The organism is Vibrio sp. R15-SG3-ISO1B (assembly GCF_059833835.1).
Window position 1 is genome coordinate 1 of record NZ_JCBDGG010000046.1, and the last position, 51,086, is coordinate 51,086.

40 protein-coding genes, 2 tRNA genes, 1 pseudogene and 1 other annotated feature are annotated in these 51,086 nt (G+C 49.7%); of the genes and pseudogenes, 24 read left to right on the forward strand and 19 right to left on the reverse strand.

The genetic code is table 11. The features are described from left to right. Together AC6R0S_RS14120 and AC6R0S_RS14125 are read left to right on the forward strand one after the other, a co-directional pair. On the forward strand, window positions 1–270 hold a 270-nt coding region (locus tag AC6R0S_RS14120), incomplete at its 5' end, for a peptidoglycan-binding protein (protein WP_500638171.1). Further along, window positions 270–1,037, forward strand: coding sequence for a general secretion pathway protein GspB (locus AC6R0S_RS14125; RefSeq protein ID WP_500638172.1), 768 nt, complete (start codon window positions 270–272; stop codon window positions 1,035–1,037). The genes AC6R0S_RS14120 and AC6R0S_RS14125, both read left to right, overlap by 1 nt. Before the next feature lie 83 nt (window positions 1,038–1,120). Here AC6R0S_RS14125 and AC6R0S_RS14130 read toward each other — a convergent pair whose 3' ends face one another. The 3 genes from AC6R0S_RS14130 to AC6R0S_RS14140 form a co-directional block, all read right to left on the reverse strand. Further along, the gene (locus tag AC6R0S_RS14130) at window positions 1,121–1,732 is read right to left on the reverse strand and encodes a TIGR04211 family SH3 domain-containing protein (RefSeq protein WP_334554218.1); all 612 of its coding nucleotides are present in this window, start codon (window positions 1,730–1,732) and stop codon (window positions 1,121–1,123) included. 191 nt (window positions 1,733–1,923) lie between these two features. Beyond that, complete coding sequence (locus AC6R0S_RS14135) at window positions 1,924–3,183, reverse strand: inorganic phosphate transporter (protein ID WP_500626469.1); 1,260 nt, start codon at window positions 3,181–3,183, stop codon at window positions 1,924–1,926. A 127-nt stretch (window positions 3,184–3,310) separates the two neighbouring features. Beyond that, window positions 3,311–3,991 carry a TIGR00153 family protein gene (locus tag AC6R0S_RS14140; protein WP_500638173.1) on the reverse strand — a complete coding sequence of 227 codons (681 nt, stop codon included), beginning with the start codon at window positions 3,989–3,991 and terminating at the stop codon, window positions 3,311–3,313. Between the two features lie 207 nt (window positions 3,992–4,198). Here AC6R0S_RS14140 and AC6R0S_RS14145 point away from each other — a divergent pair, with 207 nt between their 5' ends. Further along, the gene (locus tag AC6R0S_RS14145; protein WP_500631804.1) at window positions 4,199–5,716 is read left to right on the forward strand and encodes a CYTH and CHAD domain-containing protein; all 1,518 of its coding nucleotides are present in this window, start codon (window positions 4,199–4,201) and stop codon (window positions 5,714–5,716) included. Between the two features lie 28 nt (window positions 5,717–5,744). Here AC6R0S_RS14145 and AC6R0S_RS14150 read toward each other — a convergent pair whose 3' ends face one another. After that, the gene (locus AC6R0S_RS14150; protein ID WP_500631803.1) at window positions 5,745–6,527 is read right to left on the reverse strand and encodes a potassium channel family protein; all 783 of its coding nucleotides are present in this window, start codon (window positions 6,525–6,527) and stop codon (window positions 5,745–5,747) included. Window positions 6,528–6,649: 122 nt separating this feature from the next. On the opposite strand from AC6R0S_RS14150, the gene AC6R0S_RS14155 reads away from it, so the two are divergent. The 3 genes from AC6R0S_RS14155 to hldE all read left to right on the forward strand — a co-directional run bounded on the left by AC6R0S_RS14155 (window position 6,650) and on the right by hldE (window position 12,473). Further along, window positions 6,650–7,906, forward strand: coding sequence for a methyl-accepting chemotaxis protein (locus tag AC6R0S_RS14155; RefSeq protein ID WP_487901363.1), 1,257 nt, complete (start codon window positions 6,650–6,652; stop codon window positions 7,904–7,906). A 136-nt stretch (window positions 7,907–8,042) separates the two neighbouring features. Continuing rightward, window positions 8,043–10,901: a bifunctional [glutamate--ammonia ligase]-adenylyl-L-tyrosine phosphorylase/[glutamate--ammonia-ligase] adenylyltransferase gene (gene glnE, locus AC6R0S_RS14160; RefSeq protein ID WP_500638174.1), complete on the forward strand. Its 2,859-nt coding sequence runs from the start codon at window positions 8,043–8,045 to the stop codon at window positions 10,899–10,901. Window positions 10,902–11,042: 141 nt separating this feature from the next. Further along, window positions 11,043–12,473, forward strand: a complete 1,431-nt coding sequence (hldE, locus tag AC6R0S_RS14165; RefSeq protein WP_334554232.1) for a bifunctional D-glycero-beta-D-manno-heptose-7-phosphate kinase/D-glycero-beta-D-manno-heptose 1-phosphate adenylyltransferase HldE — start codon at window positions 11,043–11,045, stop codon at window positions 12,471–12,473. Window positions 12,474–12,557: 84 nt separating this feature from the next. Here hldE and arcA read toward each other — a convergent pair whose 3' ends face one another. Next, window positions 12,558–13,274, reverse strand: a complete 717-nt coding sequence (gene arcA / locus AC6R0S_RS14170) for a two-component system response regulator ArcA (protein WP_334554234.1) — start codon at window positions 13,272–13,274, stop codon at window positions 12,558–12,560. A 326-nt stretch (window positions 13,275–13,600) separates the two neighbouring features. Here arcA and AC6R0S_RS14175 point away from each other — a divergent pair, with 326 nt between their 5' ends. Both AC6R0S_RS14175 and AC6R0S_RS14180 read left to right on the forward strand, forming a co-directional pair. Then, window positions 13,601–13,990, forward strand: a complete 390-nt coding sequence (locus AC6R0S_RS14175) for a DUF3293 domain-containing protein (protein WP_500638175.1) — start codon at window positions 13,601–13,603, stop codon at window positions 13,988–13,990. 81 nt (window positions 13,991–14,071) lie between these two features. Beyond that, entirely contained in the window at window positions 14,072–14,554 is a 483-nt protein-coding gene (locus AC6R0S_RS14180) for a putative 4-hydroxy-4-methyl-2-oxoglutarate aldolase (RefSeq protein WP_334554238.1), read from the forward strand. On the opposite strand, the gene AC6R0S_RS14185 is transcribed toward AC6R0S_RS14180, so the two are convergent. Next, on the reverse strand, window positions 14,551–15,015 hold the full coding sequence (locus AC6R0S_RS14185; RefSeq protein ID WP_500638176.1) for a hypothetical protein: 465 nt from the start codon (window positions 15,013–15,015) through the stop codon (window positions 14,551–14,553). The genes AC6R0S_RS14180 and AC6R0S_RS14185 overlap by 4 nt on opposite strands. A 366-nt stretch (window positions 15,016–15,381) precedes the next feature. Continuing rightward, window positions 15,382–15,503: a sequence feature (Thr leader region), on the forward strand. A 29-nt stretch (window positions 15,504–15,532) separates the two neighbouring features. On the opposite strand from AC6R0S_RS14185, the gene thrA reads away from it, so the two are divergent. From thrA to thrC, 3 genes are read left to right on the forward strand one after another with little or no spacing between them, the layout of a single operon-like run. Then, the gene (gene thrA / locus AC6R0S_RS14190) at window positions 15,533–17,992 is read left to right on the forward strand and encodes a bifunctional aspartate kinase/homoserine dehydrogenase I (protein ID WP_500638177.1); all 2,460 of its coding nucleotides are present in this window, start codon (window positions 15,533–15,535) and stop codon (window positions 17,990–17,992) included. A 16-nt stretch (window positions 17,993–18,008) separates the two neighbouring features. Next, window positions 18,009–18,965 carry a homoserine kinase gene (thrB, locus tag AC6R0S_RS14195; protein ID WP_500631797.1) on the forward strand — a complete coding sequence of 319 codons (957 nt, stop codon included), beginning with the start codon at window positions 18,009–18,011 and terminating at the stop codon, window positions 18,963–18,965. Then, window positions 18,962–20,245 (forward strand): threonine synthase, encoded by a 1,284-nt coding sequence (thrC, locus tag AC6R0S_RS14200; RefSeq protein ID WP_500628943.1) that lies wholly within the window; start codon window positions 18,962–18,964, stop codon window positions 20,243–20,245. The genes thrB and thrC overlap by 4 nt, the downstream gene beginning before the upstream one ends. 85 nt (window positions 20,246–20,330) lie before the next feature. Here the strand turns inward: thrC and AC6R0S_RS14205 are convergent, their stop codons facing one another. The 4 genes from AC6R0S_RS14205 to mtnN form a co-directional block, all read right to left on the reverse strand. Then, window positions 20,331–20,951, reverse strand: coding sequence for a TRIC cation channel family protein (locus AC6R0S_RS14205; RefSeq protein WP_500626479.1), 621 nt, complete (start codon window positions 20,949–20,951; stop codon window positions 20,331–20,333). A gap of 69 nt (window positions 20,952–21,020) precedes the next feature. After that, a complete protein-coding gene (gene btuF, locus AC6R0S_RS14210; RefSeq protein WP_500638178.1) occupies window positions 21,021–21,839 on the reverse strand; it encodes a vitamin B12 ABC transporter substrate-binding protein BtuF in 819 nt (272 codons plus the stop codon). Then, the gene (locus AC6R0S_RS14215) at window positions 21,839–22,813 is read right to left on the reverse strand and encodes a cobalamin biosynthesis family protein (protein ID WP_500638179.1); all 975 of its coding nucleotides are present in this window, start codon (window positions 22,811–22,813) and stop codon (window positions 21,839–21,841) included. The genes btuF and AC6R0S_RS14215 overlap by 1 nt, the downstream gene beginning before the upstream one ends. 15 nt (window positions 22,814–22,828) lie before the next feature. Then, complete coding sequence (mtnN, locus tag AC6R0S_RS14220) at window positions 22,829–23,524, reverse strand: 5'-methylthioadenosine/S-adenosylhomocysteine nucleosidase (RefSeq protein ID WP_500626482.1); 696 nt, start codon at window positions 23,522–23,524, stop codon at window positions 22,829–22,831. Between the two features lie 235 nt (window positions 23,525–23,759). On the opposite strand from mtnN, the gene rpsO reads away from it, so the two are divergent. From rpsO to nlpI, 3 genes and pseudogenes are all read left to right on the forward strand, one after another. Further along, window positions 23,760–24,029: a 30S ribosomal protein S15 gene (rpsO, locus tag AC6R0S_RS14225; RefSeq protein WP_032551549.1), complete on the forward strand. Its 270-nt coding sequence runs from the start codon at window positions 23,760–23,762 to the stop codon at window positions 24,027–24,029. 316 nt (window positions 24,030–24,345) lie between these two features. Then, window positions 24,346–26,476, forward strand: a pseudogene (gene pnp / locus AC6R0S_RS14230) (polyribonucleotide nucleotidyltransferase). A gap of 129 nt (window positions 26,477–26,605) precedes the next feature. Further along, on the forward strand, window positions 26,606–27,523 hold the full coding sequence (gene nlpI / locus AC6R0S_RS14235) for a lipoprotein NlpI (protein ID WP_500631793.1): 918 nt from the start codon (window positions 26,606–26,608) through the stop codon (window positions 27,521–27,523). Between the two features lie 50 nt (window positions 27,524–27,573). Here the strand turns inward: nlpI and AC6R0S_RS14240 are convergent, their stop codons facing one another. The 4 genes from AC6R0S_RS14240 to AC6R0S_RS14255 all read right to left on the reverse strand — a co-directional run bounded on the left by AC6R0S_RS14240 (window position 27,574) and on the right by AC6R0S_RS14255 (window position 32,299). Continuing rightward, entirely contained in the window at window positions 27,574–28,077 is a 504-nt protein-coding gene (locus AC6R0S_RS14240; RefSeq protein WP_500638180.1) for a type II secretion system protein, read from the reverse strand. A gap of 101 nt (window positions 28,078–28,178) precedes the next feature. Beyond that, complete coding sequence (locus AC6R0S_RS14245) at window positions 28,179–29,060, reverse strand: U32 family peptidase (protein ID WP_500638188.1); 882 nt, start codon at window positions 29,058–29,060, stop codon at window positions 28,179–28,181. Window positions 29,061–29,080: 20 nt separating this feature from the next. After that, on the reverse strand, window positions 29,081–30,094 hold the full coding sequence (gene ubiU, locus AC6R0S_RS14250; protein ID WP_500626485.1) for a ubiquinone anaerobic biosynthesis protein UbiU: 1,014 nt from the start codon (window positions 30,092–30,094) through the stop codon (window positions 29,081–29,083). Window positions 30,095–30,259: 165 nt separating this feature from the next. Continuing rightward, window positions 30,260–32,299, reverse strand: a complete 2,040-nt coding sequence (locus tag AC6R0S_RS14255) for a sensor domain-containing protein (RefSeq protein ID WP_500638181.1) — start codon at window positions 32,297–32,299, stop codon at window positions 30,260–30,262. 199 nt (window positions 32,300–32,498) lie between these two features. On the opposite strand from AC6R0S_RS14255, the gene ubiT reads away from it, so the two are divergent. From ubiT to truB, 10 genes are all read left to right on the forward strand, one after another. Continuing rightward, complete coding sequence (gene ubiT, locus AC6R0S_RS14260; protein ID WP_500626487.1) at window positions 32,499–33,026, forward strand: ubiquinone anaerobic biosynthesis accessory factor UbiT; 528 nt, start codon at window positions 32,499–32,501, stop codon at window positions 33,024–33,026. Beyond that, window positions 33,010–33,513 (forward strand): GNAT family N-acetyltransferase, encoded by a 504-nt coding sequence (locus tag AC6R0S_RS14265; protein WP_500638182.1) that lies wholly within the window; start codon window positions 33,010–33,012, stop codon window positions 33,511–33,513. Before ubiT ends, AC6R0S_RS14265 begins: the two co-directional genes overlap by 17 nt. A gap of 215 nt (window positions 33,514–33,728) precedes the next feature. After that, window positions 33,729–34,061, forward strand: a complete 333-nt coding sequence (gene secG, locus AC6R0S_RS14270) for a preprotein translocase subunit SecG (RefSeq protein WP_500638183.1) — start codon at window positions 33,729–33,731, stop codon at window positions 34,059–34,061. Window positions 34,062–34,088: 27 nt separating this feature from the next. Beyond that, window positions 34,089–34,172, forward strand: a tRNA-Leu gene (locus AC6R0S_RS14275). Window positions 34,173–34,227: 55 nt separating this feature from the next. Continuing rightward, window positions 34,228–34,304, forward strand: a tRNA-Met gene (locus AC6R0S_RS14280). Between the two features lie 252 nt (window positions 34,305–34,556). Further along, window positions 34,557–35,012: a ribosome maturation factor RimP gene (rimP, locus tag AC6R0S_RS14285; protein ID WP_334554268.1), complete on the forward strand. Its 456-nt coding sequence runs from the start codon at window positions 34,557–34,559 to the stop codon at window positions 35,010–35,012. A 24-nt stretch (window positions 35,013–35,036) separates the two neighbouring features. Further along, window positions 35,037–36,524, forward strand: a complete 1,488-nt coding sequence (gene nusA / locus AC6R0S_RS14290; protein ID WP_334554270.1) for a transcription termination factor NusA — start codon at window positions 35,037–35,039, stop codon at window positions 36,522–36,524. A 22-nt stretch (window positions 36,525–36,546) separates the two neighbouring features. Further along, window positions 36,547–39,258 carry a translation initiation factor IF-2 gene (gene infB / locus AC6R0S_RS14295; protein WP_500633462.1) on the forward strand — a complete coding sequence of 904 codons (2,712 nt, stop codon included), beginning with the start codon at window positions 36,547–36,549 and terminating at the stop codon, window positions 39,256–39,258. A 109-nt stretch (window positions 39,259–39,367) separates the two neighbouring features. After that, complete coding sequence (gene rbfA, locus AC6R0S_RS14300) at window positions 39,368–39,769, forward strand: 30S ribosome-binding factor RbfA (protein WP_500631787.1); 402 nt, start codon at window positions 39,368–39,370, stop codon at window positions 39,767–39,769. Next, window positions 39,769–40,713, forward strand: coding sequence for a tRNA pseudouridine(55) synthase TruB (gene truB, locus AC6R0S_RS14305; RefSeq protein WP_500638184.1), 945 nt, complete (start codon window positions 39,769–39,771; stop codon window positions 40,711–40,713). The genes rbfA and truB overlap by 1 nt, the downstream gene beginning before the upstream one ends. Before the next feature lie 75 nt (window positions 40,714–40,788). On the opposite strand, the gene AC6R0S_RS14310 is transcribed toward truB, so the two are convergent. From AC6R0S_RS14310 to AC6R0S_RS14330, 5 genes are all read right to left on the reverse strand, one after another. Beyond that, window positions 40,789–41,229 (reverse strand): DUF1499 domain-containing protein, encoded by a 441-nt coding sequence (locus tag AC6R0S_RS14310; protein ID WP_500633463.1) that lies wholly within the window; start codon window positions 41,227–41,229, stop codon window positions 40,789–40,791. A gap of 43 nt (window positions 41,230–41,272) precedes the next feature. Continuing rightward, complete coding sequence (locus AC6R0S_RS14315) at window positions 41,273–42,685, reverse strand: FAD-dependent oxidoreductase (protein ID WP_500631784.1); 1,413 nt, start codon at window positions 42,683–42,685, stop codon at window positions 41,273–41,275. Window positions 42,686–42,699: 14 nt separating this feature from the next. Continuing rightward, window positions 42,700–47,163, reverse strand: coding sequence for a glutamate synthase large subunit (gltB, locus tag AC6R0S_RS14320; protein ID WP_500638185.1), 4,464 nt, complete (start codon window positions 47,161–47,163; stop codon window positions 42,700–42,702). Between the two features lie 397 nt (window positions 47,164–47,560). After that, window positions 47,561–49,030: a glutamate synthase subunit beta gene (locus tag AC6R0S_RS14325; RefSeq protein ID WP_500638186.1), complete on the reverse strand. Its 1,470-nt coding sequence runs from the start codon at window positions 49,028–49,030 to the stop codon at window positions 47,561–47,563. Continuing rightward, window positions 49,030–51,086 (reverse strand): glutamate synthase-related protein (locus AC6R0S_RS14330; protein ID WP_500638187.1); only part of this gene is annotated, 2,057 nt, incomplete at its 5' end. The genes AC6R0S_RS14330 and AC6R0S_RS14325, both read right to left, overlap by 1 nt.

Consider the following 51,086-nt stretch of genomic DNA (forward strand, 5'->3'; position numbering starts at 1 on the left):
AAGCCTGGCATGGAAGGGAAGGCCATTGCCGCGCTCGACGCTCATCTCTCCTCAATCCTTGCTCAGCCTTCAACACAAAGTGCACGCTTTGATGAGGCGCTAGAGCAAAAAGTGAGATTGTTCCAACGTTGGCAGGGGCTCACGGTTGATGGGATTGCTGGCTCGAAAACGCTGCGTAAAATTGAGCAGATGAGTCTACATGAGGCTCCGCGGTTGGATACCCGGATGGTCATGGCTAATCACAGCGTGGATGCGCAGGAGAACCGCTGATGTCACAAATGATGAAAGCTTTGAAGGCGTCCCAGCATCGCTATCAAGCGGCATCTGCACCTGACGATGTCAACGACTCACCGATAGAGAGCGTTGCAACGCGCCCAAGTATGATGGTCATGAGCTTGCTGATATTGCTGCCTGCCTCGCTAGGAGTAGGGTTGGGTGTTGAGCGTCACTACCGTCAAGTGGAAGCCGACTGGCTTCTCAAGCAAACGGCGTCTCCTAGTGTCATTGAGCGCCCTGTCGAGTTCAGTGTTACCCCTTGGCAAGACGAGCAGGCGTTAGCCATGACGTACGAACTCACTCTTTATGACGCACAAGCCTTACCGAGCGATCCTCGTAGCAATGAAGCCGAGGATCGCCAACCAATGGATACACAGCTGGTATATCGCCAATCTAAAGTACAGGCTTCGCCTCAACCTTTCATCGACGACTTAGATCTCTCTCAGTTATCGCCCGAGTTAGCCCTTCGCGTGCAAAGTGCCCTCAAACCGTCGTCAACACCCACTTCGACGTCGAATGTCAGTCAACTCGCGCAGCAAGGTCTCAAGTGGACGGGGCAGTTACCCGCGCTCAATTTCCAAACTCATGTCTATTCAAGCAAGCAAGATAAACGCTGGGTTAAGGTCAATGGTGTCGAGTATCAAGAGGGAGACTGGATCGCAACCGGGGTTCAACTGGTTTCAATTGAACCGCAGCACTGTATGGTGAGTTTCTCGGGTGAGAGGATTGAAATCCCAGCCTTGTATGATTGGCAAGGGTAGCCCTAGGGCTAGTGTAAAAAACAGAGGGAAAAGAAAAGGTCGCATTGGCGACCTTTTCGTTATCTTGGTTAGGGGGTAGGGGATTACGCCCAGCCCGATGGTGAACGCTTTCTGCGCGGGATAATGTGCGGCAGAATCAAACCCAACAGCAAGCCAATGCCAGCCACGCCACCGCCGTACATAAAGTACTTGAGCAGCAAGTCGTCTTTTTGGGTGTCAAGCTGTGCTCTTAGCTTGCGTACCTCTTCTTGAGAAGCCGTCAGTTGCTGACTCATCTCACTGTATCCGCTTTCTAGGTCGGCGATTTGGCGGTTGCGTGTTTCAAGAGAATCGACCAAGCCCGCTTTTTCTTGATCAGAGTTTGCGCGCGCGTTGGCAAGCTTCTCTTTCACTTCTGCCAGCTCTTTTTCTACGCGAGGTAAGCGCAGTGTCACGCTCTCTTGTGAGGTCACGAAACGGCTTTCGACCCATCCTCGGCGTCCTTTCGAGTCTTGGATGTGACTGTAACCGGAATCTTTATTGGACTCGATAAAGGTCACTTTTTCGCCCGCATCGACACTGCCAATAATACGAAATTGATTACTTGGTCCTGAGTGCATGTAAGTAAACAATTGATCAGAGATGTAGCGGTCTTGAGCAAACGCGGCAGGGGCCGCCACAATCGATGCCAAAAGCAGGTAAACCCATTTTTTCACGGTAAATCCTTTAACAGTTTTTTGTGTCTAATTTTTACTAGGGCAAATAGTAAGAATTTTCTAGGGGCTTCGCAACAAAGAAGGGAGGCTGAGCCTCCCTTTCTGCGGTATTGAGTCAATAATGACAGTGTATTAACAGAAGTAAGAATCCACTAACACAGTACTGACAGATGACTTAGCTGACAGATGACTTAGACAAACATTGCTTGAATCGCGTAGTAGAACACCACGGCCAGCAGTGCACCGGCTGGGAGTGTCACAATCCAAGACGCAACGATGTTACGTACCACGCCTAGATTCAATGCTGCGATGCCGCGAGCAAAGCCGACACCCAGTACCGCGCCGACCAGTGTTTGAGTGGTCGAGATAGGCAGACCAGTACCCGATGCCAATACCACAGTACATGCCGTAGCGAGCTGCGCAGCGAAGCCGCGGCTTGGCGTCAGTTCGGTAATGCCGGTACCTACCGTTGCCATCACTTTGTGACCCAATGTCGCAAGACCGACCACAATACCAAAGCCACCTAGCGGAAGAATCCACCAAGCAATGGTGCTCTTGCCAGTGATTTCACCCATGTGCTCGACCGTAGAGACGACCGCAGACAGTGGACCAATCGCGTTGGCGACGTCGTTCGAACCGTGTGCAAACGCCATCGCACACGCAGTAATGACCATCAGGACACTGAAGATGCCTTCAACGCCGGCAAATCCGTGGTCATCTTCGCGGCTCGCAAATTTCTTCTGGATATAGAGGTAACCACCAATCATGACCAGCCCTGAGAAGCCAGCTGACCACATCCACGCTTCGCTGTTCGATAGGTGAAGACCGACGTGCTTTAGGCCTTTCTTAATGGTCACAAGCGCAATCACCATGGTGGTGATGAACATGTAGACAGGCACAAAACGTTTGGCGTTGATCAGCGGTTTTTCAGTATCGAAAATCAGGCGCTGAGCACTGACGAAAATAACGTAAGCAAAGAAACCAGAGATGACAGGGGTAACGATCCAACTGCCGACAATGCCTTTCACACTGCCCCAGTCCACTGCTTCTGTGCCAACAGAGACACAAGCAAAACCGATGATGGCGCCGATAATAGAGTGAGTTGTCGATACTGGCCAACCCATATAAGAGGCTAGCAGCAACCATGTACCTGCTGCTAATAACGCAGACATCATGCCGTAGACAAGAACGTCAGGTTGATTGGCAAACAGAGAAGTTTCGATCACGCCTTTGCGGATCGTATCTGTCACTTCACCGCCGGCTAAATAGGCACCGGCAAATTCAAAGATCATCGCGATAATGATCGCTTGTTTTACGGTGAGTGCTTTTGAACCTACCGAGGTACCCATGGCGTTCGCGACGTCATTCGCGCCGATACCAATCGCCATTAAAAAGCCGAAGGCTGCTGCAATAATAATCAGGACAGTGCCGTAATTCGCAAGGATATCCATCGTAATACCTAGTTGTTGATAACAAGCGGAGCAAATTGGACACGACAAAACCCCACAGCGAATTCAGTGTAGCTCGCTTACTGGGGTGTGCTTATAAAATGCTCTTCGTTATTTGGTTAACTTATGTTTATGAGCGAGACAGCATGAGTTCAAGACGCGCGCCAACACGCTGAGCTTGATCTGCAATACCACCGACCCATTCAAGAATCTTGTAAAGGAACATCACATCAATCGGATTCAAATCGCTTTCGATCGCCATCAGTTGTTGGCGAAGTTGGATTTGCATCGCGTCTGTGTCGTCCTCAATCACATCCAGTTGATGGATCATTTCAGCCACGAGAGTCACTTCGCGACCTTTAAATCCAGTTTCCAATAACTCATCGAGCTCATTGATGACTTCTTGCGCTTGGTTTGCGGCGTCGAGACAACGCTTCACGTAAGGAATGAAGTTTTCTTGAAGAGGCTCAGGAATAGTCAGTTGTCGGCCGTAGACACGACCAGCAATATCTTTGGCTAGGTTGGCCAGTTTGTCTTGTTGAGTCAGCAGCTCCAGCATGTCGCTGCGGTCGACTGGCAAAAACAAACCACGAGGAAGTTTGAGACGGATCTCGCGCTTTAGTACGTCGGCTTCTTTCTCTAGGTGAGAAATTTGTGCACGGATTTCTGCGGCTTTCTCCCAGTCACCCTTTGAACTGACTTCAAAGAAGTTCACTAGGTGCGAGCAACATTCGTTCACACACACAACGTGGCGCTGCAAAGGTTTGATAGGGGACTTTGCAAATAACCCCATAATTGTATTTACTGGCATGGTCATTCAACCCAATTAATATAACCTAGAAAAAACAGACACCAATAAGAATGGTGAAATGTTGAGCGATGGCTATAAAGGCGCGCATGTTAACCCATTAAAGTGTGCATTTAAACTGTTTTAGATCATCAATGGGGCGATATTTCTCTCTTGCCGAGTAAGAAAATAGGCAATATCCTTTGGCTATCTGCGTTAAAAGGTAACACTATGGAAACCGAGATAGAACTGAAGTTTTTTGTTTCACCTGAATTTTCAGAGACGTTAAGAGAAAAAATAGCGTTAACAAAAGTACTTCAGCACAGTTGTCGTGAGTTAGGGAATACTTACTTTGACACCCCGGACAACTGGCTACGTCAACATGATATTGGATTAAGAATTCGTCGTTATGATGATGTGTTCGTGCAAACGGTCAAAACCGCAGGACGTGTGGTCGCCGGGCTTCATCAAAGACCGGAATACAATGCAGAACATAACAGCAACGATCCCGTCCTTACCTTACATCCGCAAGACATCTGGCCCGATGGCCGCGCGATTGAGGAACTGCAATCTCAAATCGCTCCTCTCTTCTCGACCAACTTTACCCGTGAGCAATGGCTGGTTGGCATGCCAGATGGCAGCCAAATTGAAGTGGCGTTTGATCTAGGGTGTGTCGAATCAGGGGATTTAACCGCGCCGATTTGCGAAGTGGAACTGGAGCTGAAATCAGGCCAGACCGATGCCCTCTTTACCTTAGCGCGCAGTTTGTCAGAGCAAGGAGGGATGCGCTTAGGCAACTTAAGCAAAGCGGCCAAAGGTTATCGCTTAGCATCTGGCTACCAAGGTGACGAAGTGAAACCGCTAAGTTTGGTTGAGACACAGCAAAAAGACAGCGTAGAGACTTGTTTTGTCCAGTCGCTTGAGCATGCGTTGTCGCACTGGCACTACCATGAGCAGATTTACTCTGAGCGCGAGTCGATTGATGCGCTGCATGAAATCAAAAACGCCATCAGTTTTATTCGCCAAGTATTGACCGTCTATCGCGATGTGGTGCCACGTCGTGCCAGCGCCCTGGTTCGACAAGAGCTCAAATGGCTTGAACAAAGCTTAGAGTGGCTTAAGCAGTACGATTACCTTGAAGAGCTGCTGGAAGATAAAGGGCACGCGTTACGTAAACTAGAGGCACGTAAGTTCCTTGTCGCAGAGCTGAAAGAGATTCAGCAGCAGTTGCCTGACAGAGAAGAGATGTTGGCTCTGATTCATTCCGCCCGCTACGCCGGTTTGCTGCTGGATTTAAGCCGTTGGATTTTGACTCGCGGCTGGCAGCCGTTTTTAGATGAGAAAGCCCGTGAAGAGATGGCTGAGGGTGTAGAGCGCTTTGCTGTCGCCCAGCTCGATAAAACCTGGTCACAGTTGCTTGAGGTGTTCTCGCCTGAGCAAGATCTCAACGCGCCGGCGTATGTGGAGCAGCAGTACCATCTGATGCGCAATCTATACACAGGGGTGAGTTTTGCTAGCTTGTTCAATGTCGATGAGCGCAACAGCTTCCGCTTGCCTTGGAGTGACTTGCTGCATGGCATCGATGATTTGCTGACCCTTGAAACGCTGGATCAACTTAGCAACAAATTAGAGGGTGAGCAGCGCGAGCAACTGTTGCGTTGGCTAACTCGCCAAGAAAACTCCATTTTGCATGCGATGGAGCAGACGCGAATAATCTGCTTAGAGGCCCAGCCTTATTGGCGCCACTAGTCTCGCATCATCACCATCACTGGGGAGCTTAAGGCTCCCTTTTTGTTGTCTGGGGAGTAGCTTTTTGCGTTTTATTCTCCAATGTATCGAGCCGTTTAATGATGGCTCGTTGATTGGCGAGAATTTCTTTGAGTAGTTGTTCTTTGTGCTCAGATCGTTTGGCTTGCAACTTGGACGGCGAGGTGATCAACGAAGTGATAAGCCCTGAGATCATACCGAACAAGCCTACTCCACAGATGATCAGGGCCGACGCTAAGATCTTACCGCCGTGGGTGACGGGAAAGTGATCGCCATAGCCAACGGTAGAGATGGTGACCAATGCCCACCACAGGGCATCCCCACCGGATTGAATATTGGCGTGATCAGAACCTCCCTCAATCAACAACATCATACTTGAACCAACCGTAAGTAAAACGATCAACAGCAATAAGATCGACGCTAAGGTCATTTCATGACGATTACTTAAGATCTGACGCAAGATGTGCTTACTGGCGCGTATCACCAAGATCACGCGCATGATGTGAAACAGACGTGCGTAGCGCAGGGGTTCAATCATCGGGATGCTGGCGACAAAATCGATCCAATGGCGTTTCATGTATTTCACGCGATCTGTTGCACGGATCAAATCTATGCTCAACTGCAGGATAAATATGCTACAGATTGCGAAGTCCAAGCCGATAAGGACTTGTCGAGTTTCTTGACTGACTGGAAAGAACAATAAGCCTGAAATCACAAATAGTGCGACGAAAGACAAAATTAGTGACAGTAAGCTCATTGGTTTCGTATCGTCTTTGGTATCATCTCTTTTCATACGAGGCTCGAAATAAATAATATGAGTGCGACCGTTCCCTCGCGGTAGGCAGCGATAAGCATTAAGTGTCTGATAAGTACTCAATCACACCGTATCATAGTTGACTTAGCGGAGAACGAACAATGACCAAAATGGCATTTAAGCCATGGGAGCGAGCGATAACGAACGTCCGTTTGATCCCCAAAATGGTGCTACTGATGGTATTCAGTACCGTCCTTATCGTGGCTAAACAGTTGTGGGATGCCAGTACTTTCCACGACTCCTTGCTCGCCGCCACTCAAAATGCCCAAGTGGCGCAAGCGCATTATCAAGCCTACTTAGTACAAGTGGCTTGGCAAACTGTAATTTTGATTGGCGTCTTTGTCGTTATTTTGCTCTTTGCTGCTCGTATTATGCTGCGCCAAACTCAGTATTTGAATGATTCAATCAAACAAATGGCGAATCGAGATCTCTCCAATCCGATTGAAATGGACTGCAAAGATGAATATGGCGATGTGGCGCGTGAGCTAGAAAAAACACGCCGTCAGTTGCAAGAGGTGATCAAACTGCAAGTAGAGGCCTCGCAAGAGCTCTCAACGATGACTGAAGTGATGACTCTCAGCATGTCTGAAACGAAAGAATCGGCGCAAGAAGAGTTCAATGAAATTGACCAATTAGCCACGGCAATGAGTGAGATGACCTCAACGGTACAAACTGTTGCTGATCATGCACAGAATGCCTCTGCGCTGACGGAAAGTGCCACAGGACAAGCGCAAAGTGGCCAACACTTTGTGAAAGGTACGGTCGATAAAATCAGTGCGTTGTCGAAAGACATCGCTGCCTCAGCGCAGGCTGTTAATGAGGTCGAAGAGAGCGTTGAAGCCATCGGCAGTGTTGTCGGCACCATTCAAGGCATCTCAGAGCAAACCAACCTTTTGGCATTGAACGCGGCGATCGAAGCGGCGCGTGCTGGCGAAGCTGGGCGCGGTTTTGCTGTGGTTGCGGATGAAGTCCGTAACCTGGCGCAGCGCACACAGCAAGCGACGGTCGAGATCCAAGATATGATTTCTCAGTTGCAAAGCAGCGCATCCTCGGCGGTTGAGCTGATGGAAAAGAGTGTTGTTGAAGCGGCAGAAGGGGTGGAATTGGTCACCAATGCTGGCGGTGAGCTGGATGGTATCGTATCGCAAGTCAACCAAATCAATGATATGAACTTCCAAATTGCGACGGCAGCGGGCCAACAAAGCAGCGTGGCGGAAGAGATGAACCAGAACCTGACCAATGTTCGTGAGCTGGTGGAAGCCTCTGTAGTGGTGGTAACGGAACTGCTTGAGACGTCAGAAATGATGCAGCGCAATGCCGAAGAGTTAGATGAGAAAATTACCTCTTTCCGTGTCTGACGAATAAAGCGCGCAACGACCAAGAAAATTGATTGAACCAACGCCCATCGCCTACGCATGGGCGTTTTTTATTGACGCAAGTCTGGTATAACTAACGTCTTCGGTTTTTTTATGCATTCGATTGTAAGGACTCCTCATGCATCTGCCTTCCTCGTTGTCTCCTCTTAGTGATAAAGCGTTCGCGGCGCTGCCCAGTGAGGCATTGGCCCAATGGCCTGCCGCGTTGCTCGAGTCGCTCAAGTACGTCCTAGGGTTAAGTCAGTTCGTCGCAGACAATCTGACCAAAGATGAGTCACTGCTGCGCCAGCTGCCAGCGATGCTTGCTGAGCAGGATCGCAAGCAGCACTATCGTGCAGATCTTTGCGCGCAACTTGAAACCTGTTCCGATGAGATGCAAGGACAGCGAGTCTTAAGACAGTTTCGTCGTCGTGAAATGACGTATATCGCTTGGCGAGACTTTTGTCAGAGTTGGACACTGCAAGAGAGCCTGAGTCATCTTTCGGAACTGGCTGAGGCGATGATTGTTGAAACCTATCAATGGCAATACAAAGCGTGCTGCGAATTGTGGGGTACGCCTTGTGATGAGACGGGGAAGCCACAGCCGATGTTGATCATTGGTATGGGTAAGCTTGGCGGTGGTGAGCTCAACTTCTCATCCGATATCGATCTGATTTTTACCTATCCAGAAAACGGGGAAACCCAAGGTGCCCGTCGTTCGATTGCTAACGCTCAGTTTTTTACCCGCTTGGGCCAGCGCATTATCAAAGCGCTCGATCAACACACCTTTGACGGTTTTTGTTACCGCGTCGACATGCGCTTGCGCCCTTTCGGCGAAAGTGGTCCTTTGGTGATGAGCTTTGCCGCGTTGGAAGACTATTACCAAGAGCAGGGGCGTGACTGGGAGCGCTACGCGATGATCAAAGCGCGAGTGATGGGTCGGGAGATGTATCCCGAATATCAAGCGTTGCGAGAGATGTTGCGACCCTTTGTTTTCCGTCGTTACATCGATTTTAGCGCCATTCAATCGCTGCGCCGAATGAAATCCATGATCAGCAGTGAAGTACGCCGCCGTGGGCTGAGTAACAATATCAAGCTAGGGGCTGGTGGTATCCGCGAAATCGAATTTATCGCCCAAGTGTTCCAGTTGATCCGTGGGGGCCGAGAGCCAAGCTTAAGGCAGCGTGGATTGTTAGTCACCTTAGAGGGGATTGAAGCACTGGCGTTGCTCTCAAGGGATGAAGTGACCCATCTCACTCAGGCGTATCATTTTCTGCGTCGTTTGGAGAACCTGCTCCAAGCGATGGCCGACAAACAGACGCAAACCTTGCCAGAGTCTGACCTTGAGCAGTGTCAGTTAGCAACGGCGATGGGCTTTGCTGACTGGCCTGCACTAACGCGCGAGGTAGAAGCGCACATGCAGCGGGTTCACCATGTGTTTCAGGCATTAATTGGTGACGATGAAGAAGAGCATGAGCAGAGCGATGTCGCCAAGCATTTTCATGAGCTGTGGGACATGGCAGAAAAACCGGATGTGATGGAGCATATTTTATCTCATGACATCGGGCGAGAAGAAGCCAGTGCGATGGCGATGACCATCATTCAATTCAAGCATGATTTGGCGAAAAAAACCTTGGGTCCACGTGGACGAGAGGTACTCAACCGTTTGATGCCAAAGATCTTTGCTGCGATCTATTCGCATCATGATGCAGAGTTCGGTTTACCTAGAGTGCTGCATCTATTGCACAAAATTGTCACACGCACCACTTATCTGGAGTTGTTGGATGAACATCCTGCCGCGTTGACGCAACTGGTGCGTTTGTGTACCGCCAGTCCCATGATATCGGAGCAGTTGGGTCGCTATCCGATCTTGCTTGACGAACTGATTGACCCTCAGCAGTTGTATAACCCTGTCCCGCTTGATAGTTACCGCACCGAATTGCGAGACTTTCTTGCCCGTATCCCAGAGGATGATATGGAGCAGCAGATGGAGGCACTGCGTCAATTTAAACAGATTTGCATCTTGCGTATTGCCGCCGCCGATATCGCCGGTGTCTTACCTGTCATGAAAGTGAGTGACCACTTAACCTATTTAGCCGAAGCCATTGTTGAGTCGGTCGTCCATCAAGCTTGGCTACAAATGGCAGAGAAGTACGGCGAGCCGACGCACCTCAAAGAGAGAGAGGGCAAAGGCTTTGCGGTCGTCGGCTATGGCAAAGTGGGAGGCTGGGAGCTGGGCTACAACTCGGATCTGGATATCGTGTTCATGCACGACTGCCCAGTGAACGTCTACACTGATGGCGCAAAAGAGATTGATGGGCGACAGTTTTATCTGCGCCTTGCTCAGCGCATCATCCATATTTTCTCAACCCGCACAGCCTCGGGGATTTTGTATGAAGTGGATACTCGCTTAAGGCCATCCGGCATCTCTGGTTTACTGGTTAGCCCTGCCGACGCCTTTGATGAATATCAGCATCAAGAGGCGTGGACATGGGAGCATCAAGCTCTAGTGCGCGCCCGCATGATTTACGGTGATGAGCCGCTACAGGCTGCATTTGCTAAAACGCGCCATGAGGTGTTGGCGACGCCGCGCGATGAAGCCAGTTTGCGTAAAAACGTCGCCGAAATGCGAGAAAAAATGCGCGCTCATCTGGGTGGGAAAAAGCCTGGTCGCTTTATGCTCAAACAAGACCCAGGCGGCATCACTGATGTGGAGTTTTTGGCGCAATATTTAGTACTTCGCTATAGCCATGAGAAGCCAAAACTCACGCGTTGGAGTGATAACGTCCGTATTTTCGAATCCATGATGGCGCAAGGTGTGCTTGAGGAATCGGCGGCGCAGGCGCTGACTCACGCCTACACCACCATGCGCAACCAAATTCATCACCGCAATCTGCTCAGCCTTGACGCCGATGTCACGCAAGATAAATTTACCGACGAGCGTGCGCTGGTGCAGAGACTATGGGCGCAGTGGTTAACGTTGGAGTCGGCCTCTTAAGGTTTACTAAAGTGACAAAGCCGATACGCGGTGGCTGGCAGAAAAATCGCCCAATTCCGACAATTTGGCATTAAGGCAAGGGTTTAGGGTGGTATGACGCTGTGCTAAACTCTCGCGAGAATTTAATTTTGGAGATCGTTGATGAAACCTATCCTGCCGAACTACAAGGATTCTGGTGTCTTAATCATTGGTGATGTGATGCTGGATCGCTACTGGTACGGACCGACTGGCCGTATTTCACCAGAAGCACCGGTGCCTGTGGTTAAAGTAGAAAATAACGAAGAGCGTCCAGGTGGGGCCGCCAACGTCGCTATGAACATTGCGTCACTCGGCGGACATGCGCACATCGTCGGTCTAACGGGTATTGATGAGCCAGCTCAGGTGTTGAGTGATACGCTGACGGCACTGAACGTGACCTGCGATTTTGTTGGTTTGGCCGAGTATCCAACCATCACAAAACTGCGCGTGATGAGCCGAGGGCAACAACTGATTCGTCTCGACTTTGAAGACAAGTTTGAAGGTGTTGACCCGTCATTAGTGCTTGCCCGTATGGAGAAAGCACTGCCCAACGTCAAAGCGGTGGTGTTATCGGATTACGCCAAAGGCGCGCTCGAGCACGTCCAGCAGTACATTCAAAAAGCGCGAGCGGCGAACGTGCCTGTCTTTATCGACCCGAAAGGGGCAGATTTTGAACGCTACCGCGGCGCAACTTTGTTGACACCTAACATGGCAGAGTTTGAGCATGTGGTAGGCAAAGTGAAGTCCGATGACGACTTGGTGGAAAAGGGCTTAGCCCTTATCGAACAGTTTGACTTGGACGCACTGTTGGTGACGCGCAGTGAGCACGGTATGACCTTGCTACGTCGCGGGCAAGCGCCATTCCATCTTCCTACTCAAGCGAAAGAAGTGTTTGATGTGACGGGTGCTGGCGATACGGTGATTTCCGTGTTGGCTGCCTCGGTTGCCTCAGGGAAAGCGTTGGATGAAGCGTGTGCGTTGGCCAATGCCGCCGCTGGCGTTGTGGTGGGTAAGCTGGGTACTTCTACGGTATCAACCATCGAGCTTGCCGAAGCTGTACATGGCAGCCAAGATACCGATTACGGAGTGATCAGCGAGAAAGCGTTAATTACTGCCGTTAAGCAGGCGCAGCAGAAAGGCGAGAAAGTGGTCATGACCAATGGCTGTTTCGATATTTTGCACGCCGGCCATGTCTCTTACCTCAACCACGCAGCGGAGCTCGGCGATCGTTTGATCGTAGCCGTCAATACTGATGAGTCGGTAAAACGCCTTAAAGGTCCAGGTCGACCTGTCAACCCAACTGATCGCCGCATGGCTGTACTGGCAGGACTTGGTGCCGTCGACTGGGTAGTGCCGTTCAGTGAAGATACGCCGCAACGCTTGATTGCTACGGTATTGCCGGATCTGCTTGTCAAAGGCGGTGATTACAAGCCGGAAGAGATTGCTGGTGGAGCTGAAGTGATTGCTAACGGCGGTGAAGTCAAAGTGCTCAATTTTGAAGACGGTTGCTCGACCACAGAAATCATTCAAGCCATCCGTGGTGGAAAAGGCTGATCCAGCCGAGCGACACATACCAAAAATACCCAACAAAAATGGAGCCCTTAGGCTCCATTTTTTATGTTGACTGCGAGATGTCGATTACTCTTCTAAATCACCGCAGAAACGGTAACCTTCACCGTGAATAGTCGCGATGATTTCAGGCGTGCCTGATACCGATTCAAAGTGCTTACGAATACGACGAATCGTAACATCAACAGTACGGTCATGAGGTTTAAGTTCACGGCCGGTCATTTTCTTCAGAAGATCAGCGCGAGTTTGGATCTTACCTGGGTTCTCACAGAAGTGCAGTAGGGCACGGAATTCTGAACGAGGTAGCTTGTAGCCATCGCCACTTGGGCTCACCAGTGAGCGGCTGTTGATGTCCAGTACCCAACCATTGAACTGGTACTTCTCAACGCTACGTTTTTCTTCTTGCACGGCACTGGCGTTCATCGAACGATTAAGCAGGTTGCGCGCGCGAATGGTCAATTCACGTGGGTTAAATGGTTTGGTGATGTAATCATCCGCACCGATTTCTAGGCCTAGAATTTTATCCACTTCATTGTCACGACCTGTTAGGAACATCAGTGCCACATTGGCTTGTTCGCGCAGCTCACGAGCCAGTAGCAGGCCGTTTTTACCAGGCAGGTTAATATCCATGATCACCAGATTTACATGGCTCTCAGACAGAACCTGGTGCATCTCTTCACCGTCACTGGCCTCAAAAACAGCGTATCCCTCTGCTTCAAAAATACTCTTTAGAGTGTTACGAGTTACTTGCTCATCTTCAACAATAAGAATGTGCGGGGTTTGCATTGGCGGTACCTAAACTTGTGAAAAAACTGTGCTAATAGAATAAATTCTAGGCAAAAACATAACATACAGGTAATGTCTTGTTGATAATAAACCAAAGACTTTAAAATTACACTGCCTTTAGTTGCCCGCCATCCTTGGTGTCTAACAGACTTGCAGCGAGGTCCCTTAGTCCTCTGTATCCCATTAGTCGTTGAAGCGGATTCTATAATGTTAACAGCATGCTAACAATGCAGAAATGTTAATTCCAATCACTTTGTTGATTTATATCAAGAGTTCTAATGTAACAAATATTAATAGTCTCGAGTAAATGTAAAACTGTTGACGATATGACAATCAATGCTCAGCTGTGGCAAGCCTATCGCGAGCCATTTTTCCGATTTCTCAGTCCGCCACCTGGTGATGCGTTTGCCATCGTGACGGCGTGGAACCCCGCCAGCCAGCGCTTTACCTTAGAGCAAAATCGCCTTCGGCAGCAGGCGCTCATCACAAGCCTAGGCGGCGCAGCATGGAGTGAAGTCTTGGTGGGGGATCGCCGTTTTGAATGGAGCGAAGAGAGCTTGGCGGTGACGATGCCGATGCAAACCGCGCTTTCATTGGCCAACCGTTTTGGGCAAAATGCCATTTACTACGTCCAAGGAGAGACGTTGATCTTGGTGTCTTGTTTGCCTGATGGCCGACAAGAATCGCTAGGGCAGTGGTGCACTCGATGCCTATAAAGGTCGATTTACCCACTGGGGTTACGAGGCGAACGTCAGAGAATCAGTTTTAACAATTGAATGTTTCATGGAGGATATACAATGGATATTACGCCTGATATTTGTGATCAGCACGAAGACAAAGTGACACTGCTTGAGTTACCGCTTCAAAGCTTTGGCCGTAAGTTGGCTTTTTGGGGAGAGATCGTCACTATTCGTTGTTATCACGACAATTCCAAAGTGCGAGACATGCTGAGTCAAGATGGCAGCGGAAAGGTGCTGGTGGTCGATGGGCATGGTTCGTGTCAAAAAGCGCTACTCGGCGATCAATTGGCGATCATGGCGATCGAAAACAATTGGGAAGGGGTCATTGTTAATGGGGCGGTACGTGATGTCGCGACAATGGCTGAAATGGAGCTAGGCATAAAAGCGCTAGGTACCTGTCCTTTCAAGACTGAGAAGCGCGGTGCGGGTGAAGTCAACGTGACCCTCACCATACAAAATCAGATGATTCAACCGGGCGACTATATTTACGCGGATTGGAATGGCGTTTTGATGTCTTCTGAGGCGTTAGAGTGGAGTTAGAAGCGAAAGCCTAACCCGACCTCAACGCCTTGTTGCCACTCTTGATAATCGAGAGTGGCATGAATATCGAGGTTTTCAGTCAGCTTCATTCGGCTAGATACTTCGGCTGAGAGCGATGGCTGACGTTTCCCTTCATCCACACTTTCTATGCTGTAAGAGTGCAAGGTACTTTTCACTGAGAGACGCGGCGTAAGCTGGTAACTCACCCCACTAAGAAATCCTGATTCACTGTTTGTGTCACTTTGATTGAGGCGCGCACCGACATAGAGATCGATATTGTCGAAAAGAGAATAAGAGTAACCGCCATCAATTTTCCAAGAGTCAAAATCTAAGCTGTCATTTTCACTCGAAAGGAAGAGCTTGTGCGGTGACGTGTGTTGCGAGGCAGGCAAGGGGGGCAAGGTGACAGCAATAGACGAAAAAGTAGTAAGCAGCAGCAAGAGGCCGATTGTCGTTTTCATACGCCACTCCTTAGCTTATGGTTATGTGGTTTTAGCTCATGGCTATTTCGTTGTCGCTCGATTGATTCGTGCTGTTTTCTCCACTGCCCACATTACGCTTGAGGTGTATTGTCCTTCAAGTCATAACGGAAGGGTAATTATCATTAAAGCACAAAAGTGCACCGTATTGAGCAGAAATTATATAGCATTTGGTTATTAGGCAGAGCGTCTGTGGATGATTTGTTATGAGTCTTGTTGCTATATTCGGTAGATGTGAACCTGGTGCAAGAATAAGCAAATGAAAAAATAGCAAGTTTTCGTTGACTCGCTATTCACAAATAGGTTAAACCTATGTGAAGCAAACACATCAAGTAGAATCAAATATGTTTAACAGCTCAGTAATGACCACAACCATTATTATTACCGACACTATTTATGTTGGGGCAGGCTGCTAAGCGAAGGAAATTCAAAAAAAGGCCTGTATCCAACAAGATACAGGCCTTTTTTTATACCCATTTATTATCATTTGGAGGAAGGGATGCGTGTATTAAAGTTTGGCGGTTCGTCTTTGGCGGACGCCGACCGCTTCTTAAGAGCGGCGGATATCATTGCCAATAATGCCCAACAAGAAGAAGTGGCCGTGGTGCTCTCCGCACCGGGTAAAACAACCAACAAGCTCGTGGCTGTGATTGAATCAGCGTTGAAAAACGGAGAGTCTGAACTGCAAATCGCCGAGCTTGAAGATTCGTTCCGCGACCTGTTCCAAGACATCAAACAAGTGCTGCCTTCGATCGATGGCAGTGCCTATAACCATCAAGTGAAAACCTCCCTCTCTCAACTGCGTCAATTTGTTCATGGCATTAACCTACTGGGGATGTGTCCTGATAACGTGAATGCTCGCATCATCAGCAAAGGTGAGCGCGTCTCGATTCAATTGATGAAAGCCGTCTTGGAAGCGAAAGGTCAAGCGGCAAGCTTGATCGATCCGGTTGAGTACCTTTTTGCAAAAGGTGAGCCACTTGAAGCCATGGTAGATGTGGAGATTTCCACCCAGAACTTTCGTCAGAAGCCGCTTCCACAAGGCCATGTCAATATTATGCCGGGCTTTACCGCGGGCAATGACAAAGGTGAGTTGGTCACGTTGGGCCGCAATGGCTCGGACTACTCTGCCGCAGTGTTGGCGGCATGTTTGCGTGCCGATTGCTGCGAGATTTGGACAGATGTTGACGGTGTCTACAACTGCGATCCACGTTTAGTTGATGATGCGCGTCTGCTTAAGTCACTGAGTTACCAAGAAGCGATGGAATTGTCGTACTTTGGCGCGTCTGTACTGCATCCCAAAACGATTGCACCGATTGCTCAATTCCATATCCCTTGCCTCATCAAAAACAGTTTTAACCCCCAAGGTGCAGGTACCTTGATTGGTCAAGATACGGGCGAAGACAAGCTGGCGATCAAAGGTATCACGACGCTCAACGATTTGACTATGGTTAACGTCTCCGGTCCTGGTATGAAAGGTATGGTGGGCATGGCGAGTCGTGTGTTTGGTGCCATGTCATCGGCGGGCGTCTCTATCGTCTTGATCACTCAGTCATCGTCAGAGTACAGCATCAGCTTCTGTATCGAAGCGCAAGATAAAGCGCTGGCGCAAAAAGCGCTCGCTGATGCATTTGAGTTGGAGCTGAAAGATGGCTTGCTCGAGCCGGTAGATTTTATCGATAACGTTGCCATTGTGACCCTAGTGGGCGATGGCATGCGCACATCACGCGGTGTGGCCTCTCAGTTCTTCTCGTCGCTTGCGGAAGTGAACGTCAATATTGTTGCGATTGCACAAGGTTCCTCTGAGCGTGCAATCTCGGCGGTGATCCCAGAAGATAAGATCTCTGAATCGATCAAAGCGTGTCACGAAAATCTATTTAACTCAAAGCACTTCCTTGATGTCTTTATTGTCGGTGTCGGCGGTGTGGGCGGCGAGCTGGTGGATCAAATCGAGCGTCAACAAGCCAAGTTAGCAGAAAAAGGCATCGTGCTTCGTGTCTGCGGCCTTGCCAATAGTAAAGGTTTGCTACTTGATAGTGATGGACTGCCTTTGGAACACTGGCGTGATCGTATGAATGGCGCAAGCGAAGAGTTCAGCTTAGCGCGCCTGATCTCAACCGTTCAACGTAATCACATCATCAACCCAGTCTTGGTTGATTGCACCTCGAGCGAAGCGATTGCTAACCAATACGCGGACTTTTTGGCGGCGGGTTTCCACGTCGTTACTCCGAATAAGAAAGCCAATACGGCGAGCATGGCTTATTATCATCAGTTACGCGATGTCGCGCGTAGCTCTCGTCGTAAGCTAATGTACGAAACAACCGTTGGTGCCGGCCTTCCAGTTATAGAAAACCTGCAAAATCTGATTTCAGCGGGTGACGAACTTGAGCGCTTCACCGGTATTTTGTCGGGCTCTCTCTCTTTTATCTTCGGTAAATTGGATGAAGGCATGACGTTGAGCCAAGCGACCAATATCGCTAAAGAGAATGGCTTTACCGAGCCTGACCCACGTGACGACTTGTCCGGTATGGATGTCGCACGTAAGCTGCTTATCTTGGCTCGTGAAGCGGGTATGAATCTTGAGCTTGAAGATGTCGTGGTCGATCAGGCGCTGCCGCCAGGCTTTGATGATTCAGGTACGGTAGACGAGTTCATGGCACGTCTTCCTCAAGCGGACGCTTACTTCCAAGAACTGTCAAAGCAGGCTGCCCAAGAGGGTAAAGTACTGCGCTACGTCGGTGAAATCAAAGATGGAGAGTGCCGCGTTAGCATGGCGGCGGTTGATGAGAACGACCCTATGTTCAAAATCAAAGATGGTGAAAATGCGCTGGCGTTTTACAGCCGTTACTATCAGCCCATTCCTTTGGTTCTACGTGGCTATGGTGCGGGCACGGAAGTGACTGCCGCGGGCGTCTTTGCTGACGTGATGCGTACACTTGGCTGGAAATTAGGGGTGTAGTGTAATGAGTCGTGGTATGGATGTAGTGGTATACGCCCCAGCGTCAATTGGTAACGTCAGTGTGGGTTTTGATGTGCTTGGCGCCGCGGTGTCACCGGTGGATGGCACCTTACTTGGTGATCGTGTATTGGTGAAAGCTGGGAATGACGCGTTTGACCTACGCACCGCAGGTCGCTTCGTCGATAAGCTGCCGAGTGATGCGAAAGAGAACATTGTCTATCACTGCTGGCAAGTGTTCTCGCGAGAGCTGGACAAAAAAGGGCAGACCGTATTGCCGGTTGAGATGACGTTAGAGAAAAACATGCCGATTGGTTCAGGGCTTGGCTCAAGCGCTTGTTCTATTGTCGCGGCATTGGATGCGCTTAACCGTTTTCATGGACAGCCTTTAGATGAAACCGAACTACTAGCGTTGATGGGGGAAATGGAAGGTCAGATTTCCGGTGGTATCCATTACGACAACGTTGCTCCCTGCTATTTAGGTGGTGTGCAGTTGATGTTAGAAGAGCTCGGTATCATCAGCCAAGAAGTGCCTTGTTTTGATGATTGGTACTGGGTAATGGCCTACCCGGGCATTAAAGTGTCGACGGCACAAGCGCGCGCTATTTTGCCCGCTCAGTACCGCCGTCAAGATATTATTGCTCACGGTCGCCACTTGGCGGGCTTTATTCATGCGTGCCACTCGGGTCAGCCTGAGTTGGCTGCGAAAATGATCAAAGACGTGATCGCAGAACCATATCGTGAGAAACTGCTGCCTGGTTTTGCGGATGCGCGTAAATACGCGGCATCGGCGGGCGCCTTAGCAACGGGCATTTCAGGAAGTGGTCCCACACTATTTAGTGTTTGCAAAGACAAAGACGTCGCCGAGCGGGTTGCTCATTGGCTCGAGCAGAACTACGTACAAAATGAAGAAGGATTCGTCCATGTTTGTCGTTTGAACAAACAAGGATCGACAGTAACAGGAAGTGAGCTATGAAGCTTTACAACATAAAAGAAAATGATGAACAAGTTTCCTTTGGCCAAGCCGTTCGCCAAGGGTTAGGTCGCAATCAAGGCCTATTTTTTCCATCCGAACTGCCAACATTTGATGATGTGGATGCGCTTTTAGCAGAGGATTTTGTTTCTCGTAGCACCAAGATTTTGTCGGCATTGATCGGCGATGAACTGACGCAAGAGCAAGTGCATTCGATGGTGGATGCGGCATTCCAATTCCCAGCACCGATCAACAAAGTGAAAGATGGGGTCTACGCACTAGAGTTGTTCCACGGTCCAACGCTGGCGTTCAAAGACTTTGGCGGCCGTTTTATGGCGCAATCTTTAGCAGCCGTGTCTGATGGCGGTAAAATTACCATTTTAACGGCCACATCCGGTGATACGGGCGCAGCGGTAGCCCATGCCTTCTATGGTATGGAAGACATCAATGTGGTGATCCTTTATCCGAAAGGTAAGATCAGCCCACTGCAAGAGAAGCTGTTCTGTACCTTGGGTCAAAATATCCATACTGTCGCTATCGATGGTGATTTTGATGCCTGTCAGGCACTAGTAAAGCAAGCCTTTGATGATGCAGCGCTGCGTGAAGAGATTGGTCTTAACTCTGCTAACTCAATCAACATCAGCCGCCTAATGGCGCAAATCTGTTACTACTTTGAAGCGGCTGCTCAGTTGAGTAAAGCCGAGCGTGAGAACCTAGTGATCTCAGTACCAAGTGGTAACTTTGGTAATCTTACCGCCGGTCTACTCGCAAAAGCGTTGGGCTTGCCGATCAAACGCTTCATTGCGGCGACGAACGCCAACGATACTGTGCCACGTTATCTAGAGACCGGTCAGTGGGATCCTAAGCCAACTGTCGCGACAACCTCCAATGCGATGGATGTCAGCCAGCCAAACAACTGGCCGCGCATCGAAGAGCTATGCCGCGTCAAAGAGTGGGGCTTGGAGACACTAGGTAAAGGCGCTGTTTCTGATGACCAAAGTGCTCAGTCAGTCAAAGCGTTGCATTCTTTGGGTTACTTATGTGAGCCACACGGCGCGATTGCTTACCGCGTATTGGATGAGCAGCTTCAAGAGGGCGAAACGGGGTTATTCCTGTGTACTGCCCATCCAGCCAAATTCAAAGAAGTGGTTGATGAGATTTTGGATACCGACATCGAACTGCCAGGCCCTCTCGCCAAGCATGCTGCGATGGAACTCTTGTCTGAGGATTTAGGCAACGATTTCGACGCACTGAAGCAGGTTCTACGCCGCGTGCAAAAATAAAGTCTAGCTCGGCGTTAGATTAAGCAAAAAGGTCACTCATCGTAGTGACCTTTTTGTTGGGTTTTTTATGTTGGTTTAACGCGATTTAGCGGTTAATCGCAAAGGTGGGCAGTGACAAATGCCAGCGAATCGCCCCTAGACGAATCAGCAAGGTAGACAAGACGCCTGATAAGAAAGCGGTGTTGGTGTCGTAACCCATGCTGAGGGCGGTTGTGTGAAAAGCGCCGCCGACAATGCATGCCGTCGCGTACACTTCACTGCGCAATACCATCGGGACTTCTCGGGCTAAGACGTCGCGTATGATGCCACCGCCACAACCGGTTAGCACGCCCATGATGACGGCCACCAAAGCCGAATCTTGATAGACCATGGCTTTTTCCACGCCAATACCGACAAACGCCGCCAGACCAATCGCATCACATACCGGCAGTATCCACCACGCCACGCGCTTAGGGCGGCGGACGATCAACATCGTCAGCAAGCAGGTCGACAAAATCACCCACAAGTAATTGGTATCGGTGATCCAAAACACAGGCGTGGCACCCAGCGCCATATCTCGAATGGTGCCACCACCAATGGCCGTCACACTACCCAGTACCACTACGCCAAAGGGATCCATTTTTAAACGGCCTGCCAGCAGGACGCCAGAGATAGCAAAGATGGCCGTACCGAATAAGTCAAAAAAGTAGAGCAGCATAGTGTCCATGACACGAGTTTCTCTTCATTTGCAGCAAAAACAGGAGGCGCAATTGTAAGGGAAAGGCTCGCGCCATCGCTAGCGTTTTTCTCGGGCCTGTTGAAAATAGTCACACACTTGCTCAATGGCCTTGAGGGTGCGCATCGTGGGCCGATTGATCCAGTCTGAGTGGAGTGACCATACGTTGTTGGCTTGAACGGCAGTTAACTCGCTCTGCCAACGTTGCCACATGCTGCCATTGGCAATGGCGTGCTCGGAGGTAAAAATGACCTCAGGATTGGCGAGCAGCACTTGCTCCATTCCCACTTGAGGGTAGGGCATGGCGGCATCTTCAAACACATTGACGCCGCCGCAAAAAGTAAACACTTCGCTCGGCCAGCTTCCTTGCGCGACACTGATGATGGGTGATTCGCTCAATTGATAGAAATAGCGTACAGGTTGCGAGGTGTCGTAGCGCTGAGCCATATCATTCAGCGTTTGCCTAAAGTGCTCGGCTCGCTGCTTGGCGACCGATGGGTCGTCAGCAAACTGCCCTAAGCGCTCAATGTTTTCGGCGATGTCCGGGATGGAGTGTGCTTGAGAGTAATAAATATCAAAGCCAAGCTGAGCCAATTTGTCAAGCTCCTTGGCGGGATTTCCGCCCGGCCACGCGAGAATTAAATCCGGCTCCAAGGCAATGATTCTCTCGAGCTTAAAGCCTTGGTAGTTGGCGACTCGCTCTATGCGCTGCGCTTGATCAGGGTAATCGCTGTACTCGGAGACGCCGATCAGTTTATCGCCAAGCCCAGCACTAAACGCCAACTCAGTGGTGTGAGGGGACAAGCTGGCGATGCGTTCGATCGCCCACGAAGGGGCGCTAGTCAGTACCAACAGCGCAAAAAGGGGGCGCAATCTCATTAGAATCCTTGATAAATCATTGCCATAATCAGGCTTTGTAACACAAACCAGACGAGTAATCGTTGGTTGAGTAAAGTCAGGACTTGGGCAACATGAATGGCTGACGGGGCGATTCGCCCGCCGAGTTTCGCTCGGATACGCTTTTTGCTCGCTTGATGTTTGGCATCAGTGGGATAGATGGCAGGCCCACCCATCGATAACTCCAACTTCGCGCCAACACTCACCAATAACCAAGCTGGGCCGGGTAGCGGCCATTGCCTGGTTTGCTCTCTTAGTAAGAGATAAGTCGCACGGCTGCGCTGACCAAGTAGTATGAAGAGGCTATAAAGGCGCAGCGGTAACCAGTCGAGTATCGCGACAACGCGCACCGCGGGTAGCCCAAATGGATGAAAGTATTCACGAGAAGGTGACCATGCCCTCGCCAGTTCGACACACATGCGATACAAAAAGGCGCCAGTCGCACCAGAGATGCCATACCAAAATAAGACGCCAATCAGATTGCGTCCGTACGACATCGTCAACGTTTCTACGCCCGCTTTCCCAAGCCCAAGTAGCGACAACGGACGGGTTTCTCGATTGAGATAGGGACGAATAAGCAGCCGAGCTTGCTCTTTATCATTGCGAGCGAGCGCTTCAACAAAGAGGCGGCCAAAACGTTGGGTATTGCGCCACTCAATCGCCAGCAGCAAAAACGCGAGTTCAAATAGGGCGGGTTGCCAAACCAAAGGTTTGAGCGCTATTAAGACTGCCAGTGTCGGCAGTATCATTAAGCCCCATGCCAGCGTCCCAGAGATGAGGCTTTGTGAGTAGCTGGCGCGGGTATTGACCTTCTCAGCTAACTGCTCGGCAAATTTGTGCCAGAGGATTGCAGGGTGCGCCTCTCTGGGGAAAGGAAGCAGCCAATTGCAAAGCAGGGCGCCCCACATTACCAGCAGTGCGCCCCCAGCGTAGAATTGAGTGAACAGATCTTCCATGATGCTCCACTGCGCTTATTTCAGTAACTGAACCATATTGATCACCATTTCCGAAGAGCTTTGCGCAGCCAGAGGTAAAAACTCTTCAAAGCTCATCGGTGACTCTTTGTCTGCAACATCAGAGATTGCGCGGACGACAACAAAAGGCACCGCGAACTGATGACACGTCTGAGCAATGGCAGAAGCCTCCATCTCTACGGCAATGACAGATGGGAAGTGGGTACGGATAAAGGCTTGACGCTCTGCGGTGCAGACAAACGCATCGCCAGTACAAATCAGACCGCGTAGCGCGTGTTTGTCGTCCATTTTTGCTAGTGCTTGCTCAGCGACGGCCATCAATTTTTCATCCGCCGCGAACGCCGCAGGTTGGCCGGCCATTTGGCCCATTTCATAGCCAAACGCGGTCACATCGGCGTCATGGTGGCGAACTTCACTCGAAATCACGACATCACCAAGATTTAGCGATGAGTCGAACCCGCCCGCAGAGCCAGTGTTGATCACGACGTCTGGTTGATGCTCACTGATCAACAAGGTGGTGCCGACGGCCGCGGCCACTTTACCGATACCAGATTGCAGCAATACGACATCCACACCGTGAAGTTGACCTGCATAAAAGGTGCAGCCTGCCTTAGTCGTGGTTTGGACGTTGTCTAACGCGTCTTTTAGAATCGCAACTTCTTGCGCCATCGCGCCGATAATACCGATTTTCATAATGAATCCTGTTCATTTTCACTAGAATACTGTTTGCCCGACAGTTTATCAGAAAAATGCCGCAGGGCACCCTTTGTCGCCGCGGCGCTACCGCACCCACCATTGGTGCAACCCTTGATAACCAAAATACTTATTGCATCGCCTAGTCGCATCCCCTATAATTCGCGCTCCTCGTGTCGGCTGAATCAGAGATTGGCTGGCACAAATATTAACTTACTCTTATTAGGAGAGAATGATGTCTCTGAATGCAGAAACTAAAGCAGCAATCGTTGCAGAATACGCGCGCTCTGAAGGCGACACAGGTTCACCAGAAGTTCAAGTAGCTCTACTTACAGCTTCTATCAACCACCTACAAGGTCACTTCAAAGCTCACAAAGGCGATCACCACAGCCGTCGTGGTCTTCTACGTATGGTTTCTAGCCGTCGTAAGCTTCTAGACTACCTAAAAGGTAAAGATCTAGGTCGCTACCAAGAGCTAATCAAACGTCTAGGCCTACGTCGCTAATCAGCGTCTGCATAGAATAGTTTGTAAAAAAGGGGCTTATAGCCCCTTTTTTGTTGTCTAAATTTAGCCAAACCTCATTTATGCCGTTATACTACGGGCGGCAAATCCTGATTAGGATTTTCAATTAGCTCATTGCATTACAATTGCCATTTGGGCCAGTCATAGAATTTAGTTTCCAGCTTCTCACCGATAACTTAGCCCTTAGGTTGGGAGTTAGAAACTAAACTCTAGACTGTTTAATTCGTAATGCCTTGAGTCTTAATCCACTCTTTTTAGGTTTCGCATCACGGCGAGAACCTAGACACAAGGAATAACAATGTTCGAAAAACCAGTTGTTAAAACGTTCCAGTACGGTAACCACACAGTTACTCTAGAAACTGGCGTTATTGCACGTCAAGCTACGGCTGCCGTTATGGTCACTATGGACGATACCGCGGTATTCGTTTCTGTCGTAGGTAAAAAAGAAGCGGTTGAAGGTCAAGACTTCTTCCCTCTAACAGTAAACTACCAAGAGCGTACTTACGCTGCAGGTAAAATCCCTGGTGGTTTCTTCAAGCGTGAAGGTCGTCCTTCTGAAGGTGAAACGCTAACGGCTCGTCTAATCGACCGCCCAATCCGTCCACTATTCCCAGATTCGTTCAAAAACGAAGTACAAGTTATCGCAACTGTTGTTTCTGTTAACCCAGACGTACAGCCAGACATCGTAACTATGATTGGTACTTCAGCTGCGCTAGCTATCTCTGGTATCCCATTCAATGGTCCTATCGGTGCAGCGCGCGTTGGTCACGTTGATGGTCAACTTGTTCTTAACCCAAGCAACACAGAGCTAGAAACGTCTAAGCTTGACCTAGTTGTAGCGGGTACTGAAGGCGCTGTTCTAATGGTTGAGTCAGAAGCTGACAACCTAACAGAAGAAGAGATGCTATCTGCAGTGGTTTACGGCCACGACCAACAGCAAGTTGTTATCAATGCGATCAATGAGTTCGCAACTGAAGTTGCGACTCCTGCTTGGGATTGGGTTGCTCCAGAAGAGAACACTGCGCTTGTAAACAAGATTGCAGAACTTGCAGAAGCTAAACTAGTAGAAGCTTACCAAATCACTGAAAAGATGGCGCGTTACGACCGTATCCACGCTATCGCAGGTGAAGTAAACGATGTTCTGCTTGCTGAAGATCCAGAAGCAAACACGAAAGAAATCCACACTATCTTCCACGATCTAGAGAAGACAGTGGTACGTCGCAGCATCATCGCGGGCAACCCACGTATCGATGGTCGTGAAAAAGACATGGTTCGTGCGCTAGACGTACGCACTGGTGTTCTTCCACGTACTCACGGCAGCGCACTATTCACTCGTGGTGAAACTCAGGCGCTAGTGACGGCAACTCTTGGTACGCAGCGTGATGCTCAAATCATCGACGAGCTAACTGGTGAGCGTAAAGATCACTTCTTACTACACTACAACTTCCCTCCATACTGTGTAGGTGAGACTGGTTTTGTAGGTTCTCCGAAGCGTCGTGAAATCGGCCACGGTAAACTAGCTAAGCGTGGTATTGCTGCGGTAATGCCATCAGTAGACGAGTTCCCATACACTGTACGTGTTGTATCAGAAATCACAGAATCTAACGGTTCTTCTTCAATGGCTTCTGTATGTGGTACGTCTCTCAGCTCTTATGGACGCTGGTGTACCAATTAAATCTTCTGTTGCGGGTATCGCAATGGGTCTTGTTAAAGAAGGCGACGATTTCGTTGTTCTTTCTGACATCCTTGGTGACGAAGACCACCTAGGTGACATGGACTTTAAAGTAGCAGGTACTAACACTGGTATTACTGCACTTCAGATGGATATCAAGATTGAAGGTATCACTAAAGAGATCATGCAAATTGCGCTTAACCAAGCACAAGGTGCACGTAAGCACATCCTATCTGTAATGGATGAAGCTATCTCTGGTGCTCGTGAAGATATCTCTGAGTTCGCTCCGCGTATCCACACTATGAAGATCAGCGCTGAGAAGATCAAAGACGTTATCGGTAAAGGTGGTGCAGTTATCCGTGCTCTAACTGAAGAGACAGGTACAACTATCGAAATCGAAGACGACGGCACAATCAAGATTGCAGCAACGGAAGGCGCGGCAGCGAAAGAAGCTATCCGCCGCATCGAAGAGATCACGGCTGAAGTTGAAGTTGGTCGCATCTACACGGGTAAAGTGGCTCGTCTAGCTGACTTTGGTGCATTTGTAACAATCCTTCCAGGTAAAGATGGTCTAGTACACATCTCTCAAATTGCTGACAAGCGTGTAGAGAAAGTGTCTGACTACCTTGCAGAAGGTCAAGAAGTTCAAGTGAAAGTGCTTGAGATTGACCGTCAAGGCCGGGTTCGTCTAAGCATGAAAGAAGCGGTAGAGAAAGCGGAAGAAGCTTCAGAAGAGAAGCCAGCGTCTGACGCATAATCGCGTTTGCCTCCTAAGGGGGTAAATTAGATTATTACTCTAAAAGCATGTTATAAAGGGAGCATTACGCTCCCTTTATTATTTTCAGGGATTTCGCTAAGCCTCGCTTAGCTACAGGAGTATCTATTTGTGAAATGGTTTCAAACCGCAACTCTAGGCCTGACCCTTCTCATTACCGCAGGCTGTGCCACTCAGTCTCACCAAAATGCGGAGTGGCTCTACCCTCCCATGGCTGTCCCTCTGCAAGCCAGTGTTCAACAGGAAGTGCAAATAGCGCGTTTGAGTCAGTTACTGCAACGTACGGATTTGAATGATGATGTGCGGGCGAAGATGCTTTATGAGCGTGGAAACTACTATGACAGTGTTGGTCTGCGTGACTTAGCTCGACTCGATTTCAATCAGTCTTTGTCACTCAATCCCGCGCAGCCTGATCTGTTTAACCTGCTTGGCGTCTACTTTACCCAAATTGGTGAATTCGACGCAGCGTACGATGCGTTCGATTCGACGTTAGAGCTCGATCCTGAGAACTCTTATGCGGCGCGCAATCGAGCTATTGCCTTGTACTATGGCGATCGACTTGATCTTGCTCTTGAAGACATGAACAAGCATTTTGCCGAGGAGCCGAGTGATCCGTTTCGAGCGCTGTGGCTCTACATCATTGAAGCGGAGCGCGCACCAGAGCAAGCCCGTACGACCTTGCTTGAGCGTTATCATGACCGAGATGAGCAGTGGGGATGGGTGCTGGTGGCGATCACGTTAGGTGAAGTGTCGGAGCAGCAAGCGTTTAAAGCGATCTTAGCGGGAACCCGTGATAACACGTTGCTGGCTCAGCGTCTCACTGAAGCGTATTTCTACCTAGGCAAGCGCTATCAAAGCGAAGGGGATTTCGCTAGTGCAATCTCTTTATATAAGCTCGCGATCTCCTTCAATGTGTATGAGTATGTCGAGCACCGCTACTCTTTCTTGGAACTGAGCCGGATTTATAACCAAGTGAAAGCGGAACAGCTCGCCAAAGCGAAGCAGCAAGCCATAGAGGCGACCCAATAATGAATAAAGCCATCGTAATGCGATGGCTTTATTCATAGTGTGATAGGAGATTAGCAACCTGAGGTCACGGTTTGATAGACCGGAGGGGTACTGGCATCACTGGCTTGAGTGTACTGGAAGTAGCAGTTGTCATCTTTACTTTGCCCGTCATCATCAAAGTCATAGCCGATGTAGGTCTCAGAGATTCCTTCGTACTCAATCACGAAACTCTCATCAAGCACGATGCGTTTTTCAATATCGGTATTGTCGAGGTAATTCCACTTCAGGCGGATGTCAAACTCGCCATTGCCATCGAGATCGATGTCCAATAAATCATCTCGATTCGGTACTGCTTGAGTAGAGTAACTTGGCATCTGAGATTTCATATTGATGAGGTTGTTAGCGGTTTCAACACTGACTTCGATCTGTTCCAATACGCGGATACGGCTGTCTGTCCAAAGGTTCAACATCTTAGGCAGTGCCGCCACTGCCAATATACCGAGAATGATAATCACAGTGACCAACTCAATAAGAGTAAAGCCTTCCTGTGCACCTCTACCATTACCAAACTGCATTGAAAACCTTGTGTCATCACTACAACTTATCGCACCACTATATCGCTATCGGTAGCGATTTTCAGCTGTGAAGTGATGCAAAGGTGATGGCTATCTACACGTTAAGTGATGTTTTTCACTTCAAGCCCAGCAATTTGATGCCAGTAGCCATTGCATTGGCGATCGTGCAACATCTGAGGTTTTTGACCTTGTTCATTGGCTTTAAACTCGCTGACGTGTGAAAAGGTCTCCAATCCGAGTGGGCTTAAGCGCACCACATCGACCAAGCCTTGCATGCTCGGCAAGTCATTGACCAAGTTATAGCAATAACCGGATTGCGTTTGAATGCCATTGAGATTGAAGACCTCTTGCCCCTCCTGGCTGCGTACCTTGAGACCCGTCGGATATTTTATGCAGCAGGTTTCGCAGTCATCCTTGGCGCGGTTTTCCGCACGCGCGGTAAAACAGCGCGCTGAATAGGCCAAAGGCAGGTAACCGTGGCTGAACACTTCAACATCAAATTGGCCGCGAATGCCTAGATCCTCACATTGCGATAAGGTGTTTGAGAGCCACTCTCGCGAGAGCTCAACGGGCATGCACCAGCGTATCATCCCTTGTTTAAGAAACAGCTTTAACGTGTGGGCGTTGTAGGTATTGACCGCAGGGCCGACCACAAAGGGCACTTTGTGTTGTGAGGCGAGCTGAATCGCGGAGACATCGTTCGCTTCAATAGCGAAGTCACCATTGTCGATGTACTTTTTCATCACGTTGACTTCACTCGGCGCTTCAAGAAGTGCCATGGTGGAGAGCACCACCTGTTTACCTGCTTGGCTCAGCTCTTGCGCCAAGCCAAACCAGTGACTAGGTTTCATCTCACGTCGTTTAGAGCAGACGCTTTCGCCTAAGTAGAGAATATCCGCATCGCTCTGCTTCGCTTGTTGATAAAAGTCTTCAACGTTCTGCTTTGGCCAGAAGTAGAGTAAGGGGCCAAGGGCGTATTTCATCGTGTTTTCCATATCAGTCTCTACTGCCATTTACGGTGGTATGCACCCAGTGTGGTTTGTGTCCCTTCGGAAACGTTCGCAAGGGCTGCATCCCACTGCGGTTCCACCTGATACTGCTCTGGCGCGGATTGGTAGCGGTCAATAGCAGCGCGCCATGTTCGCGTGACTTGCTCGACGTACGCCGGGCTGCGCTGGCGTCCTTCAATTTTGACCGAAGCCACATTCGCCGCAAACAGCTCAGGTAGCATAGACAAAGTATTCAAGCTGGTCGGCTCTTCAAGAGCGTGATAGCGCTTGTGCTCTCCTGCGATCTCTGCGTCAAAACGCCCTTTGCACAGGGTAGGGTAGCCAGCGTTTTCGCCCGCTTGATAGCGATCAATCAGGATATCATTGAGGCGTGATTCTAATCCTTGCTCGGTCTCTTGCCAGCGGACGTATTTCGCGGGCGAGCAGGCACCAACGGTATTGGGGGACTCTCCTGTCATGTATGAGGAGAGGTAGCAACGACCTTCCGACATGATGCACAAACTGCCAAAGGCAAACACTTCCAGTTCGACATCTGAGGTGATGTTGCGAGACAGCTGTTTTACCTGATGAATTGAGAGAACACGAGGCAGCACGACACGTTTGACGTTGAAGTTCTGTTGGTAGAATTCGATTGCGGCAACATTGGTGGCTGAAGCTTGGACCGATAAGTGCAGCTCAAGATCTGGGTATTTATTGGCGGCGTAATCGAGCACCGCAATGTCTGCGACGATCAAGGCGTCCACGCCTAAATCGGCTGCACGATCGACGGCGTTGGTCCAGCGTTCAAACCCATTCGGATGAGCAAAGGTATTCAACGCAATATGAATTTTTTTGTTGTGGTCATGAACGTAGTCGACCGCTTTGTCGAGCTTCTTACCTTGAAAGTTGAGGCCTGCGAAGTGACGAGCATTGGTGTCATCTTTAAAGCCGATGTAGACCGCGTCAGCACCGCAATCAATCGCGGTTTTTAAAGCAGGAAGATTGCCTGCTGGGCATAGGAGTTCCATTGCACATTACCCGTTCTTAATCCGCCACGTCCAAGGCGTGGGCGAAGAGGTGTCAAAGTATGCTGGGCATTTTATGAAGGTTTATGAATAGCAAATTTGATGTGAGGCAGGTTTGAGCGAATTCGCTCTGAAAATAATCACTTAGTGGTAAAAAATACCGCAGGGTTAGTTCTTGTGACGGCGGTTTTGCGCGAACAGCTCTTCAATGTCCTGTTTCGGTTGAGGGCGATGAAAGTGGAAACCCTGAATCGAATGACAATTGAGATTAGAGAGCAAGGTCGCTTGCTGTTGGGTTTCTACCCCTTCGGCCACCACGGTTAAGTTCAACGATTTACCGAGATTAATGATGTTCTCGATGACGGTGATCTGCTTAGGTAGCGTGTCGATGTCGGTGATAAAGGCACGGTCTATTTTGAGCTCATCAATCGGAAAGCGTGCCAAATAAGAGAGTGACGAGTAGCCGGTACCGAAGTCATCAATCGACAAGGAAAAACCGAGCTTTTTGATCGCGTTGAGCATCTGTAGCGTGTGCTCGCTGTCACTCATAACGGCGCTTTCAGTCAACTCAAAGGTGATGCAGTTCGGGTCCAGCTCAGTGGTACGCAAGAGCTTTTCCATGTAGTCGATAAGCTTAGGGTTGCCAAACTGCTCGGGTGACAAGTTGATGGCGACACGTCCCGGCAAGATGCCTTGCAGCTTCCAGCGTTTGACCGTATTGAACACATCACGCATCACCACGCGTCCAAGGTGCTCAATTAATCCAGCGCGCTCGGCCACCGGAATAAAAGCGCCCGGGCTGATGTAGCCTTCAACGGGATGTTTCCAACGGATCAGTGCCTCGGCGCCATTGATACTGAAATCGCGCGCGTTCACTTTCGGCTGATACCAGACCTCTAACCCGTTTTGCTGGAGCGCTTTTTGCAGCTCAATTTCGAGCCAAAGGCGCATCCGCGCTTCTTTGTTCATTTGATCGTTGAATTTGATCAAACGATTTCGGCCGCGATCTTTCGCTTCGTACATCGCGGTATCGGCATTTTGCAACAAAATGCGTGCGTCGTTGCCATCGCCTGGATACGCAACACTGCCGATAGAGCAGGCTAAGCGCTTACTAAAGTGGTGCAAATCAAAAGGTTGGTTAATCAGCGAGATAATACGCTCAGAGAGCATCTCGGCCATGCGGTTGTTTTCTGGCTCGGGCAGAATAAGGCCAAATTCATCGCCGCCCAGATGCCCCAAAATCGCTTGGGGAGGCAAGAGACGTTTGAGTCTTGATGAGACTTCTTTGATCACTTTGTCACCGATGTGATGACCCAGTGAGTCATTGATATTTTTAAAGTTATCAATGTCTAGATAGAGCATAATCAACGGCGTTTCGTTGTGAATCAGTTGCTCAAGGCGCTTGGTAAACCCAAAGCGGTTGTATAGACCGGTTAGTGAGTCGAGGTGCGCATCCTCTTTACTGGTTGGTGAGAGTATTTTGTTACTCACTTCGGCGTCTTGAATCAGCACGATTTGTGTGTTGCCACCAAGCAGTTTGGTTGCGCCTGCGTGCAGCTGAACTTTACGCTCAAAACCACAGCGTGGCCCGGTTAAACAGACCAAAGGCGCTTTAACGATCTGGTTTTCTAGCGATTTGGCAAAGACGGTCTTGGTTTTCTCGTCGACAAACAGGCGAGAGAAGCTTTCGCCCAGCAGTTCTTGAATCATCTCAAAACCGAGTAGACGCAGCGCTGCAGGGTTGGCCGATAGAATGCAGTCGTCTTCGACCAGCAATAACCCATCTGGCAGTATCGTGGTTAAGGTACTGAATTTACCTTCTGACTCTTCGAGAGAGCGAACCAAAATTTGTTTTTCAGAGGTATCGATGGCATGAAAGACGATATGTTCGACTTTGCCTTCAGTCTCAACAGGAGTCAGACTAAAATGAACGCTGGTTTCGAGGTCGATGTCATCAAGGGTGATTTCTGCCTCTAACGTTTCGCCATTAAACGCCCGCTCATAATAGGGTTTGAGCTGTTGGTAGAACTGTTTACCAAGAATTTCGCTGTCGCACATTCCGACCATTTCCGCAGGCGTGAGGCCAGAAAGGTCGCAGTAACGCCCATTCACCAAAGCATAGTGATGTTGGTTATCTAAGATCGCAAAAAAAAACGGACTCTTCGCCGTTATTTTTGTAAACCAATGCTGAAGTTGTTGCGAGAGCATCAAGTTTGTACCAGTTCTCCGAGGATTCTTCTTAGTAAGCGGCATATTTACTAAGACGTCAATACAACTATAACGACCTTTGTGACGTGATGACAAGGAAGAGAAGGATAAAGACTGTTTTTTGATAAATAACAGGATTTCTCTCAGTGACATCCACTATGATGGCGAGTTGTGTTTGACAAATTAACGGATCATCAGCGTGATTAACAAGATTCGCACTCAGCTAGTTCGTAATGCCGCATCAATTTTGCGATCTCCAATCCACTTCTTGCCTCATTTTGTTCAAAAAAGAGCCTTGTTGGATGGACTAAACACGGTGTTTAAAGAAGCCCTCGAAGACGGCGATTTTGACTTCTTGCAAGACAAATGGCTTAAAGTCGCGATCAAAGATCTCGATCTCTGCTGGTTCATCAGTTATCAAGATGAACAGCTACAGGTTGCTGATACTCCGATGACCGCCGATGTGACCTTCAGTGGCAACCTCAATGATTTGGTGTTGATTGCAGGTCGCAAAGAAGATCCAGATACGCTCTTTTTCCAACGCCGCCTTTCTATCGAGGGGGATACCGAGCTTGGTCTGGAAGTCAAAAACTTGATGGACAGTGTTGATCTCACGCTTTTACCTAAACCCTTGCAAATGTGCATGAATCAACTGGCCGACTTTGTTCAGAAAGGCGTACAATCTGAGACCTTAAACAAAGAGGTTGTCCATGCTTATTCGAACTGAAGCGCCCGCTGATATTCTGTCGGTCGAAAAATTACTCCAAACCACTTTTGACACTGACGCTGAAGCCAACTTGGTGATGAGCCTGCGAGAAAACGGCAATCGCACTTTGTCTTTGGTTGCGTGCAACGATGAGGGTGACGTCGTCGGCTACGTGTTGTTTAGCCCAGTAACCGTTAATGGTGAAGAGAAAAGCTGGCAAGGGCTCGCGCCGTTAGCGGTGGCGAACGCGTATCGCAATCAGGGGATCGCGGCACAGTTAGTTGAAGAAGGGCTCGCGTCACTGTATGAGTTTGGTTATCCCGCCTGTGTGGTCTTAGGCGATCCGAACTATTATGGCCGTTTTGGCTTCGAGCCAGCGGAGAAGCATCAGTTGCATTGTCGTTGGGATGTGCCGGCTGGCGCGTTTCAAGTCATAGAGTTAGCAGCAGGTGAAGTGCAAGATGCACAGGGCTTGGTGGACTACAGTCCGGAGTTTACCGCCCTCTAAGTGGCGGCTTGAACAAGATTTATCCACGAAAAGCTTGGTTTTGTCCTTTTTTTAAGCGTTCGACACGATAAAGCCAATTTTTTCAAAAATACCACTTGTCAGCGTTATGTCGTTTCGCTAGTATTGCTCCGCCTTCAACGAGGAGGTCGCTAGCCTTGTTCAGGACGACTCCTAGAACGGCGCTGGCTCAACAATTTGGAACATAGGTGGAAAGCATGTTTACCGTTCTACTTGTGATTTACCTGTTGGCAGCGGTTGGTGTAATCGGCCTCGTGCTGATTCAACAAGGTAAAGGCGCAGATATGGGAGCCTCATTCGGTGCAGGCGCATCAAACACAGTGTTTGGCGCAGGTGGCTCAGGAAGTTTCCTAACCCGAATGACTGCAATTTTTGCAACAGTATTTTTCGTTATCAGCCTAGTGCTTGGCAACATGTCGACACACAAGACAGAGTCTCAGTGGGTTGACCCAACGCAAGGTCAAGTAATTCAAGCTGGTGACGTGAGTGAAGTTCCTGCCCCTACAACGGGTGACGAAATTCCTCAATAAGCGATAGATCGCTTAAGTAAGATTTATGCCGAGATGGTGAAATTGGTAGACACGCTAGCATGAGGTGCTAGTGCCTTTGGTGTGAGGGTTCGAGTCCCTCTCTCGGCACCATTATTTACAAACTTGTAAAACACCTTGGAGAGCGTATAATGCTCGACAAGTCGGACGCGGGGTGGAGCAGCTTGGTAGCTCGTCGGGCTCATAACCCGAAGGTCGTCGGTTCAAATCCGGCCCCCGCAACCAATTCCTACATTGAGATTTGACCAGTTCTTATCTGATGAAAAGTAGGATGTTGCAAGTTTTCGCAGTCTTGATTATGTCGAATAGTCACTGCGAGTTAAATGATGAAATGCATCGTTTAACGTATCAGGGTCCAGCAACAAAAAACCCCGACTATATCGGGGTTTTTTGTTATCTGAACTTTTTAAAAGTTCAGAGCTTGCTTGGAATTTAAATTGGGCTCTGAGCCCTTTTTTTGTTTCTGGAGTGGTTTAAATGACTGGTTTAGAAAGACAACTTACTGAAATGCTTGAAGCTCCTGTAGCAGCATCAGGTTATGAGTTAGTTGGATTAGAATTTATTCGCGCAGGCGAACACTCAACGTTGCGTATTTTTATTGACCATGAAAATGGCATTACCGTCGATGACTGTGCAGAAGTGAGTCGTCAGGTCAGTGCGGTGATGGACGTTGAGGATCCAATCACAGTGGCTTACAACCTAGAAGTGTCTTCACCAGGTTTAGAAAGACCACTTTTCAAAGCGGCACATTATGAGCAATTTATTGGTCACGAGGTCAGCATCGTTTTGAAAATGGCTGTCGGTAACCGTCGTAAGTGGAAAGGTGTTATCCACTCTGTCGAAGGTGAAACAGTGACGATTACTGTGGATGGCAACGATGAAGAGTTTGCATTAAGCAACATTTCAAAAGCTAACCTGATCCCTAAATTTTAAGCGAAGTCTTAGAGGCTATTTAAAATGAGTAAAGAAATTTTAGCGGTAGCAGAAGCGGTATCGAACGAAAAAGCGGTACCTCGTGAGCGTATTTTTGAAGCATTAGAAATCGCACTCGCTACCTCGACTAAGAAAAAGTACGAAATCGAAATCGAGGTTCGCGTAGCTATCGACCGTAAAACCGGTGAGTTTGATACTTTCCGCCGTTGGTTAGTGGTGGAAGAGGTTGAGCATCCAACGAAAGAGATCTCACTAGAAGCGGCACAATTCGAAGATCCTGAGCTGCAAGTTGGCGATTATGTAGAAGACGAAATCGAATCGGTGACGTTTGACCGTATTACGACGCAAACTGCGAAGCAAGTGATTGTTCAGAAAGTTCGCGAAGCAGAGCGTGCACAGATCGTTGAACAGTTCATCGACAACGAAGGTGAGCTTGTGACTGGCGTGGTGAAGAAAGTGAACCGCGACACCATCATTCTTGATCTGGGTAACAACGCGGAAGCGGTTATTCTGCGTGATGACCAATTACCACGTGAGAACTTCCGTCCTGGTGACCGTGTACGTGGCCTACTGTACCGCGTCGCGCCAGAAGCGCGTGGCTTCCAGCTATTCATCACACGTTCTAAGCCAGAAATGTTGGCAGAACTGTTCCGTGTTGAAGTGCCAGAAATCGCAGAAGAAATCATCGAGCTGAAAGGTGCAGCGCGTGATCCTGGTTCTCGTGCAAAAATTGCCGTGAAGACCAACGATAAGCGTATTGACCCTGTCGGTGCCTGTGTGGGTATGCGTGGTGCGCGTGTTCAAGCCGTATCGGGTGAACTTGGCGGTGAGCGTATTGATATCGTGCTTTGGGATGATAACCCAGCGCAGTTCGTGATTAACGCTATGGCACCGGCTGATGTCGCTTCCATCATTGTTGATGAAGATACGCACTCAATGGACATCGCGGTTGAAGCGGACAACCTAGCTCAGGCGATTGGTCGTAACGGTCAAAACGTTCGTCTCGCCTCTCAGCTAACGGGTTGGGAACTGAACGTCATGACGGTTGAAGATCTTCAGAAGAAACACGCTGAAGAGTCACAAGCGTCTATCGAAAACTTTATGAAGTACCTAGATATTGAAGAAGACTTTGCTCAACTGCTTGTTGAAGAAGGCTTCTCGACTCTAGAAGAGATTGCTTACGTACCCGTAAACGAGCTACTAGAGGTTGATGGTTTGGATGAAGATCTTGTTGAAGAGCTACGTAGCCGTGCCAAAGAAGCATTGACCACGATCGCCCTAGCACAAGAAGAATCGTTTGAAGGTCTAGAGCCTGCAGAAGATTTACTAGGTCTTGAAGGCCTAGAACGCGAAATGGCATTTAAACTGGCAGCAAAAGGTGTCTCCACATTGGAAGATCTTGCTGACCAGGGTATTGATGACCTAGAAGGTATTGAAGGCCTAACTGAAGAGCGTGCGGGCGAGCTGATCATGGCAGCACGTAACATCTGTTGGTTCGGCGAAGAAGCATAATTTCCCAGCAAGGAGGAGCGGCATGACGCAAATTACCGTTAAAGCACTAAGTGAAGAAATTGGTACGCCAGTAGACCGCCTATTAGAGCAACTTGCTGACGCAGGAATGAAAAAAGCGAGCACAGATCAAGTCACAGAAGATGAAAAACAGAAACTGCTGACTCATCTGAAAAAAGCGCACGGCGACACCAATGGTGATGCTGAGCCAACTCGCTTAACCCTGCAACGTAAAACTCGCAGCACACTGAGTGTTAATGCGGGTGGCGGCAAAAGCAAAGAAGTCAACGTTGTGACTCGTAAGAAACGTACTTACGTGAAAGCGAGCACAATTGAAGATGAAGCGAAACGTGAGGCTGAAGAAGCCGCTCAACGTGAAGCTGAAGAAGCGGCAAAACGCGAAGCTGAAGAAGTAGCAAAACGTGAAGCCGAAGAAGCAGCAAAACGTGCAGCAGAAGAAGCAGCAAAACGCGAAGCGGAAGAAAAAGCGAAACGTGAGGCAGAAGAGAAAGCCAAACGTGACGCTACCGAGAAGGCGAAACGTCAATCTGGACAACAGAACGAACGTAGCGCTGAAGAGAAATCTAAGCAAGAAGCAGCGCGAAAAGAGGCCGACGAGCTTAAACGTCGTCAGGAAGAAGAAGCTAAGCGTAAGGCTGAAGAGGAAAGTCAGCGCCAGCTTGAAGAAGCTCGCGAATTGGCTGAGAAGAATAAAGAGCGTTGGTCTGCTGCTGAAAAGAAAAAGGGTGATATGGAAAATACAGATTACCATGTAACGACTTCAACCTACGCACGTGAAGCCGAAGATGAAGCAGATCGCCGTGAAGAAGCGGGTCGTCGTCGCAAGAAGAAGAAACTCTCTAGCAAAAACGATGATCAAGAACGCAACGCTCGCCCTGGACGTGGTAAAGGCCGCGCGAAAGGTCGTCTAGCGAAGCCTTCTTCTATGCAACAAGCGTTCGACAAGACCGCTGCGGTTGCAAAAGCGGACGTTGTGATTGGTGAAACCATCGTGGTTTCTGAACTGGCAAACAAGATGTCAGTGAAAGCAACAGAAGTGATTAAAGCGATGATGAAGATGGGCGCAATGGCGACCATCAACCAAGTGATTGACCAAGAAACAGCGCAATTGATCGCTGAAGAAATGGGTCACAAGGTCGTGTTGCGTAAAGAGAATGAGCTTGAAGAAGCGGTTCTAAACGATCGTGATAGCCACGCAGAAGCGACACCTCGTGCGCCAGTTGTGACCATCATGGGTCACGTTGACCACGGTAAAACATCGACGCTTGACTACATCCGTCGTACACACGTGGCTTCAGGCGAAGCGGGTGGTATTACCCAGCACATCGGTGCTTACCACGTAGAAACTGAAAACGGTATGATTACCTTCCTTGATACTCCTGGACACGCGGCGTTTACCGCAATGCGTGCTCGTGGTGCTCAAGCGACGGATATTGTTGTTCTTGTGGTTGCGGCAGACGATGGCGTAATGCCACAAACGGTTGAGGCTATCCAGCACGCGAAAGCGGCAGAAGTGCCTCTAATCGTTGCGGTGAACAAGATCGATAAAGAAGATGCGAACCCAGATAACGTGAAGAATGAGCTTGCTCAGTACGACGTTATTCCTGAGGAGTGGGGCGGTGAGAACATGTTCGTTCACATCTCTGCGAAACAGGGTACCAACATCGACGGTCTTCTAGAAGCGATCCTTCTTCAGTCTGAAGTTCTTGAACTTACAGCTGTGAAAGAAGGCATGGCATCTGGTGTTGTGGTTGAATCGCGTCTAGATAAAGGTCGCGGTCCAGTGGCTACAGTACTGGTTCAGTCAGGTACCCTAAATAAGGGCGACATCGTTCTTTGTGGTCAAGAATACGGCCGTGTTCGTGCTATGCGCGACGAGCTAGGTCACGAAATCACAGAAGCTGGTCCATCTATCCCTGTAGAGATCTTGGGTCTTTCTGGTGTGCCTTCTTCAGGTGACGAAGCTACGGTTGTCCGTGATGAGCGTAAAGCACGTGAAGTCGCTAACTACCGCGCTGGTAAGTTCCGTGAAGTGAAACTGGCTCGTCAGCAGAAATCCAAACTTGAGAACATGTTCTCTAACATGGCTGCAGGTGAAGTGGCTGAGCTGAACGTTGTACTAAAAGCGGACGTACAGGGCTCGGTTGAAGCAATCGCAGACTCACTACTGAAACTTTCTACTGACGAAGTGAAAGTGAACATCGTGGGTTCTGGTGTGGGTGGTATCACTGAGACAGATGCAGTACTGGCTGAAGCGTCTAACGCTATCATCCTTGGCTTTAACGTACGTGCGGATGCATCAGCTCGTCGTGCAATTGAAGCGGCAAGCGTTGACCTACGTTACTACTCAATCATTTACCAATTGATTGACGAAGTGAAACAAGCAATGGGCGGTATGCTTGCTCCAGAATTCAAGCAAGAGATCATTGGTCTTGCTGAAGTACGTGACGTATTTAAGTCACCGAAACTGGGCGCAATCGCTGGTTGTATGGTCACAGAAGGCGTGATCAAGCGTAACAACCCAATCCGCGTACTGCGCGAAAACGTTGTTATCTACGAAGGTGAGCTTGAGTCCCTACGTCGCTTTAAAGATGACGTTCAAGAAGTTAAGAACGGCTACGAATGTGGTATCGGCGTTAAGAACTACAATGATGTTCGCGTCGGTGACCAAATCGAAGTCTTCGAAACAGTGGAAATCAAACGTACACTGGACTAATTGACTAACATTACTCTCAAAGGTCGAAAGACGAGAGCAATGGGTTGTTGAATACACCATGGGGGGCTGGCTTGACCATCCCCCCATTCTTTCTAATGTGAGAAAAGAGATGTCAAAAGAATTTAGCCGTACTCAGCGCGTTGCGCAGCAGTTACAAAAAGAATTGGCGATGATCCTCCAGCGTGAAGTTCGTGACTCACGTCTGGGCATGGTGACTATTTCCGATGTCGAAGTGTCACGTGATTTGGCCTACGCCAAAGTGTTTGTCACTTTCCTATGTGTTGGCGAGCAAACCCCAGAATCATGTCTGGCGGCACTGCGTGAGCACGAAGTACACATCCGTATGATGCTGGGTAAGCGTATTCGTCTGCGTCTGACACCAGAAATCCGCTTTCATTACGACAACACCTTAGTTGAAGGTATGCGCATGTCTAACCTCGTTAGTGAGGTGATTAGTCAAGACAAACGCAAACAACACAACGCAGGTCGTGATGAAGAGGAAGAGAACTAATGGCACGTCGTCGTAAAGGTCGTCCTATTGATGGTGTGATCCTATTGGATAAACCCACTGGGATTTCATCCAACGACGCACTGCAAAAGGTCAAACGCATCTACTTTGCGGAGAAAGCGGGTCATACCGGGGCGCTCGATCCTTTGGCAACCGGCATGCTGCCGATTTGTTTGGGCGAAGCGACCAAGTTTTCTCAGTTCTTGCTCGATTCGGACAAGCGATACCGAGTGATTGCCAAGCTGGGCGAGCGAACCAACACCTCAGATTCAGACGGAGAAGTGGTCGAAACGCGCCCTGTGAATGTTGAGCTCCCTATGCTCGAAGCGTGTATCGACAAGTTCCGCGGCGAATCCGACCAAGTACCGTCAATGTTCTCGGCCCTGAAATATCAGGGTAAGCCGCTGTATGAGTATGCTCGTCAAGGCATTGAAGTCCCTCGTGAAGCGCGCAAGATCACCGTGTACGAGATTACCCTCCATCGCTTCGAAGGCGATGAAGTCGAGATGGAAATACACTGCTCGAAAGGCACTTATATCCGCACTATCGTAGACGATCTTGGTGAAATGCTCGGTTGTGGCGCGCATGTGACCATGCTGCGTCGCACGGCGGTCGCTAACTACCCGTACGAGAATATGGTGAAGCTAGAGCAGCTTAATGAGCTTCTTGAACAAGCGCATCGTGAAGAGCGCGCGCCGCGTGAGTTACTTGACCCGCTGTTGCTCCCTATGGACACCGCTGTTGAAGATCTGCCTGAGGTGAACTTGATTCCTGAATTGGCCGATCTCGTCATGCATGGTCAGCCTGTGCAAGTTTTCGGCGCTCCGACCGAGGGTACGGTTCGCCTGACGAAAGGTGAAGAGAAGTGTTTTATCGGCGTTGGTGAAATGAACGACGACGGTAAGATTGCCCCAAAGCGTCTCGTCGTATTCAGAGACCCGGTTTAATACCGATAAGCCTCTCTCAACGACAAAAAACCGAAGCACTATCAGCGCTTCGGTTTTTTATTTTAAGCGTCTTGGTTACTCTATGAGCCCTTCGGCTTTCAGGATGTCACGAAGTTGCTCTGCGCGTTTGCGATTGACGCCAAAATCAGAGTAACCCACACGCGACTCTGAGCGCACCATTAGTGCTCCGTCGGTCATTTTTAGCTCCAAGTCATCGACGAAACGCAGGATTTTTGAGGTGCACTCAATACGTAAGTAACCTTCATCGCTGACCGCGGTTTTGGCGCCGGGTAATTGCAGGGCAGCGCGCTCTATCGCATCGATGTTGGCCTCTTTAGTTAGGATAAAGGGTGCGAGAGAAAACTTCTCTCGGGTATCCTGAGTAGAGACACAATTGGGTTTGTCACCACATGGCTCGGCGCTTCTGTCTGTCATTGTCGTCACTCCTTGGCTGCAACCCGCGAGAGCGATCGACGCGAGTAGCAGAGTGGTTAGGGTTCGCCATTGGGGTTTCATTGGTTCTCCTTACTAAGAGGGGGCTTCACGGACTTTAAGAAGGTTACACTTCTAGAAAGTCTAAGATACCTTCTGCCGCTTTGCGTCCTTCATCGATGGCCGTGACTACAAGATCGGAGCCGCGCACAGCATCGCCACCGGCAAAAATCTTCTCGTTACTGGTCTGGTAACGGTAAGTTTGTTCAGATGCCGCTTTAATTCGGCCCCACTGATCCAGCTCTACACCATAAGGTTCTAACCAGCTCATTTGGTGCGGCTGAAAACCAAACGCCATAATGACTGCATCGGCGGCCAGTACGTGTTCGCTGCCTTCGACCGGCTCTGGGCGGCGGCGCCCAGCAGCATCTGGTTCACCCAATGCCGTTTTGACCACCTTGACCCCAGTGACCTGACCGCTTGCGTTGACTTCTAACCCCAAAGGCTGAAGGTTAAACATAAAATCTACCCCTTCTTCTTTGGCGTTTTTCACTTCGCGCCTTGAGCCAGGCATGTTCTCTTCATCACGGCGGTAAGCACAAATCACGTTTGCAGCGCCTTGGCGGATAGAGGTGCGCACACAGTCCATCGCGGTGTCTCCCCCGCCGAGGACGACGACATTTTTCCCAGCCATATCAATAAACGGTTTGTCGTCTTTAAGGTCCATCACTTTATAGGTATTGGAAATCAAAAACGGCAGCGCGTCATACACGCCAGGTGCGTCTTCATTCTCAAGTCCAGCGCGCATATTTTTGTACGTACCCACCCCTAAGAAGACCGCGTCGTAGTCGTTAATCAGCTCACTCATTTGAATGTCTTTACCGACTTCGACATTGAGACGGAACTCAACACCCATGTCACTAAAGATGCGGCGACGGTTTTCCATCACCCCTTTTTCTAATTTAAAGGAGGGAATACCAAAGGTGAGCAGCCCGCCGATCTCTGGGTAGCGATCAAACACGACTGGTTTCACGCCATTTCGGACTAACACATCGGCTGCAGCGAGACCTGCAGGGCCCGCGCCTATGATGGCGACTTTTTTATCCGTCCACTCGACTTTAGACAAGTCGGGCTTCCAGCCCATTTCGAACGCTTTGTCCGTAATGTATTTTTCAATGTTGCCGATGGTCACCGCACCAAAGTCATCATTGAGGGTACAGGAACCCTCACAAAGACGGTCTTGCGGGCAGACGCGTCCACACACTTCGGGCAAGCTGTTGGTTTGGTGAGACAGCTCAACGGCTTCAAGGATACGCCCTTCATTGGCGAGCTTTAGCCATTGCGGAATGTAGTTGTGAACCGGACATTTCCATTCACAGTAAGGGTTACCACAATCTAAGCAGCGATCCGCTTGGGCAGTCGCTTGCTGCTTGGTAAAGGGTTCATAAATCTCGACAAACTCTATCTTACGGATCTTAATCGGTTTTTTAGCCGGGTCGACACGCTGGACATCGATAAATTGGTATACGTTCTGGCTCATACATCCTCCATGACTTATTGTGCTTGAACGCGAAGTTCAGCAGCGCTACGACTTTGGTGACCAAGCAAGGTATTCAGATCCGCTGCTTGAGGTTTAACTAGGTAGAACTTCGGAATCCATTCATCAAAGTTCGCTAGGATATGCTCGGCATGTGCCGAACCGGTTTCCTCCAAGTGCTCGGCAATTAAGCCGCGTAGATGCTCTTGGTGGATATAGAGGTCGGCCAACGAAATCGCTTCTACCGACTCGTTATTCACTCGCCCTGCAAAGTCTTGATTATTATCTAGTACATAAGCAAAACCGCCCGTCATACCCGCGCCGAAGTTGACGCCTGTTGCGCCAAGAATCGCGACGATGCCACCGGTCATGTATTCACAAGCGTTATCACCCGCGCCTTCGATGACGGCAATGGTACCTGAGTTACGCACCGCAAAACGCTCACCCGCCGTTCCTGCAGCAAACAGTTTGCCGCCTGTCGCGCCATATAGGCAGGTATTGCCTATGATGGTCGCTTCATGGCATTTGAACGCCGTACCCAAGTGAGGTTTGATGACCAGTTTGCCACCTGCCATCCCTTTACCCACGTAATCGTTGGCATCGCCCGTGAGGATTTGTTCAACGCCGCCAGCGTTCCAGACACCAAACGATTGACCCGCTGTACCATCAAGGTAAATCTTGATGGGCGTGGCGGCCATGCCTTGGTTGCCATAGCGTTTGGCGATTTCGCCCGACAGACGTGCGCCCACTGAGCGATCGGTATTGATGACATTGTAGAAGAAGCTTGCGGGCTGCTGCGCTTCGATTGCGCTCATCGCATCATCGACCATCTGTTGGTTTAAGTGCGCTTTGTCAAACGGCGCGTTCGGCTCAGTCCAAAACAGCGGATGGTCTTCTGGAGAAACCGGTGCTTCGAGGATATTCGATAGATCCAGTTTTGCTTGTTTCGCCGTCATCCCTTCCACCGCTTGCAGCAGATCGGTGCGGCCAATCAGATCCGTGAGTTTTTCAACGCCCAACTCGGCGAGTAAGCCTCGCACTTCCTCAGCAAGGCCGGTGAAGTAATTCATTACCTGTTCGGGTAGGCCTTTGAAGTATTGATTACGCAAGGTTTCGTCTTGTGTCGCGACGCCCGTAGCACAGTTGTTTAAGTGACAGATACGCAGGAATTTACATCCCATCGCAACCATAGGCGCAGTACCAAAACCAAAACTCTCCGCACCGAGTATGGCCGCTTTGACCACATCGAGACCGGTTTTTAAACCGCCGTCGACTTGTAGGCGAATTTTATGACGCAAACCATTTGCGACCAGTGCTTGTTGGGTTTCCGCTAGACCGAGCTCCCATGGGCTGCCCGCGTATTTCACTGAGGTGAGTGGGCTGGCGGCGGTTCCGCCGTCGTAGCCAGAGATGGTGATAAGGTCAGCGTAAGCCTTTGCCACACCGGTGGCGATAGTGCCCACTCCCGGCTCAGAGACCAACTTAACGGAAACCAAGGCCTTTGGATTGACCTGTTTCAAATCGAAAATCAGCTGTGCCAAATCCTCGATGGAGTAAATGTCATGATGAGGTGGCGGTGAAATCAGGGTCACACCTTGGACGGAATAACGCAGTTTGGCAATTTCTGCCGTCACTTTGTGCCCGGGCAGCTGACCACCCTCACCGGGCTTGGCACCTTGCGCCACTTTGATTTGCAACACATCAGCATTGGTCAGGTAGTGGGGCGTCACGCCAAAACGGCCTGAAGCAACCTGCTTAATGCGTGAGTTTTTCTCGGTACCAAAACGGCGAGGATCTTCACCGCCTTCCCCAGAGTTGGAGTAGCCGCCTAGTCGGTTCATCGCCGTAGCCAGCGCTTCGTGCGCTTCGGGGCTTAGAGCGCCAATGGACATGGCGGCAGAGTCGAAGCGCTTGAATAGCTCCGTTGTTGGCTCAATGCGCTCAAGTGGCAAAGGCGACTCGGCTTTTTTCAACGTCATCAAGTCACGCAGCATGGCAACCGGGCGCTCGTTCACTTGCTTGGCGTAGCTTTGGTAATCTTGGCTCTCGCCAGAGCGCACCGCTTTTTGCAATGTGCCGACGACATCCGGGTTGTAGGCATGGTATTCACCACCATGTACGTATTTCAGTAGCCCGCCGTGGTCGATAGACTTACGCTTCGCCCACGCTTTGCGCGAGAGATTAAAGAGGTCTTGTTGGAAGTCGTCAAAGTTGGCGCCTTGAATGCGCGTAGTGACGCCTTTAAAGCACAATTCGACCACGTCTTTGTGTAAGCCGACCGCTTCAAACAGCTGCGAGCAGCGATAAGAGGCCACGGTTGAAATGCCCATCTTGGACATGATCTTATACAGACCTTTATCAATACCGTATTGGTAATTCTGCATCACTTCTCGGTAGCTCTTTTCTACCGCACCGTCATCAATGAGTTTGCCTAGCGCTTCGTAGGCCAGGTAAGGGTAGACAGCGGTAGCGCCGAAACCGAGCAGTACCGCGAACTGGTGTGGATCGCGCGCGGTTGCTGTTTCGACGATGATATTGGCATCACAACGTAAGTTGGCATCGATAAGACGGGTTTGTACCGCACCTACTGCCATGGCTGCAGGAATCGGCAAACGGCCTTTGACTAATGCGCGGTCTGACAACACCACTAACACCGTCCCTTCACGCACGACTTGCTCAGCCTGTGCACATAAATCATCAATCGCTTGTTTGAGATCTTTCTGAGTCGGATCGTAGTTGATGTCTAAGATGGTGTTGCGGTAGTGGTCATCATCAAGCCCAAGCAACTGCTGCATGTCTGAGTAAAGCAGAACCGGAGAGCCAAACGTGACTCGATGGGCGTGACCATCGGTTTCACAAAAGACATTCATCTCTTGGCCGATACTGGTCGCCAATGACATCACGTGCTTTTCGCGCAGTGGGTCGATAGGCGGGTTGGTCACCTGAGCAAATTTCTGTCTAAAGTAATCGGTCACTAAGCGCTCTTTGGATGACAGCACTGCCATTGGCGTGTCATCACCCATAGAGCCGACGGCTTCTTGCCCCATATCGCCGAGTACGCGCAGCACTTGATCGACTTCTTCGTTACTCATCGCAAACTGCTTTTGATACGTCTTTAAAAGATCGTTATCGAAGCTCCGTTGGCCGACTTGATCGTCTGATAACTCAGCAAATGGCGTCAGCTTGCGAACGTTGTGCTCCATCCATTCGCGATAAGGGTGACGGCTCTTGAGATCGTTGTCGATCTCGCTCGATTGCCACAACTTGCCTTGGCGTGTATCAATCACCAAGAGCTCACCGGGGCCGACACGACCTTTCTTCGCCACTTCATCCGGGGCGTAGTTCCAAATGCCGACTTCAGAGGCGAGGGTGATCAGCTTATCTTTAGTGATCACATAGCGGGCAGGGCGTAAACCATTGCGGTCTAAGTTACACGCCGCGTAACGTCCATCGGATAGAACGATGCCTGCTGGGCCATCCCAAGGCTCCATGTGTTTGGAGTTGAAGTCATAGAATGCGCGCAGTTCGGCATCCATATCTGGGTGGTTTTGCCATGCAGGCGGCACGAGCATACGCATCGCGCGGAAGATATCCATTCCACCAGCAAGGAACAAGTCCAGCATATTGTCTAGACTCGAGGAGTCTGAACCGGTTTCATTGACAAAAGGTGCCGCCGTTTGCAAATCCGGAAGAAGCGGCGAGGCAAATTTGTACGCACGTGCGCGCGCCCACTGGCGGTTGCCTTCAATGGTGTTGATTTCACCATTGTGCGCCAGATATCTAAACGGCTGCGCTAATGGCCAACGAGGTTGGGTGTTTGTAGAAAAGCGCTGGTGGAACAAACAGATAGCCGATTCCATGCGCAGATCCGCTAAGTCGAGGTAAAAGCGCGGTAAATCTGCTGGCATACACAGACCTTTGTAGACAAGGACCTGAGTCGACAAGCTACAAATGTAAAAATCGCTGTCATCGTGAATCTGTTTTTCGATGCGGCGGCGTGCAATATAGAGGCGGCGCTCAATGTCGCGCTCACGCCAACCTGCCGGTGCTGAAATAAACACCTGCTGAATGTTCGGTAATGAGTTTAACGCGATGGGACCAAGGACCGCAGAGTTGGTCGGTACTTCGCGCCAGCCAGCGACTGATAAGGTTTCTTTGGCTAACTCTTTGTTAATAATGTCTTTTGCAGATTGTGCTTTGACCGGGTCTGGGCTGAAAAAAATCATCCCGATGGCGTATTGTTTACCGAGATTGAAGCCTTTCTCTTTGGCGATCAGGCGCAGATAGGAATCGGGTTTTTGCAACAACAACCCACAACCATCGCCGGTTTTTCCGTCGGCGGCGATGCCACCACGGTGGGTCATGCGATCCAATGCTGAAATTGCGGTACGAACTAGCTTGTGGCTAGGTTCACCTTCCATGTGTGCAATTAAACCAAATCCACAGTTGTCTTTTTCAAGACGAGGATCATATAGAGCCATTGCAATTCTCCCTTTGCTTCGCTGTCTTCCAGACAGTACTACCAACGTATCCAGCTTGAACTCAAAAAGGGTTGGTAAATATGACTAACTATGCTTTCAAGTTGTTAAATTTTGCATAAATATACACAAAATTATCTTTTATTATTTTACAAAATTGGATGAATTCATTTTCATCGACTTCACAACGTATAGCTTATGATGAAAAAGGTCAAGTTTTTGGTGAATGATCACGCTAGGTGACTATTTACCAAGTAATTGACTAAAAAAAGTACGTCAAATCAGAGGGATAGAATTCTTATTGTTACATTTTTGTAACAATGGAAGTGTGAGGGATAAAAAAGACCAGCACAATGTGCTGGTCAACTGGATAGGTTTGGAAGGATGTCAGTGTAAGCGGTTATGCAGAAAGCATAAGTGAATCCGCTTTCGCTTCAAGGTGGGTTCCCCCCATCAGGTACTGGTCGATAGCACGTGCACACTCTCGACCTTCATTGATACAACGTACCACCAAAGATTGGCCGGTACGCATATCACCTGCGGCAAAGACACCCGCTTGATTGGTGGCGAAGTCTTGTGTCGCGACGTTGCCACGCTCATCAAGCGCTACATCAAGCTGAGCAAGAACGCCGGTCGGTTCTGGATGCAAGAAACCCATCGCCAAGAACGCCATATCACATGGAATCACGCGCTCGCTGCCTTCGACTTCTTTGAAGATCGGGCGCTCACCCGGTTTGGCGTCTTGCCAAACAATGTCAGCGATACGCAGACCGGTGACGTCACCTTGGTCATTACCGATAAACTCTTTGGTCAGAATATTCCAGTGACGATCAACGCCCTCTTCGTGTGAAGTCGAGGTACGTAGGATCATTGGGTATTGTGGCCAAGGCATGTTCGCTGGGCGTTTCTCTGGTGGAATCGGCATGATTTCGACCTGGGTGACGCTGGCAGCGCCGTGACGGTTAGAAGTACCGACACAGTCTGAACCTGTATCACCACCACCAATCACCACCACGTGTTTACCGGCGGCATGAATATCTTCACCTTTGAGATCCATGTTGTTGGCACGGCGGTTATTTTGTGCGAGAAACTGCATCGCAAAGTACACACCGTTAAGCTCGCGCCCCGGGACTGGCAAGTCGCGCGGTACGGTTGAACCACCGGTGAGCAACACCACATCGTACTCTTGACGAAGCTGCTGAGCGTTGACATCAACCCCCACGTGTTGGTTGACTTTAAACTCAACGCCCGCTTCGGCCATCAGGTTGATCTTGCGATCGATCACTTCCATGCTCAGTTTAAAGTCTGGAATGCCAAAGCGTAGCAATCCGCCCACTTTTTCATCACGCTCAAACACGGTGACACTATGGCCAGCGCTGTTCAGCTGCTCGGCTGCCGATAGACCCGCCGGGCCACTGCCGATGATCGCCACCGTTTTACCTGTGCGAGAGCGTGGCGTTTTCGGTTTGGCGTACCCTTCACGATACGCCGTTTCTACGATGGTTTTCTCAATGTTACAGATGGTGATAGGGTCTTGGTTGATCCCCAATACACACGCGCTTTCACACGGTGCAGGGCAGACGCGACCAGTAAACTCTGGGAAGTTATTGGTGGAGCTTAGAATGTTCCACGCCTCTTCCCAGCTATCACGGTACACAGCATCATTGAACTCAGGAATGATGTTGCCAATGGGGCAGCCGTTATGACAAAACGGTACACCACAGTCCATGCAGCGTGATGCTTGCGTATTGATCTTGCTACCAAATTCGTCGTTCAGGACGAACTCTTTGTTGTTCTTGATGCGCTCTTTGGGGTCGATCTTTTGTGGAAGTTCACGACCATGCTCTAAAAATCCAGTCGGCTTACCCATTACACTGCCTCCGTTTCTGCTTGTTCTGCCTCAGCTTGACGTTTTTGAAGCACCGCTTTGTAGTCACGTGGCATGACTTTCACCATCGCCGCTAAGCTTGCTTCAAAGTTGTCTAAGAAAGACTGAGCTACTTCACTTCCTGTGAATTGAACGTGTTTCGTCAACATATCTTGTAAGAAGGCTTTATCTTCTTGTTCGATAGGATCCAAATCGACCAACTCTGGGTTGAGTTTGGATTCAAAGTCACCCGACTTATCCCAAACGTAAGCGACACCGCCACTCATGCCAGCGGCAAAGTTGCGACCAGTCGATCCGAGGATAATCGCCACGCCACCTGTCATGTATTCACAGCCGTGGTCACCCACGCCTTCGACAACTACTTTCGCGCCCGAGTTACGTACACAGAAGCGCTCACCAGCCATACCGCGAATGAAGGATTCTCCGGAGGTTGCTCCGTAGAAACAGACGTTACCTACCACAATGTTGTCTTCGGCAATAATGCTTGATTTGGCATCTGGGTAGAGCACCAAGGTACCGCCAGATAGGCCTTTACCCCAGTAATCGTTCGCATCTCCTTCGACTTCAAATTTGACGCCTTTCGCAAGGAACGCACCGAACGACTGGCCAGCACTACCGGTAAACTTAACGTTCATCGGTTGAGGCAGACCTTGATCCTTGTACACCTTGGAAATCTCGTTAGACAACATGGTGCCAGCAGAGCGGTCAGTGTTGACGATCGGGAACTCAGCGTTGACCGCTTCGCCTTTTTCGAGCGCAGGGATCGCCGCTTGAATCAGTTTACGGTCAAGCACTTGCTCTAGGTTGTGATTCTGTACGGTCTGGTTGTAGACGCCGTCTTGCTCACGCGGTTGCTCAACGTGTAGCACAGGAGACAAGTCTAAGTTCTTGTATTTCCAGTGCGATACGTCTTGGCGAATCTTCATTTTCTGACCTTGACCGACCATCTCATCAATGGTTCTAAAGCCAAGTTCTGCCATGATTTCACGCAAACCTTGTGCCATGTATTGGAAGAAGGTCACGACGTCTTCGACGCGGCCGTCAAAACGCTCACGCAGCGTTTTGTTTTGTGTCGCGATGCCCACAGGACAGGTGTTCTTATGACACTTACGCATCATAATACAGCCTTCTACTACCAGCGCAGCGGTCGCGACGCCCCACTCTTCAGCGCCCAGTAATGTGGCGACAGCGAGGTCACGAGGTGTTTTCATCTGACCATCCGCTTGAACGACGATACGGTTACGTAGGCCGTTTTTCAGTAGCGTTTGGTGCGTTTCCGCCAAACCTAATTCCCAAGGAAGGCCCGTATGGCGAATCGATGACATCGGAGAGGCACCGGTACCGCCGTCGAAACCTGCGATAAGCACAACGTCTGCTTTGGCTTTCGCAACGCCTGAGGCAATCGTGCCGACACCCGCTTCGGAGACCAATTTGACGTTCACACGGCCAGCGCGGTTCGCGTTCTTCAAGTCGTAGATCAGCTGAGCCAAATCCTCGATAGAGTAAATATCGTGGTGTGGCGGTGGAGAAATCAGACCGACGCCCGGTGTTGAGTGACGAGTGGCGCCGATCCAATCATCGACTTTGTCACCCGGAAGCTGACCGCCTTCACCCGGTTTCGCGCCTTGCGCCATCTTGATTTGCAGTTCATCTGCGTTAGTGAGGTAGTATGAAGTCACCCCAAAGCGACCAGACGCGACCTGCTTGATAGCTGAGCGTTCCCAGTCACCGTTTTCTTTGCGCTCAAAGCGCATTGGGTCTTCACCACCTTCGCCCGAGTTAGACTTCGCGCCCAATCGGTTCATCGCAACGGCCAGTGTTGAGTGCGCCTCGTAAGAGATCGAACCAAACGACATCGCGCCGGTAGCGAAGCGTTTCACGATGCTTTCAATCGGTTCTACTTCGTCGATGGGAATTGAGCCTGCTGGGTGCTTAACAAACTCCAACTGGCTACGCAGCGTCACCGCGTTGTCGCCTTGCTTATCCACCGCGGCCGCGTATTGCTTGAATTGATCGTAATCTTTGTTGCGTGTTGATT

Excerpts from the sequence above, each read along its gene's own strand:
- AC6R0S_RS14125 (WP_500638172.1), top strand. The coding sequence starts at position 270 with ATGTCACAAATGATGAAAGCTTTGAAGGCGTCCCAGCATCGCTATCAA.
- AC6R0S_RS14135 (WP_500626469.1), bottom strand. The coding sequence starts at position 3,183 with ATGGATATCCTTGCGAATTACGGCACTGTCCTGATTATTATTGCAGCA.
- AC6R0S_RS14140 (WP_500638173.1), bottom strand. The coding sequence starts at position 3,991 with ATGCCAGTAAATACAATTATGGGGTTATTTGCAAAGTCCCCTATCAAA.
- AC6R0S_RS14145 (WP_500631804.1), top strand. The coding sequence starts at position 4,199 with ATGGAAACCGAGATAGAACTGAAGTTTTTTGTTTCACCTGAATTTTCA.
- AC6R0S_RS14150 (WP_500631803.1), bottom strand. The coding sequence starts at position 6,527 with ATGAAAAGAGATGATACCAAAGACGATACGAAACCAATGAGCTTACTG.
- AC6R0S_RS14155 (WP_487901363.1), top strand. The coding sequence starts at position 6,650 with ATGACCAAAATGGCATTTAAGCCATGGGAGCGAGCGATAACGAACGTC.
- glnE (WP_500638174.1), top strand. The coding sequence starts at position 8,043 with ATGCATCTGCCTTCCTCGTTGTCTCCTCTTAGTGATAAAGCGTTCGCG.
- hldE (WP_334554232.1), top strand. The coding sequence starts at position 11,043 with ATGAAACCTATCCTGCCGAACTACAAGGATTCTGGTGTCTTAATCATT.
- arcA (WP_334554234.1), bottom strand. The coding sequence starts at position 13,274 with ATGCAAACCCCGCACATTCTTATTGTTGAAGATGAGCAAGTAACTCGT.
- AC6R0S_RS14175 (WP_500638175.1), top strand. The coding sequence starts at position 13,601 with ATGACAATCAATGCTCAGCTGTGGCAAGCCTATCGCGAGCCATTTTTC.
- AC6R0S_RS14180 (WP_334554238.1), top strand. The coding sequence starts at position 14,072 with ATGGATATTACGCCTGATATTTGTGATCAGCACGAAGACAAAGTGACA.
- AC6R0S_RS14185 (WP_500638176.1), bottom strand. The coding sequence starts at position 15,015 with ATGAAAACGACAATCGGCCTCTTGCTGCTGCTTACTACTTTTTCGTCT.
- thrA (WP_500638177.1), top strand. The coding sequence starts at position 15,533 with ATGCGTGTATTAAAGTTTGGCGGTTCGTCTTTGGCGGACGCCGACCGC.
- thrB (WP_500631797.1), top strand. The coding sequence starts at position 18,009 with ATGGATGTAGTGGTATACGCCCCAGCGTCAATTGGTAACGTCAGTGTG.
- thrC (WP_500628943.1), top strand. The coding sequence starts at position 18,962 with ATGAAGCTTTACAACATAAAAGAAAATGATGAACAAGTTTCCTTTGGC.
- AC6R0S_RS14205 (WP_500626479.1), bottom strand. The coding sequence starts at position 20,951 with ATGGACACTATGCTGCTCTACTTTTTTGACTTATTCGGTACGGCCATC.
- btuF (WP_500638178.1), bottom strand. The coding sequence starts at position 21,839 with ATGAGATTGCGCCCCCTTTTTGCGCTGTTGGTACTGACTAGCGCCCCT.
- AC6R0S_RS14215 (WP_500638179.1), bottom strand. The coding sequence starts at position 22,813 with ATGGAAGATCTGTTCACTCAATTCTACGCTGGGGGCGCACTGCTGGTA.
- mtnN (WP_500626482.1), bottom strand. The coding sequence starts at position 23,524 with ATGAAAATCGGTATTATCGGCGCGATGGCGCAAGAAGTTGCGATTCTA.
- rpsO (WP_032551549.1), top strand. The coding sequence starts at position 23,760 with ATGTCTCTGAATGCAGAAACTAAAGCAGCAATCGTTGCAGAATACGCG.
- AC6R0S_RS14240 (WP_500638180.1), bottom strand. The coding sequence starts at position 28,077 with ATGCAGTTTGGTAATGGTAGAGGTGCACAGGAAGGCTTTACTCTTATT.
- AC6R0S_RS14245 (WP_500638188.1), bottom strand. The coding sequence starts at position 29,060 with ATGAAATACGCCCTTGGCCCCTTACTCTACTTCTGGCCAAAGCAGAAC.
- ubiU (WP_500626485.1), bottom strand. The coding sequence starts at position 30,094 with ATGGAACTCCTATGCCCAGCAGGCAATCTTCCTGCTTTAAAAACCGCG.
- AC6R0S_RS14255 (WP_500638181.1), bottom strand. The coding sequence starts at position 32,299 with ATGCTCTCGCAACAACTTCAGCATTGGTTTACAAAAATAACGGCGAAG.
- AC6R0S_RS14265 (WP_500638182.1), top strand. The coding sequence starts at position 33,010 with ATGCTTATTCGAACTGAAGCGCCCGCTGATATTCTGTCGGTCGAAAAA.
- secG (WP_500638183.1), top strand. The coding sequence starts at position 33,729 with ATGTTTACCGTTCTACTTGTGATTTACCTGTTGGCAGCGGTTGGTGTA.
- rimP (WP_334554268.1), top strand. The coding sequence starts at position 34,557 with ATGACTGGTTTAGAAAGACAACTTACTGAAATGCTTGAAGCTCCTGTA.
- nusA (WP_334554270.1), top strand. The coding sequence starts at position 35,037 with ATGAGTAAAGAAATTTTAGCGGTAGCAGAAGCGGTATCGAACGAAAAA.
- infB (WP_500633462.1), top strand. The coding sequence starts at position 36,547 with ATGACGCAAATTACCGTTAAAGCACTAAGTGAAGAAATTGGTACGCCA.
- rbfA (WP_500631787.1), top strand. The coding sequence starts at position 39,368 with ATGTCAAAAGAATTTAGCCGTACTCAGCGCGTTGCGCAGCAGTTACAA.
- truB (WP_500638184.1), top strand. The coding sequence starts at position 39,769 with ATGGCACGTCGTCGTAAAGGTCGTCCTATTGATGGTGTGATCCTATTG.
- AC6R0S_RS14310 (WP_500633463.1), bottom strand. The coding sequence starts at position 41,229 with ATGAAACCCCAATGGCGAACCCTAACCACTCTGCTACTCGCGTCGATC.
- AC6R0S_RS14315 (WP_500631784.1), bottom strand. The coding sequence starts at position 42,685 with ATGAGCCAGAACGTATACCAATTTATCGATGTCCAGCGTGTCGACCCG.
- gltB (WP_500638185.1), bottom strand. The coding sequence starts at position 47,163 with ATGGCTCTATATGATCCTCGTCTTGAAAAAGACAACTGTGGATTTGGT.
- AC6R0S_RS14325 (WP_500638186.1), bottom strand. The coding sequence starts at position 49,030 with ATGGGTAAGCCGACTGGATTTTTAGAGCATGGTCGTGAACTTCCACAA.